The organism is Pararhodobacter sp. SW119 (assembly GCF_017811755.1).
Lineage (GTDB): Bacteria > Pseudomonadota > Alphaproteobacteria > Rhodobacterales > Rhodobacteraceae > Pararhodobacter.
The window spans coordinates 1-55851 of sequence record NZ_JADDJF010000008.1 but is presented as its reverse complement, the minus strand read 5'-3'; the positions used below and the strand labels follow the sequence as shown (position 1 = coordinate 55851).

Below are 55851 nucleotides of genomic sequence, written 5' to 3'. Positions count from 1 at the left end.
TCTTTCACGCCGCGATCTTCTCGGTCGGCATGTCCTTTGTCGTGCCGCAGCTGATCTCGATCGTGCTGATGTTCGCCACCGGCCACCGCCAGGGGTTGAACGACGTGATCCTGGGCACGACCATGGTCAACCGCTGGTTGGAAGCCTGAGCGCGTAAAGCACGCCCGCAAATTCCTGCTCCCCGGTGCTTCAAGCCCCTTGGCGCGGACGATTCGCCTTGTTACCTTCACGTTACCTTCGGTCGGGCCTTCGCGCCGGCGACACCGAAGACGCAAGGGGGTTAAGGGTCCGGCATGCGTCATACGCTTCCGATCGCGCCACAGTTCTATGTGACGGCGCCGCAGCCCTGCCCGTATCTGGCGGGCCAGCAGGAGCGGAAGCTGTTCACCGCGCTGACCGGCGACGGCGCGCGCGCGCTCAACGACACCTTGTCGAAACAGGGCTTCCGCCGTTCGCAGAACGTGCTCTATCGGCCGGCCTGTTCGGACTGCGCCGCGTGCCTGTCCGCGCGCATCCGCGTCGCCGACCACCAGCTCGGGCGCAGCCATCGGCGGGTTCTGCGGCGCAACGCCACCCTGCGCCGCGAAGCGACCAGCCCCTGGGCCACGGACGAGCAGTTCCAGCTCTTCCGCCGCTACCTGGACCATCGCCACGCCGATGGCGGCATGGCCGACATGGATATCTTCGAATTCGCCGCGATGATCGAGGAGACGCCGGTACGCTCGCGCGTGATCGAATACACCGAACCCGCGACGAACGGGCGCGGCGGCCGGCAACTGGTCGCCGTCTGCCTGACCGACGTGCTCGATGACGGGCTCAGCCTCGTCTATTCCTTCTACGACCCCACGCGCGCGGCCGACAGCCTCGGCACCCATGTCATCCTCGATCACGTCGCGTTGGCCCGCCAGGTCGGCCTGCCCTACGTCTACCTCGGCTACTGGGTGCCGGGCAGCACCAAGATGGCCTACAAGGCCCGCTTCGACGCGCTGGAGGTCTACCAGGACGGCGCCTGGCGCGAGCTGGGCGATCCGTCCGAACACGCCCGCGCCCCGCATCCGCTCTCGGTGCGGCCGATCACCGAACAGGTCGCCTCGATCACGCTGCCGCAGGCGGTTCCCGCCGGCCGCCCGGTGCGCTGACGCAACCTTCGGGATGCCGCAGGGGGTGCCTTTGAAACTTTCGCCACGAATCCCGGCATTTTCGCGCAGGGTTTTGGCGGTTTCTGCGTTGACGGCCGTTCGCACCCGGCATAGGGTCCCCGCGTCGGATGGAGGATGAGATGAGCGATGCGCTCGTAATCTTCGGGGTCGGGAACGGGATGCGGTAGGACGCAGAACCCGGACGACCCCCTGCACCCCCCTCGCGGGGGTTTTTTGTTGCCCGCCGCACCGCTTTGCGGCAAAGGCAGAGGCTGCTGGAAGGACTGGAGAAAAGCGATGTCAGAGCAGATGACTGGCGCAAGAATGGTTATCGAGGCGCTCAAGGATCAGGGGGTCGAGGTGGTCTTCGGCTATCCCGGCGGTGCCGTGCTGCCGATCTATGACGAGCTTTTCCAGCAGAATCACATCCGCCACATCCTGGTGCGCCACGAACAGGGCGCCACCCACGCGGCCGAGGGTTACGCCCGCGCCACCGGCAAGCCGGGCGTCGTGCTGGTCACCTCCGGCCCCGGGGCGACGAACGCGGTCACCGGCATCACCGATGCGCTGATGGATTCGATCCCGCTGGTCGTGATCTCGGGCCAGGTGCCCACCTTCATGGTCGGCACCGACGCGTTTCAGGAGGCCGACACCGTCGGCATCACCCGCCCCTGCACCAAGCACAACTGGCTGGTCAAGGACACCGAAAAGCTGGCCGAGACCCTGCACCAGGCGTTCCACGTCGCCACCTCGGGCCGTCCCGGCCCGGTCCTCGTCGACGTGCCGAAGGATGTGCAGTTCGCCACCGGCACCTACATGTCCCCGCAGAAGGCGAAGACCAGCCACTACGCCCCCCGCGTCAAGGGCGATATCGAGGCGATCACCGCGCTGGTGGAACTGATCGAACAGGCCGAACGCCCGGTCCTCTATACCGGCGGCGGGGTCATCAATTCCGGCCCCGGCGCCAGCCTCCTGCTGCGCGAACTCGCCGACGCCACGGGCTTTCCGGTCACCTCGACGCTGATGGGTCTCGGCGCCTACCCGGCCTCGGGCAAGAACTGGATCGGCATGCTGGGCATGCACGGCACCTATGAAGCCAACCTGACGATGCACGGCTGCGACCTGCTGATCAACATCGGCGCGCGCTTCGATGACCGGATCACCGGGCGCATCGCCGATTTCTCGCCCGGATCAAAGCGCGCGCATATCGACATCGACCCCTCCTCGATCAACAAGGTGATCCGCACCGACGTGCCGATCATCGGCGATGTCGGCCATGTGCTGGAGGATCTGCTGAAGATCTGGAAGGCGCGCGGGCGCAAGGTCAACCGCGCCGGCGTGGCGCAATGGTGGCAGCAGATCGACGAATGGCGCGCCGTCAAGTGCCTGACCTACAAGCCGTCGAAGGACACGATCAAGCCGCAATACGCGCTCGAACGGCTGGAGGCGCTGACCCGCGACCACCCCGACCGCTACATCACGACCGAGGTCGGCCAGCACCAGATGTGGGCGGCGCAGTTCCTCGGCTTCGACTCCCCCAACCGCTGGATGACCTCCGGTGGCCTGGGTACGATGGGCTACGGCCTGCCGGCCTCCATCGGCGTGCAGGTCGCCCACCCCGAGGCGCTGGTCATCAACGTCGCGGGCGAGGCTTCCTGGCTGATGAACATGCAGGAAATGGGCACGGCGGTGCAGTTCCGCCTGCCGGTCAAGCAGTTCATCCTCAACAACGAACGCCTCGGCATGGTGCGCCAGTGGCAGGAATTGCTGCACGGCGAGCGCTACTCGCAAAGCTGGTCCGAGGCGCTTCCCGATTTCGTCAAGCTGGCCGAGGCTTTTGGCTGCAAGGGCATCAAGTGCGACGATCCCGCCAACCTCGACGACGCGATCCGCGAGATGCTGGACTATCCCGGGCCGGTGATCTTCGACTGTCTGGTCGAGAAGCACGAAAACTGCTTCCCCATGATCCCCTCGGGCAACGCCCACAACCAGATGATCCTGGGCGAGGCCGAAACCCAGGGCGTCATCGGCGCCTCGGGCGCGGTGCTGGTGTGAGGCACGTGGGGGCTCTGCCCCCACACCCCCGGGATATTTTCAGACAGATGAAGAAGGCAGGACCATGTCGGCACTGAAGATTCAGCAAGGCTCGTCGAAACATTCCGCGTATGATCTGCGCGACCCCAATGCCGAGTTGATCGAAACCCACACGCTGGCGGTGATCGTGGACAACGAACCCGGCGTGCTGGCCCGCGTTATCGGGCTCTTTTCGGGGCGCGGCTACAATATCGAAAGTCTGACCGTGGCCGAAACCGACCACCAGGGGCACCGCAGCCGGATCACCGTGGTGACCACCGGCACGCCGCAGGTGATCGACCAGATCAAGGCGCAACTTGGCCGGATGGTCCCGGTGCACGAGGTTCATGACCTGACCATCGAGGGGCCGCATGTGGCGCGGGAACTGGCGCTTCTGAAGGTCGCGGGCAAGGGCGACGCGCGGATCGAGGCGCTGCGCCTGGCCGAGATCTTCCGCGCCAACGTCGTCGATTCGACGCTCGAAAGCTTCGTCTTCGAGATGACCGGCGGGCCCGAGAAGATCGACGCCTTCGCCGACCTGATGCGCCCGCTCGGCCTGCGCGAGATTGCCCGCACCGGGGTCGCGGCGCTGGCCCGCGGGGGCTGAGCCAGACGTTTCATTGCGGTTAATTTTATGGAATTCTGAAACCAGAACAATGCGTTGCCGAAGTGCACAAATTTGCGCACCCCGGCCGTGACGCCCGCTTTTCCGCCCGCCGGCCAAGCTCGCGGGCATCACGCCTCGCGCGCGGCCTCGATCGCGGCGCTGAACTCCTCCTTCAGCAGGCCGATCTCCTCGACCCCGACCGAGACGCGGAAGAACCCCTCGGAAATCCCCAGCGCCGCCCGCCCCTCGGCCGTCAGCCCGCGGTGCGAGCTTGACGCTGGATGCGACAGCGTCGTGCCGATATCGCCCAGCGTCGGGGCGAAGGCGATGTTCGGCGCGCCGCGCGTCAGCCGGTTCGCCGCCCCCCGCCCGCCCGCAATCTCGAAGCTGACCATGTGGCCGCCCCGCGCGCCCAGCAGCGCCGCGGCGCGGTTGTGGTCGGGATGGTCGCGCCGGGTCGGATAGAGGACGCGCTTGACCCCCGGCAGGCCGGACAGATGCTCGGCCAGCGCCGCCGCGTTTTCTTCGGCGCGGTCGTAGCGCAGCTCGAAGGAAAAGAGCCCGCGCTCGGCCAGCCAGCAATCGAAGGGGCTGGGCGTCAGGCCGGTGGTCACCGCGAAGTCGTAGATCGCGCGCCGGATCGTCGCGTCCTTCGCCGCGACATAGCCCAGCGTCGCGTCGGAATGACCGGCCAGGATCTTGGTCACCGAATGGATGACAATGTCGGCGCCATGCTCGAACGGTCGGATCGCCCGCGGCGTGGTAAAGGTGTTGTCCAACGCCAGCAGGATGCCGCGGTCGCGCGCCAGCCGCGCAATCGCCGGCAGATCGGCCACGCGCAAGGTCGGGTTCGACACGATCTCCAGCAGGATCATGCGGGTTTCGGGGCGCAACGCGGCCTCGACCGCGGCGATGTCGGTGAAATCGGCCAGCGTCGTCGCGATCCCGAAGCGCGGCAGGTCCTGCCCCAGCAGCCGCAGCGACCGCCCGTAAAGCTGATCGCCGCCCAGCACGTGATCGCCCGCCTTCAGCACCCCCATCATCGCCGCGGTCACCGCCGCCATGCCCGACCCCAGAACCAGCCCGCCCTCGGCGCGCTCCAGCCCGTCGATCTTGCGCGCCAGCACATCGGCGTTCGGATGTCCCTCGCGCGCATAGGTGTAGCCGGGCTGGTCGCCCGAATACTGCGCGTCCAGCGTGTCCGGATCGGGCGAGGCATAGACGACCGAGGGCTGGATCGGCGTGCCCAGCGGCCGCGAGGCGCTCTCCGGCCAAGGGGTGCGGCGAATGAGGGAATCCTGCGTCATGGCGTCCTCGCTGAAAGTGCAGAGCATCGAAAAGGGGGGCCGCTGCCCCCCTCGGTCGTTCCGGTCCTGCCCGAAGCGGTCAACGGGCAGACAAGGCTGAACGCGTTAGGGCGGGTTCAGCGCCGCGCCAACGCCGCCCAGCCGCCGCTGACGGCCAGCGCGGCGACGACCGCCTTGACGGTATCGCCGGCCAGAAAGGGCAGCATGCCCACCTGCGCAGCCCCGCTCACGGTCAGCGGCGTGACGGCCGTCAGCCACAGGACCCCGGGCACATAGAGCACGGCCGAGATCGCCACGGTCGCCGCCAGCGTGCGCCAGAAACCACGGGCGATGCCGCGCTCGACCAGCCAGCCCGCGGCAAAGGCCAGCGCGACGAAGCCCAGAAGAAAGCCCGCCGTCGGCCCGAAAAGCACCGCCAGCCCCGCCGTGCCGCCGGCAAAGACCGGCAGACCCGCCGCCCCCTGCGCCAGATAGGCCAGCACCGCCGCCGCGCCCAACCGCGACCCGGCGCTCAGCCCGACCAGAACGACCGCCAGCGTCTGCAGCGTCATCGGGACCGGCCACATCGGCACCGCGACCTGCGCCCCCAGCGTGATCAGCGCCGAGCCGCCCAGCACGACAAGTGCTTTCATGACGAGGCTTTGCGAGGGAAGTGTCGCCGCGACCAGCGTGCGGGGTTCGGGCATGGGGCTCTCCAACCGATGAAACCAGACGATGTCTTGTCGCGGCGAAGCCGGGGCAAGTCAAGCGCCGCGACGGCGCTCTTTGCGCGGTCCGCCGGGCGGCGCGCCGCTTGCGCCGGAAACGGCGCGATGGCATGAGCGGGCAATGAGTTCAGCCCCCGAATCAACCGCGCAGCCCCTTGCCTTGATCACCGGCGCCTCGCGCGGCCTGGGCGCCGCCCTGGCGGAAGAACTGGCCGCGCAGGGCTGGCACGTCGTCGCCGTCGCGCGCACCACCGGCGCGCTCGAGGAACTGGACGATCGCATCCAGGCGCGCGGCGGGTCGGCCACGCTCGCGCCGCTCGACATCACGCAGGACGATGCGCTGCGCCATCTCTGCCGGTCGATCCACGACCGTTGGGGGCGAGTCGACCTCTGGGCGCATACGGCGGTGAACGCGCCGCCGCTGTCGCCGGCGGGGCATGTGGCGATCAAGGACTGGGATCGGGCGCTGGCGGTGACGCTGCGCGCGACCGGCGTGCTGATCCCCATGGTCGAGCCGCTGCTGCGCGCCTCAGGCCGGGGAACGGCGCTGTTCTTCGACGATCCCGCGACGCGCGATGAAGGCGGCGCGACCCGCAAGTTCTGGGGGGCCTTCGGCGCGGCGAAGGCGGGTCAGATCGCGCTCGCGCGTGCCTGGGCCACGGAATGCACCGCGCTTGGCCCCGAACGGGCGCCCCGGATCGTGATCGAATCCCCGCTGCCGATGCCGACCGCAACACGGGCGCGCTTTTTCCCAGGCGAGCCGCGCGACACGCTGGCCCGGCCCCGGGACGAGGCCACGCGCATCCTACGCGCCGCCCTGGCGCAACAGACTATCGGCTGAACGCACCCATTTCGCTGACATGGATCGTGGCGTTTGTCACGCGCGACCGGTCATAGGTACCGACCCAGATGTCGTACTGCCCCGACATCGGCGCATCAAAGACCACGGCGGGATCCAGCCCCTGGAAGTCGTCGTTGCAGTACCAGTTGCCGGCGGGATCGTTGATCAGCAGGATCGTGTCACCCCGCGCCCGCACATAAAAGCTGAGCGAGAGGCTGCCCGACGCATAGTTCACCCGGTAATCGGGCGCGTTGGCGAACCATCCGCCCCCCGGACAATCCCCTCCGCCGGAATAATGCCGGTCGCCCCCGGCCTGCACCCCGTTGCGACGATGCGGATCGGGAAGGAAGCCGGCGCTCAGCGACGCCGAACCATAGGAAGGCGACAGCGCGAAGTTCTGCGCCATGGCCGGGGCGGACAACATCGCCGCGCAGAGACCCGCCAAGGCGATCCGTGAAAAATGACTTGCTTTCATGAGTAACCTCCGGGTTCCGGTGCCGCGGGGCACGACACGCTCTGGCGCAGACAGGCGCCCCCGAAAGTGATGCACGGAAATCCGCTAAGCAAGCGTGAAGATCGGTCTCAGTCCCCGGCCCGCTCGGCGAGCGACAACCACTCGTCCTCGGCGGTCTGCAGCGCCGTCTGGCGTTGGCCCAAGGCCTCGGTCGCCTTGGCAAACTTCACCGGCTCCCGGGCGTAGAGGTCAGGATCGGACAGCAGATCCGACAGCTTTCGGATCTCGGCCTCCAGCCGCGCAATCTCGGCCGGCAGCTTTTCCAGGCGGTGCCGCTCCGTGTAGCTCAGGTCCGAGGCTGTCGGCCGCGCCGGGGTTTGCGGCGCCTCCGTCCTGGCGGCGGCTGGCTTGGCCGTCGATCTGGCGCGGGGCTTCTCGGGCGGCGCGTCGGCGGGCGCGCGTTGCGCTTGCATGTCGCTCCACCCGCCCGCATAGACCGTGGCGCCCCCCTGCCCGTCCAGCGCGATCGTGGTGGTGGCGATGCGGTCGATGAAATCGCGGTCGTGGCTGACCAGCAGCACCGTCCCGGGATAGTCGCCCAGCAGGTCCTGCAGCAGGTCCAGCGTTTCGATGTCCAGATCGTTCGTCGGCTCGTCCAGGATCAGCAGGTTCGATTCGCGCGCCATGATCCTTGCCAGCAGCAGCCGGGCGCGTTCACCGCCGGAAAGCGCGCGGACCGGGGCGCGGGCCTGCGCCTCGTCGAACAGGAACTCCTTGAGGTAGCCGACGACGTGTTTGGGCCGCCCACGCACCATCACCTGATCCGACGCGCCCGAAACCCGCATCGATGGATCGCCGGTCAGGTTCTCCCACAGCGACGCCTGCGGATCGAGCCGCGCGCGCGCCTGATCGAAGACCGCCATGTCCAGGTTCGTGCCCAGCCGCACCCTGCCGGTATCGGGCGCTATCTCGCCGGTCAGCAGCTTCAGAAGCGTGGTCTTGCCCGCCCCGTTCGGGCCGACCAGCGCGATGCGGTCGCCCCGCAGGACCTTCAGCGTCAGATCCCGCACAATCACCCGGTCGTCAAAACGTTTCGAGATCCCTTCGGCCTCGATCACCAGCTTGCCCGAGCTTTGGCCCGCCTCCAGCGCCATAGCGGCGGTGCCCTGCCGCCGGATCTGCGCCGCGCGCTCTGCACGCAGCGCGGCCAGCGCCCGCACGCGGCCCTGGTTGCGCTTGCGCCGCGCGCTGATCCCTTCGACCGCCCATCGGGCCTCGGCCTTGATCTTGCGGTCCAGCTTGTGGCGCGCCGCGTCCTCCTCGGCCCAGGCCTTGTCGCGCCAGTCCTCGAAGGCGGCAAAGCCCTGCTCCAGGCGTCGGACCTGCCCGCGATCGACCCACAGAGTCGCCCGCGTCAGCGCGTTCAAAAAGGCGCGGTCGTGGCTGATCAGCACGAAGCCCGCGCGCGTTTCCTTCAGGCGCGCCTCCAGCCAGGTGATCGCCTGAATATCGAGGTGGTTGGTCGGCTCGTCCAGCAGCATCAGTTCGGGCGCTTCCGCCAGCAGCTTCGCCAGCGCCGCCCGCCGCCTTTCACCGCCCGAGGCCGTTTCAACCGGAAGCGCCGGATCGAATCCCAGCCCCTCCGCCACCATCTCGACCCGGTAGTGTTCGCCCGGGTCCAGTTCCTGCGCGGCAAAGTCGCCCAGCGTGGCGAAACCCGCGAAATCGGGATCCTGCTCCATGTAACCGACGCTGACACCGGGCGGCAGCGCGCGACCGCCCCGATCGGGCTCGATCAGCCCCGCCATCACCTTCATCAGGGTCGACTTGCCCGACCCGTTGCGTCCGACCAGCGCCAGCCTGTCGCCGGAATGGATGACCAGATCCAGACCATTGAAAAGCGGCGTGCCGCCAAAGGTGAGCGCGATGTCGGAAAGCTGCAAAAGGGGTGCTGGGGCCATGCGCGCGGGCTAGCCGGCGGCTGCGGCAAGGTCAAGCGCTGCGTCACGCGCGCGCGCTCTGGAATTGGGCGCCGCGATGCCTAGCTTGAAGGAAGATCAAGAAGGAAAGAATCGATGAGCGAGAAGATCACCAAATCGGAAACCGAATGGCGCGAACAATTGTCCGACTTGGCCTACAAGGTCACGCGCAAGCACGGCACCGAACGCGCCTTCACCCATGACGACTTTCCGAAGGCGCCGGGCGTCTTCCGCTGCACCTGCTGCGGGGCGGAACTGTTCGACCAGGCGCGCAAGTTCGAATCGGGGTCCGGCTGGCCCAGCTTCTGGGCGCCGATCGAGGACGCGCCGATCGCCACGACCGAGGATCGCAGCTTCTTCATGCGCCGGACCGAAGTGCATTGCGACCGGTGCGACGCCCATCTCGGGCATGTCTTTCCGGACGGGCCGCAACCGACCGGGCTGCGCTACTGCATCAACGGCGTCGCGCTGGATTTCGAGCCAAAATCCGAGGACTGATCCCGCGCGTAGCGCGAGGCGTCCCGATCGACCTGACCCTGCGTAGCCTCGCACAGGGCGCGTCGGTTCGGTTAACAAAAGGTTTCGATTTTTCACGTTTCCTCAGGATTACAACGGGTTGACAGGGGTGTGCAACTTGCACACCCCTCTGCCCGCCAATCCTCGAGGACTGCGTAGCACGGTCGCGGGCAGTTCCATCAGCGACTGAACTACCTCGACGATCCGGCGTCGATCAGTTGAAAGCGCCGGGCCCGATCCGCCCCAGTGCAGAGCCCAGCATGCGCAGGAAGCCGGGACCGCGCGGTCCGGTATCGGTCACGCGGCGCGACAACTCCACCACCTCGCCGTCCTGCAGCCCGAAGCGTTCGATATTGCTGACCGTCCCGCGGCCATCGAAGCTGATCGCGACCACCTCGCGGCGCACCTCCACCGGGGCGCGCCATTCGCGGTGTTCCCAGTCGGACTGAACGTAGAACCAGTCCGACCCTTCTAGCACGCCGCCGACCCCGGGGCGCCCCAGCTTTTCCTGCACCGTCTCGCGCGTGTCCCGCCCGACATCGATCTCCGCCAGCGCCGCGTCGTTGGGCACGTAGCCGTGGTAGCGCATCACCGGCGAACACGCCGCAACCCCCAGCAGGAGCAACGCCCCGACAAGTGCCAGGCGCCAGCGCCCCGTGCCAGCTTCGCGAGCGATCCGTTCCATGCGTGCCCCTGCCCCTTGTCTGTCTGCCCGCCGGATCGTTCGCCCGACAGGACGCGGCGGGTCCCGGACTGGCCCCCGCGCCCTGCATGGATTACAGAAAGGTGCGGCCCGGTTCAAGAATGGAACGCGGCCTCAGCAAGAGCCGAAAGATCAATGCGATGCACGACCCCTCCCAGGCCTCTCCCCTGCCCCGCGCCAGCCTGCCGCTGCGCGTGGCGGATCTGCCGCCGCGCCGGCCGACCCGTTTCCACCTGCGCCCCGATCCCGAAGCCCGCACGGCGATTGCCGCCGAACTGGGGCTGAGCGCCCTGCGCAAGCTCGATTTCGTTGGCGAGGTCTCGGCGGCGGGCCAGCAGGACTGGCACCTGAACGGACATCTCGGCGCGACAGTGGTGCAGCCCTGCGTGATCACCGCCGACCCCGTCGTCACCCGGATCGAGACCGAGGTGACGCGGCACTTCCTGCACGATCTGCCCGAGCCGACCGAGCACGAGGTCGAGATGCCCGAGGACGAAACGATCGAGAAGCTGGGCAACGTCATCGACCCCGGCGCCGTGATGATCGAGGCGCTGGCACTGGCGCTACCGGATTATCCGCGCAAGCCGGGCGCCGAACTGGGGACCGAGGAATTCGCCCCGCCGGGCGCCGCCCCCCTGGACGATTCGCGCCCGAATCCCTTTGCTGCACTGGCCGCACTGAAACGTCCGAAGCGCGACGAAGGCTGAACGCCCTCGGCCAGAGCCGCCGAAACCGCTTGCGCCGAGACAAAAAATCCCTATGTTCCGGCGCTCATGCACGACGGGGCTTGGATGCATCGCAGGAGCGGTGTAAAGGCGTCGCCGCAGCAACAGTATTCCAAATCTTTCGGGTCGCCCCGTCGCACCCGTTCGAACTTCTCAGAGGTTAAGCCATGGCCGTTCAACAGAACCGCGTCACCCGCTCCCGCCGGAACATGCGTCGTGCCCACGACGCCCTGGTGGCCGGCAATCCCAACGAATGTCCCAGCTGTGGCGAACTCAAGCGTCCGCACCACGTCTGTCCGTCCTGCGGCAGCTATTCCGGACGTGAAGTGGTCGCCCAGACCTCGGACATCGATCTGGAAGACGACGCGGCCTGATCGCGGAACCCGGCGCAGCCTAGATGACCTCCGCGCAGGACCATCCGCAAACCGGAGCCAGCGCGCCCGTTCCCGAAAAGGGACGTGTCACCATTTCGCTCGATGCGATGGGTGGTGACCTCGGTCCGGCGGCGGTGATGACCGGTGCCGCCCGCGCTCTGGATGCAGAGAGCGGACTTCATCTGCTGATCCACGGCGATTCGACCGTACTAGAGCCCATGGCGTCACGCTTTCCGGTTCTGTCCGACCGGGCGGTGATTTGCCATGCGGACCGGGCGGTCACGATGCAGGATAAACCCAGCCAGATCATGCGGCACGGCAAGGACACCTCGATGTGGTCCGCGATCGCCGCGCTGCGCGACGGTCAGGCGCAAGCGGCGGTGTCTTGCGGGAATACCGGCGCGCTGATGGCCGTCTCGATGCTGCAGCTGCGCCGGATGGAGGGCGTGAACCGCCCGGCTATCGCCTGCCTCTGGCCGGCGCGCGGCAAGCATGGCTTCAACATCATGCTCGATGTCGGCGCCGACGTGAAGGCCGACGCGCCGGACCTGCTGGCCTACGCGATCATGGGCGTGACCTATTTCCGAAACGGTTTCAACGAACCGCGCCCGCGCGTCGGCCTGCTGAACGTCGGGACCGAGGATCACAAGGGCCGCGCCGAGATCCGCGCCGCGCACGAGTTGATCGGCGGACACGAGGAAACCGGACGCTATGAATTCGTCGGCTTCGTCGAAGGCAGCGACATCCCCGCGGCGCATGTCGATGTCGTGGTCACCGACGGGTTCACCGGCAACATCGCCCTGAAAACCGGCGAGGGTACGGCACGCCTGATCGGCGATTTCCTGCGCGAGGCGTTGCGCTCGACCCTGGTCTCCTCGCTCGGCGCGCTTCTGGCCAAGGGTGCGATCGACCGCCTGCGCGACCGGATCGACCCGCGACGGGTCAATGGCGGCGTCTTCCTGGGACTGAACGGTACGGTGGTCAAGTCGCACGGGTCCGCGGATGCCACGGGCATTGCCGCCGCCATCGGCCTGGCGGCAAAACTCGCGCAGTCGGGCTACCAGGGGCGGATGGCCGAGCGGCTTGTGATTGCCGCACGCTCGGCGCAGGATACCGCTCAAGAAGGAGTCGCGGAATGACCGAAAGCGCCGTCACCCGCGCCGTGGTGATCGGCGTGGGCCACTATCTGCCCGCCCGCGTCGTGCCGAACGCCGAGTTCGAGGCAACGCTCGACACCAGTGACGAATGGATCGTCTCGCGCTCGGGGATCGAGCGGCGCCATTTCGCCGCCGAGGGAGAGGCGACCTCGGATCTGGCGACTCATGCTGCGCGCGCGGCCCTCTCGATGGCCGGTCTCGATGCCGATGCGCTCGACGCGATCATCGTCGCGACCTCGACCCCCGATCTGACCTTCCCCTCGGTCGCCACGATGGTCCAGGCAAAACTGGGAATGACCCGCGGTTTCGCCTTCGACATCCAGGCCGTTTGCGCCGGGTTCGTCTTCGCGATGGCAAACGCGCAGGCACTGATCGCGGCCGGATCCGCCCGTCGCGTGATGATCATCGGCGCCGAAACCTTCAGCCGGATCCTCGACTGGACCGACCGCGGCACCTGCGTGCTTTTCGGAGATGGCGCCGGCGCGGTGATCCTGGAAGCCCAGGAAGGAACCGGCAGCACCGCGGACCGCGGCATCCTGTCATCCGATCTGAATTCGGACGGCACGCAGAAGGGTATTCTTTATGTAGACGGCGGCGTGTCGACCTCGGGAACCGCCGGCTGCCTGCGCATGCAGGGCAAGGAGGTGTTCCGCCACGCGGTCGAGAAACTCGCCCGAACCGCCCGCACCGCCATCGACCGTGCCGGCGTTACCGTGGACGAGATCGACTGGATCGTCCCGCACCAGGCCAACCTGCGCATCATTCGGGGAACCGCTCAGAAGCTCGGCCTGCCGATGGACCGCGTCGTCGTCACCGTGGCCGATCACGGCAACACCTCGGCCGCCTCCATCCCGCTGGCGCTGTCGGTCGGGGTCGCCCGCGGTCAGATCAAACCCGGAAACCTGATCGTGATCGAGGCGATCGGCGGCGGCCTTGCCTGGGGCGCCGTGGTCCTGCGCTGGTAATTCCTGCTGGGCGAAGTTCCGCCCGCTATGGTTGTACCAACATTGCTCTGCAAGCCATTGATATTGACTTTGAATTGACCTTGCCGCATCGTTACGAAACAGCAATATAATGGAACAGGGGATGACAATGGGCGAGAATACATTGACTCGTATGGACTTGAGCGAGGCCGTGTTCCGTGAGGTCGGCCTTTCACGCAACGAGTCGGCGCAACTCGTCGAATCCCTGATCCAGCATATCTCGGACGCGCTGGTCGCGGGCGAACAGGTCAAGATTTCCTCTTTCGGCACCTTCAGCGTGCGCGACAAGTCCGCGCGAATCGGCCGCAACCCGAAAACCGGCGAAGAAGTGCCGATCAGCCCGCGCCGCGTCCTGTCCTTCCGGCCCTCGCACCTTCTCAAGGAACGCGTGGCGGAGGCCGCCCTGGCGGGGAGCGGAGACTGATCGATGAAGAAGGCGCCCGAGGCGTTCCGCACGATCTCCGAGGTATCCGAGATTCTTGACACCCCGGCGCATGTCCTGCGCTTCTGGGAAAGCAAGTTCTATCAGGTGCGCCCGGTCAAGCGGGCGGGCGGGCGTCGGTATTACCGCCCCGACGACCTGGCGCTCATCGCCGGGATCAAGCATCTGCTTCAGGACCGCGGCATCACCATCCGTGGCGTGCAGAAGATCATGCAGGAAGAAGGGGTGCGCCACGTCATCGGCCTGGGCCGCAGCACCCGCAAGCTCGGCGTCGAGGAGGAGGCGAACACCGGAGAAGTGGAAACGGCGGAGGCGACCGCAGCGCCGAAGCCGTCGCTGGTTCAGCGGCCCTCGACGTCCCCCGATCCGGCGCCGGCGACCGACGGTGCGGAGGCGCGCACGGAACCCCCACCGCAGCGCGGCGCGCGATCTCTGCCCGCCGCGAGTCAGGTTTCGCCCGCTGAAGCCGCCTCAGACGAGGCACCCGCCGAAGACACGTCGCCAACGAGCAGCCCGTCAACACCCGTCGCCGCCAGCGGGCCCAGCACAGCGCGCAGGCCGCTTCCGCCTCTGCCCGACCTGTCGCCAGATCCCGATCCGGAAGGACCGCGCCTCGCCGAGAGCTTGCGCAAGCTGCCCGAGGACTCCGCCGCAAGGGCCGCGATGGCACCGATCGCGCAACGCCTCGACCGCCTTCTCGATCGAATGGCCGAAGTCTCGGGCACCCGACGCTGGTGAAACGGCGGGTGTCTGTGGTGCCGCAGGGTACGGATTCTCCCTTGCTCCCGGCCGGAAAACCGGTAGAAAGCGCCTCGTCGGGCTGTGGCGCAGTCTGGTTAGCGCGTCCGTCTGGGGGACGGAAGGTCGTGAGTTCGAATCTCGCCAGCCCGACCATCATCCTCGGCCCGCGGTAGTGACCCTGCCGCGGGCCGTCGGCATTCGAGCCGGAGTCGACATGACCGAGACGCCAAGCAGAACCGGGGTGCTACCGGCGCAGATGATTCGCGACATGATCGCACGCGGGGAAATCGCCGCCGATCGCGGCATCGAGGACGCGCAGATCCAGCCCGCCAGCCTCGACCTGCGGTTGGGCACGCAGGCCTGGCGGATGCGCGCCTCGTTTCTGGCCGGGCGCGGACGGCGCGTCGCCGACCGTCTGTCGGAATTCGAGATGCACCGCATGGACATCGGCGCCGGCGCGGTGCTCGAGAAAGGCTGCGTCTATCTGGTTCCGTTGATGGAACGGCTGACATTGCCCGCCGATATCCAGGCCGTGGCCAACGCCAAAAGCTCGACCGGGCGGCTGGACGTGCTGACGCGCGTGGTCACCGACGAAGGCGTCGAATTCGACCGCGTGGCGGCGGGCTACGACGGCCCGCTTTATGCCGAGGTCTGCCCGCGATCCTTTTCCGTCCTGGTGCGACCGGGAATGCGGCTGAACCAGATCCGGTTCCGGCGTGGGCAGGCTGTCCTGACCGATGCCGAACTGGTGGCTCTGCATGAACGCGCGCGCCTCGTCTCGGGTGAGGCGGTGATCTCCGAGGGGTTGGCCTTTTCCGTCGATCTGCGCCCGCAGACCGGCGCGTTGCTGGGCTATCGCGCGAAGCCGCATTCGGGTGTCATCGATCTGGACCGGATCGGCCAGTACGACGCCGCGGATTTCTGGGAACCGCTGGGCGCGAGTGGCGGTCCGTTGATCCTCGACCCCGGCGCCTTCTACATCCTCGTCAGCCGTGAGGCGGTGCATATTCCGCCCGACTTCGCCGCCGAGATGGCCCCCTACCTCGCGATGGTCGGCGAATTCCGCGTCCATTACGCGGGCTTTTTCGACCCGGGCTTCGGTCACGCGGAGGCCGGTGGCGCCGGCGCGCGGGGAGTGCTGGAGGTGCGCTGCCACGAGGCGCCCTTTGCGCTGGAGCACGGGCAGATCGTCGGCAGACTGGTCTACGAGCGGATGATCGAGCCGCCGGCGACGCTTTACGGCGCGGGGATCGCGTCAAACTACCAGGGCCAGGGGTTGAAGCTGTCCAAGCATTTTCGCGCCAATTGACGGCGATGCAAGGCAGGGTCCACGCGTGGACGATCCATCAAGTCATTGATGTGAATACATAACCGAAATTTTCTTAACCATTTGGCAATCCACTCAGCGCCGCGCCTGGCGGCGCTGCGGCTGCAGAGCGGCGCAGGGCAAGCTGGCACCCCCGCAAAGCTTTCACTGCGGTTAACGCCACCAGAATCACACGCCGGATCAATGACTTGCGGAAGTGCGCACGCGTGCGCACCCCCGCTTTTCGACGTCATCTGTCGGCGTCGCCGAGAGCAGCCGCGCAGCTGCTCAAGCCGCCTTGCGCGGGATCGGCGGGTGCACGTCCTCGGGGATCGGGCAGACATAGGGTGTGCGTTCCAGATGCTTGCGATGCGCGGTCTGCGCGGCGGCCAGCGTCGCCGGCTCCTCGATCAGGATCCGGGCGGTCGCCGCCATCGTCTTGGCGGCATGGATCATCCCCTTGTGCGCCATCGGGGATTTGCCCTGCGCGGTCAGCTGCCAGGTATGAAAGGGTGTGCCCAGGGCGCAGGTCGTCACTCGCGCCTGCACCGTCGGCACCGCCCAGGAGACGTCGCCGACATCGGTCGACCCCTCGCCCCCGCCGCTGCGCCGGTCGAGGGGCGCCACGAAATCGCAGAGCGGCTTGTCGTAGTCCGGCTCCAACCCCAACCGGCGGAAGGTCGCGGTGATGTCGTCCTCGCCCAGCGTCTTGCGGATCTCGCGGGCGAAGGCGCGGTCGCCCTCGTCGAACGGCACGGGGCCGAGCGCATCGAGCGTGCGCTGCATCGCCTCTTCCAGCGGGCGATTGCCCAGCAGGTTCGACACGCCGGAAAAGACCTGCGTGCTGACCTGCGTCTCGGTCATCAGCGCCGCGCCATCCGCGACCTTGCGCACCCGCGCGACCAGCGCCCGCAGCCCCGACAGGTCACGCGCCCGGATCAGCTGCCGCACGGTCGCCCGCGCCTGCACGACGTTCGGCGCGGTGCCGCCGGCATCCATGTAGGCGTAATGGATGCGCGCATCGTCGGGCATGTGCTCGCGCAGGTAGTTGACGCCCACGTTCATCAGTTCCACCGCGTCCAGCGCGCTGCGCCCCAGTTCCGGCGCCCCGGCGGCATGGGCGGCGCGGCCGTGAAAGGTGAAGTCGATGCGCGTGTTCGCCAGCGAATTGGCGTGATCGATGCAGGTATAGCTGGCCGGGTGCCAGGTGATTGCGGCGGCGACATCGTCAAAAAGCCCCTCGCGCACCATGTAGGTCTTGGCCGCGCCCCCCTCCTCGGCCGGGCAGCCGTAGTAGCGCACGCGCGCCTTGATGCCGGTCGCGGCCAGCCAGTCCTTGATCGCCGTCGCCGCCAGCAGCGCCGCACTTCCCAGCAGGTTGTGCCCGCAGCCATGCCCGCTGCCGCCTTCGACCAGCGGGCGGTGTTCGGCCACGCCGGGTGCCTGGCTCAGGCCCGGCAGCGCGTCGTATTCGCCCAGGATGGCGATGACCGGCCCGCCCTCGCCGGCCTCGCCGATCACTGCGGTCGGGATACCGGCCGCGTCGCGCGTGACGCGGAAGCCCTGCGCCTCCAGCATCTCCAGATGCGCGGCGCACGAAGCCACCTCGGCGTAGAGCAACTCTGGCGTGTCGAAAACCCGGTCGGCGAGGGCGACGAAATCCTCGCGCTTGGCATCGACATGGTCCCAGACGGCATCGGCATTCTTCATGGCTTGGGTCTCCGGCAGGTCGTTAAGGGGCGCTGTCGCCACGCTGGTTCGCGGCGCCGGGGAAGTCAATGCGGGCCGCGATGGGAGTATTCGAGGACCAGAAGGTGCGGCGCGCGAATCGTTGAATCCGATATTTGCCAACGGATCGGCGGAACAGAAGCGCAAACCCATCGCGGGGTCAGACGCCGGATTTTCGTTTTGCCGTCGCATTTTTTTCTTGCGATCACGACGTGTGAAAAAATCGCGTCAACGCATAGCGATCCACTTTCGTTTTGGCATAAATCGAACATTCAGCGCACAAAACGCGTTTGTGTTTGCGCGAACTTTGTTCATGTGTTTTCTTATTTCGTAATGAGCAAGCAGGTCCGGGAGGGGATGTGCCGCATCAAGCCGACAGCCGCGCGCCGAAGCCGGACCCGTCCGATCTGCTGATCATCGGCGGCGGGATCAACGGCTGCGGGATCGCGCGCGACGCCGCCGGGCGCGGCCTTTCGGTGGTTTTGGCCGAGCGTGGCGATCTGGCCGGGGCGACCTCCTCGGCGTCGACCAAGCTGTTCCACGGCGGGCTGCGCTACCTGGAGTATTTCGAGATCCGACTTGTCCGCGAGGCGCTGATCGAGCGCGAGACGCTGCTGCGCGCCATGCCGCATATCAGTTGGCCGATGCGATTCGTGCTGCCCTACCATCGCGACATGCGATTCGAGAGCGACACGCCGACCTCGAAGCTGCTGGGCGTGGTGATGCCGTGGATGCGGGGGCGCAGGCCGGCCTGGCTGATCCGGCTCGGGCTGTTCCTCTACGATCATCTTGGCGGGCGGAAGATCCTGCCGGGAACGCGCGCGCTGTCGCTCAAGGACACGCCGGAGGGCGCGCCGCTGCAGCCGCGGTTCGAAACCGCCTACGAATACTCGGACTGCTGGGTCGAGGATTCGCGGCTGGTGGTACTGAACGCCCGCGACGCCGCCGCGCGCGGTGCCCGCATCCTGACCCATGCCGAGGTCGTCTCGGCCCAGGTCGAGGACGGGGTCTGGGCGGTGCGCGTGCGGTCCGGGGGCGAAACGCAGGTGCTGCGCGCCAGGATGCTGGTCAATGCCGCCGGGCCTTGGGTGGGCGACGTGATCCACGGCAAGTTGCGGCTCAACAGTCGCGAAAGCGTGCGCCTGGTGCGTGGCAGCCACATCGTCACGCGGCGGCTTTACGACCACGACAAGTGCTATTTCTTCCAGGGCACCGACGGGCGCATCATCTTCGCAATCCCGTATGAGCAGGACTTCACCCTGATCGGCACCACCGATGCCGAACACGCCGACCCGTCGCAGCCGCCCGTCTGCACCGAGGCCGAGCGCGACTACCTGTGCGATTTCGCCAGCCGCTATTTCGCGCGGCCGGTAACGCCCGAGGATGTGGTCTGGACCTATTCCGGCGTGCGCCCGCTTTACGACGAGGGGGCGAGTTCGGCGACGGCGGCGACGCGCGACTACACGCTGAAGATCGACCGGTCAGCCGGGGCGCCCGTGCTCAACGTCTTCGGCGGCAAGATCACGACATACCGCCGCCTGGCCGAAAGCGCGATGGCCAAGATCGGGAGCGTCCTGAGCGTGACCAAAGGCGACTGGACGGCGGGCGTGCCGCTGCCGGGGGGGGATTTTTCGGTCGACGGGGCGCCCGACATGGCCGCCGGGTTGCGGGCGGACTTTCCTTTCCTGACCGACTACTGGGCGCGGCGGCTGGTGCGGGCCTACGGGACCGAGGCGCGCGAGATTCTGGGTACGGCGCAAGAGGCAGCCGATCTGGGCCGGGACTTCGGCGAGACGCTCACCGAGGTCGAGGTGACCTGGCTGATGCGCCGGGAATACGCCCGCACCGCGGAAGATGTGCTATGGCGACGCAGCAAGCTGGGCCTGCGCATGACGGCGGCGCAGATCGACACACTTGAGGCGTGGATGCGCGAACACGCCCTGAGGCAGGGCCAGGCCGCCGAGTAGGGCCGGGACGACGAGAGGGGGGGAAATGTCACTTGTACTGGATGGCGTCTCGAAGCGGGTCGACGGGCTGGTTCATATCCACCGCACGGACCTGACGCTTGAACGCGGCACGATGAACGTGCTTCTGGGTCCGACGCTGTCGGGCAAGACCTCGCTCATGCGGCTGATGGCCGGGCTCGATGCGCCGGCGACCGGCCGAATCCTGTGGGAGGGACGCGATGTCACCGGCATGCGGGTGCAGGACCGCAAGGTGGCGATGGTCTACCAGCAGTTCATCAACTACCCGTCGATGAGCGTCTACGACAACATCGCCTCGCCCCTGCGGCTGATGCGCCTCGACCGGTCCGAGGTCGACCGGCGGGTGCGCGAAACCGCCGAGTTGATGAAGATGACCCCAATGCTGGAGCGCAAGCCGTTGGAACTGTCGGGCGGCCAGCAGCAGCGCTGCGCGCTGGCACGGGCGCTGGTCAAGGATGCGGGGCTGGTGCTGCTGGACGAGCCGCTGGCGAACCTCGACTACAAGCTGCGCGAGGAATTGCGTGCCGAGATCCCGCGCATCTTCGAGGAATCGGGTGCGATCTTCGTCTATGCGACGACCGAGCCCGAGGAGGCGCTGCTTCTGGGCGGCAACACCGCGACCCTGTGGGAGGGGCGGATCACCCAGCTGGGCCCGACGCCGCAGGTCTATCGCCAGCCCTGCGACACGATCACGGCGCGCGTCTTCTCGAACCCGCCGATGAACTTTACCCGCGTGGTAAAGGCCGGCGATCGGATCAACTTTGGCGAAGGACAGTCGGCACCGGCCGGCGGCGCACTCGCCGGGCTGGCCGATGGCGCCTATACCGCCGGGTTCCGCCCCGACCACCTGCATCTTCAGCCGACGGCGGAGGACCAACTGCAATTCGATTGCCGCCTGCGCGTCACCGAGATTACCGGCGCCGAGACCTTTCTGCACCTCGATCACGGGGCCGACCGATGGGTCGGGCTGGTGCACGGCGTGCAGGATCTGCGCTACGGCGCGCCAATCAAGGTCTGGCTGGATGCCGCGCATGTCTATGTCTTTGCCGAGAGCGGCGAACTCGTGGCGCCCGCGACCTTCGCGCGCGCCGCCTGAGAGGGAGGGGATATGGCCCGGATCACGCTTGAAAACCTCGCGCATTCCTACCTGCCCAGACCGCAGGGCGAAGAGGATTACGCGCTCAAGCAGCTTGACCATGTCTGGAACGATGGCGAGGCCTACGCGCTGCTCGGCGCCTCGGGTTGCGGAAAGACGACGCTGCTGAACATCATCTCGGGCCTGTTGAAGCCCTCGCGCGGGCGCATCCTCTTCGGCGACGAGGACGTGACCCAGAAGGACACGGTCGGCCGCAACATCGCGCAGGTGTTCCAGTTTCCGGTCGTCTACGACACGATGACCGTCCACGACAACCTGGCCTTCCCGCTGCGCAACCGCGGCATGGACGCGACCTACGTGGCGCAGCGCGTCCAGAAGATCGCCGAAATGATCGGCATGGAGGACGTGCTGCGGCGAAAGGCCAGCGGCCTGACGGCAGACGCCAAGCAGAAGATCAGCCTGGGCCGCGGCATGGTGCGCGAGGACGTGAACGCGATCCTGTTCGACGAACCCCTGACCGTCATCGACCCGCACATGAAGTGGGAGTTGCGCACCCAGCTCAAGGCGCTGCACAACGAATTCGGCCATACGATGATCTACGTCACCCACGACCAGACCGAGGCGCTGACCTTCGCCGACCGGGTGGTGGTGATGCACGACGGCCGCGTCGTGCAACTGGGCACGCCGACCGAACTGTTCGAGCGGCCGGAGCACACCTTCGTCGGCTATTTCATCGGCTCGCCCGGCATGAACCTGCTCGAGGCCGAGGTATCGGGCGACATGGCGACCTGCGCGGGTCACGCGGTCCCGCTTGGCGCCCGGTACGCGCCACTTTCCGGCCGCGTCCAGATCGGCGTGCGGCCAGAGTTCGTCTCGCTCGCCACCGGGGACGAAGGCCTGCCCGTCACCATCCGCCGGATCGAGGACGTGGGACGCCACCAGATCCTGCGCGCCGAATTCGCCGGCCAGCCGATCAACGCGATCCTGCCCGAGGAGACGCCCATTCCGGCCGATGCCCACCGGCTGAAGTTCGATCCCGCGCGGGTCGGCGTCTACGTGGACGACTGGCGCGTGACCCCGCAGCACAGCGTCGTAACCTCTCAGAAAGAGGCCGTCTGATGGACAAGGTTCAGAACAACAAGGCCTGGTTCCTGGTCCTGCCGGTGCTGGTTCTGGTCGCCTTCTCGGCGGTGATCCCGCTGATGACGGTGGTCAACTATTCGGTGCAGGACACGTTCGGCAACAACGTCTTCTTCTGGGAGGGGCTGGGCTGGTTCAAGGAGGTGCTGACCTCCAGCCGCATCCACGGCGCACTCGGGCGGCAGCTGGCCTTCTCGGGCCTCATCCTGGCGATCCAGATCCCGCTGGGCATCGCCATCGCGCTCTGCATGCCCAAGCGCGGTTTCTGGGCGTCGGTTTGTCTGGTGCTGATGGCGCTGCCGCTGCTGATCCCGTGGAACGTGGTCGGCACCATCTGGCAGATCCTGGGGCGCACCGACATCGGCCTTCTGGGCCACACGCTGGCCGGCCTTGGGGTCGATTGGAACTATTCGCGCAACCCGGTTCACGCCTGGATCATCGTGGTGACCATGGATGTCTGGCACTGGACGTCGCTGGTGGCGCTGCTGGCCTATGCCGGGCTGCAGTCGATCCCCCAGGCCTATTACCAGGCCGCCAAGATCGACCAGGCCAGCCGCTGGAAGGTCTTTCGCTACATCGAACTGCCGAAGATGCGCGGCGTGCTGCTGATCGCCATCCTACTGCGCTTCATGGACAGTTTCATGATCTACACCGAACCCTTCGTCGTCACCGGCGGCGGTCCGGGCAGCGCCACCAGCTTCCTGTCGATCGACTTGGTGAAGATGGCGCTGGGGCAGTTCGACCTCGGCCCCGCGGCGGCCTTCTCGATCATGTACTTCCTGGTGATCCTGCTGGTCAGCTGGGTGTTCTATACCGTGATGACCAACCTCGACCGGGTGGAGGTCAAGTGATGGCGACGACAAGCGAAACCCTCCGCCCCGCCGCCCGGACCTTCAGCCTGCCCAAGGTGCGCCTTGGTACGCTGGTGATGGTGCTCTACCTGATCTTCATGCTGGTGCCGATCTACTGGCTGGTGAAGATGAGCCTGCAGACCAACCGAGAGATCACCGGGGTCTTCACCCTCTGGCCGCAGAACCCGACGCTGGACAACTACCGCGTTATCCTCACCGACGCGTCCTGGTACATGGGTTACGTCAACTCGATCACCTATGTGGTGATCAACACGCTGCTGTCGCTCGCCGTCGCGCTGCCCGCGGCCTATGCCTTCAGCCGCTACCGGTTCCTGGGCGACAAGCACCTGTTCTTCTGGCTTCTGACCAACCGCATGGCGCCGCCCGCGGTCTTCGCCCTGCCCTTCTTCCAGCTCTATTCCTCGGTCGGGCTGTTCGACACGCATCTGGCGGTGGCGCTGGCGCATACGCTTTTCAACGTGCCGCTGGCGGTCTGGATCCTGGAGGGTTTCATGCGCGGCGTGCCGAAGGAAATCGACGAGACCGCCTATATCGACGGCTATTCCTTCCCGCATTTCTTCGTCAAGATCTTTATGCCGCTGATCGCCAGCGGGATCGGGGTCGCGGCCTTCTTCTGCTTCATGTTCTCCTGGGTCGAGCTTTTGCTGTCGCGCACGCTGACGGCGGTGAACGCGCAACCCATCGCCTCGATCATGACGCGCACGGTCTCGGCCTCGGGGCTGGACTGGGGGGTGCTGGCGGCGGCGGGGGTGCTGACCATCATCCCCGGCGCGCTGGTGATCTACTTCGTCCGCAACTACATCGCCAAGGGCTTCGCCCTGGGCCGCGTCTGAGATCGATCAGGGAGGGACGCAATGAACCTGGAATGGATGGCCTGGACCGTACCGACCGCGATCTTCTTCGCGGTGATCGCCAGCCTGCTGATCCTCTTCACCATCCTCGGCATCCGCTACCCGGAAACGCCCCGGCGCGGGGTGCTGATGATCGAGACGACGCGCGGCGATCGGCTCTTCATCACGCTGCTCGGCTCGGCCTTCGTCAACGCCGCCTGGCTGGGGCTGACGGACCTGCCGCAATGGTGGGCACTCGGAATTTGCGCGATCTACGCCGCAGCGGTCTTCCGCTGGGTCTGAAGGCGCAGATGCGCGGGTCCGGACGCCGGGAAAAACCCGACGCGCGGACACGCAGAACTGAAACGGTTCTATCCATGGGAGGAAATTACATGAACCGACTATTGAAAAGCTCAACCGCGCTGGCTCTGGCGCTGACGGTCACGGGGGTGCCGGCATTCGCCGACATGGACGCCGCGCGCGCGTTCCTCGATGAACATGTCAACGACATGTCGGCCCTGACCCGCGAGGAACAGGAATCCGAGATGCGGTGGTTCATCGACACGGCCGAACCCTACCGCGGCATGTCGATCAACGTGGTGTCGGAAACGATCACCACGCACGAGTGGGAATCGCGCGTCCTGGCGCCCGCCTTCACGGCGATCACCGGGATCAACGTCACCCACACGCTGATCAGCGAAGGCGACGTGGTCGAACGGCTGCAGACCCAGATGCAGACCGGCGAGAACGTCTTCGACATGTACATCAACGATGCCGACCTGATCGGCACGCACTGGCGCTACCAGCAGGTGCGCAACCTGACCGACTGGATGGAGGGCGATGGCGCCGAGGTCACCAACCCGAACCTCGATCTCGACGACTTCATCGGCCTCGACTCGGCCACCGGGCCGGACGGCAAGCTTTATCAGTTGCCCGTCCAGCAGTTCGCCAACCTCTATTGGTTCCGCGCCGACTGGTTCGACGACCCCGACCTGCAAGCCGAATTCGAATCCGAATACGGCTATCCGCTGGGCGTTCCGGTGAACTGGGCCGCCTACGAGGACATTGCCGCCTTCTTCACCGGGCGCGAGATCGACGGCCAGACCGTCTATGGCCACATGGACTACGGCCGCCGCGATCCCTCGCTCGGCTGGCGCTTCACCGATGCCTGGCTATCGATGGCCGGCGCCTCGGACCTCGGCCTGCCCAACGGCGTGCCGGTGGATGAATGGGGCATCCGCGTGGACGAGGACTTCCGTCCCGTGGGGTCGTGCATGGCGCGCGGCGGGGCCACCAACAGCCCCGCGGCGGTCTATTCGATCGAGAAATACGTCGACTGGCTCAACAACTACGCGCCGCCGGCCGCCGCCGGCATGAACTTCTCTGAATCCGGGCCGGTCCCGGCGCAGGGCAACATCGCGCAGCAGATCTTCTGGTACACGGCCTTCACCGCCGACATGGTCGCCGACGGCCTGCCCGTGGTGAACGAGGACGGCACGCCGAAGTGGCGCATGGCCCCCTCGCCCTCGGGTGTCTACTGGCAGGAGGGGATGAAAGTCGGCTACCAGGACGTGGGTTCGGCCACGTTGATGCAGTCGACGCCGGTGGATCGCGCCCAGGCCGCCTGGCTCTATGCGCAGTTCATCGCCTCGAAAACGGTCGATGTGGCGAAGTCCCACTACGGGCTGACCTTCATCCGTGAGTCGACGATCAACCACGACAGCTTCACCGAACGCGCGCCGCGCCTTGGCGGCCTGGTGGAGTTCTACCGCTCGCCCGAGCGTGAGAAGTGGACCGACACCGGCTTCAACGTGCCGGACTATCCGCGTCTGGCGCAGCTCTGGTGGCAGAACATCGGCGATGCCTCCTCGGGTGCGCGCACCGCGCAAGAGGCCCTTGACGCGCTCTGCGATCAGCAGGAAGCGGTCATGGCGCGGCTGGAGCGGTCGGGCGTTCAGGGCGATATCGGCCCCCGCCTGAACGAACCCCAGGACGCGCAATACTGGCTCGACCAGCCCGGCGCCCCCTGGCCGCAGCTGGAGGACGAACGCGGCGAGCCGCAGACCATCGCCTATGACGAGCTGATCCGCCGCTGGACGGATTGATACCCAACGCCGGGACCGATGGATCCATCGGTCCCGGCCCGAAACCGATGCGGGGCGGTGCTTGCGCCGCCCCGCATCCTGCGTTCAACTCGACTGAAGACAACTTCGGCAATGCAATCCGGACCGGACAGGGGGAACCGCGATGACACATGTGCTGGCACTCGATCAGGGCACCACCTCCAGCCGTGCCATCGTCTTCGATGCGCAAATGCGGATCGCCGCTGCCGCGCAGGAGGAATTCACCCAGCACTATCCCGACTCCGGCTGGGTCGAACACACGCCCGCCGACCTGTGGTCGACCACGGCCGCGACCGCCCGCGCCGCGATCGAGAAGGCCGCGCTGCGTACGACCGACATCGCCGCCATCGGCATCACCAACCAGCGCGAGACGACGCTGGTCTGGGATCGCAAGACCGGCAAGCCCCTGCACAACGCCATCGTCTGGCAGGACCGCCGCACCGCCGATTTCTGCGCAAGCCTGCGCGCCGAGGGGCACGAGAAGCTGATCACCGAACGCACCGGGCTGCTGGTCGATCCCTATTTTTCTGGCACGAAGCTGAAATGGATCCTCGACAAGATCGACGGCGCGCGCGACCGCGCCCGCAAAGGCGAGCTGGCTTTCGGCACCGTCGATACCTGGCTGATCTGGAACCTTACCGGCGGCGCGGTCCACGCGACCGACGCCACCAACGCCGCCCGCACGATGCTCTATGACATCCACAAGGGCCGCTGGAGCCGCACGATCTGCGACCTGCTCGACATCCCGATGGAACTGCTGCCCGAGGTGCGCGACTGCGCCGCCGATTTCGGCACGACGCGCGCCGACCTTTTCGGGCGGGAAATCCCGATCCTGGGCGTGGCGGGCGACCAGCAGGCGGCGACGCTGGGCCAAGCCTGCTTCACCCCCGGCATGGTGAAATCGACCTATGGCACCGGCTGCTTTGCCGTCCTCAACACCGGCGAGACGCCGGTCACCTCGACCAACAAGCTGCTCACCACCATCGCCTACCAACTGGACGGCCGGCCGACCTACGCGCTCGAAGGGTCGATCTTCATCGCCGGCGCGGTGGTCCAGTGGCTGCGCGACGGGCTGAAGGTGATCCGCGCCGCGCCCGAGACGCAGGCGCTGGCCGAATCCGCCGATCCGGCGCAGGACCTGGTGCTGGTGCCCGCCTTCGTCGGCCTCGGCGCGCCCTACTGGAACCCCACGGCGCGCGGCGCGGTCTTCGGGCTGACGCGCAATTCCGGCCCGGCCGAGTTTGCCCGCGCGGCGCTGGAAAGCGTCGGCTACCAGACCCGCGATCTGCTGGAGGCGATGCAGGCCGACTGGAAACGCGAAGGCGCGCAGCCCAGCCTGCGCGTCGATGGCGGCATGGCGGCCAGCGACTACGCCATGCAGTTCCTGTCGGACATCCTGGGTGCGCCGGTCGACCGGCCGCAGGTTCTGGAAACCACGGCGCTGGGGGCGGCGTGGCTGGCCGGCATGCGCGCGGGCCTCTACCCCGCGCAGGAGGAATTCGCCGCACAATGGTCGATCGAGCGTCAGTTCACCCCGGCAATGGACGACAAGGCCCGCAACACGCGCTACGCCCGCTGGCGCCGCGCCGTAGAGGCCGTGCTGACGATCTGACACCGGCGCAAAACCGGGCGTGTGCGCGCGCGACAGGCGCCACCCCCCTGCCCAGCGACTTCTGAACCTGCGGGACGACCCGAAGCGCAACCGAATATGCTTGCGCATAACGACGGTATAACGCGGCGCATCGTAGCAGTGAGCGTCCGGGCCGCGCGAAAGGCAGGGTCGATCCTGTATCGCACCCGCGCCAGGCGCACCCGGACCGGGCGGGGTGGGGTTCTTGGCGGTCCCCACCTCGCTCGACTCTCTCGCGTACGCGTACGCGGTGGGGATCGGGCGTTGCCTGCGCTCCGCGTCTCTTGATAGAGACGGGCGACTCTGGGCGGCTTGCGCGATGGAAAGATCAGTCGAACCGATCCTGCCGAACCCCGGCCAACGCCTGGCCCGGGGCGTCTGCCGGGCGCTGCGCGCCCTCGACTTCGCCGCGCTGGAGGAGGTGACACCCGAACCCGGCCTGCGCGTCGACGTCATGGCCCTGGGCCCAGGCGGAGAGATCTGGATCGTGGAGTGCAAATCCTGCCTGTCCGATTACCGCGCCGACCGGAAATGGCAGGGCTACCTGCCGTGGTGCGACCGCTTCTTCTGGGCGGTCGGCGCGGACTTTCCGACCCAGGTGCTGCCGGACGAAAGCGGCCTGATCCTGGCCGATGATTTCGACGCCGAGATCGTTCGCCCCTCGCCCCCCATGCGGCTCGCGCCCGCCCGCCGCCGCGCCCTGACGCTGAGATTCGCGCGCATGGCCGCCTATCGCCACCACTTCCTGCGCGATCCCCGCGCCTGAGGCCCGTGAAGCCGCAAGGCCGTTCCAGTGGATCTGAACCGTGCGCGAGACACCGGAAAGGTCCTTGGGCACCTTGGCCCAAGGTGCGTGAGGGCACGCGAGCAGGCAGCCTTTTCGCACCCTGGCTCAAAGGTTTCGCTGTGGTTAACGGCAGAGAAAAGTATCATTTATAACAGTAACTTGGCAAAGTGTCCAAATTTGGACACTTCACAAATTCCTGCCGATTCCACCCTTCGAAACGCCCAGCAGACGCCGCCCCGGATCAGTTCGAGAAGGTGGCGAGGTAGGCGTACATGTCCTCGGCGCCCGAGCGCATCTGGAAATTCATCGGCGACCGCGCGCGGTCGTTCCCGCTCTGCTGACGGATGAACCCGGTCGGATCCTCCACGTAGGCGACGAAGCTCGCCTCGTCCCAGACAAGCCCGCTGTTGCCCGCCGCGGCCAGTTCCTCGCTGTAGCGGAACCCATCGACGCTCCCCGCCCGCTGCCCGATCACCCCATGAAGGTTGGGGCCGACGCGGCCACCGCGCTGGATAACCTCGCCGTCGGGCGCGGTGATCATGTGGCACGACCGGCACTGCCGCCACTGCGCTTCACCTGCCGCAGGATCGCCCGCCTGCGCGGCCCAACCGGTGAAGGTCATCGCGGCAGCGGACGCGGCGAATAGGGCGGTTTTCCTGAACATGACGGTCCTCACTCTGTCTGGCGCATAGCCCGTTGAAAATGTGGTGACACAACCAGCGGTTCCATGCAAGCCACGCCCCAGCGTCACGCTGTCGCAAACGCAGGTATGAAGCGCGATTGTCCGCGGCTTTTTCAGGGTTTCAGTCGGTAGCCCGTGCGAAACCACCACCAGGACAGTAGCGCCAGCACCGCCGTCGTAAGGACGACGATGGTCAACCCCAGTACCGGGTCGCTGTCGGACCGTCCCAGATAGCCGTAGCGCGCGCCGTCGATCAGGTAGAAGACCGGATTGGCATGACTGACCGCCTGCATCCAACCCGGCAGCGCCTCCAGCGTATAGAAGGTGCCCGACAGAAACGCGAGCGGCGTGACGATGAAGTTGGTGATCGCCGCGATCTGGTCGAACTTGTTGGACAGGATCCCCGCGACGATCCCCATCGCCCCCAGCATGCAGGCGCCGACCAGCACGATCAGCAGCAACCACACCGGGTTCGCCGGCACCATGCCAAGCGCCGGCCAGAGTGCCACCACCAGCAACGTCGCCACGATCAGCCCCCGCGCCGCCGCCCCGGCCAGGAACCCCGCGACCAGTTCGCCGGCCGAGAGCGGCGGCATCAGCGTGTCGACGATGTTGCCCTGCACCTTCGCGATCACGATCGACGAGGAGGTATTGGCAAAGGCGTTCTGGATCACCGTCATCATCAGAATGCCGGGCGCCAGGAAGTGAGTGAACGCCACCCCCATCACCGGCCCGCGTGACGGGCCGATCGCCAGCGTGAAGATCGCCAGGAACAACCCCGCCGTCACCAGCGGCGCAGCCAGCGTCTGCGTCCAGACCGCAAGGAAGCGCCGCGTTTCGCGCAGGGCCAGCGTCTGCATGCCCAGCCAGTTGACGCGGCCGAAGCGCCGCTCGCCCATGCCCCGTTTGCCGCTTGCCGTCATTTCGCCTGCGCCCGATTGCATTTGCAAATCCTTCGTCCCGGGCGACTTGCGTGTATGCGTCGCACCATGTAAGACAGCCCGTCGCCGAAAGACTGGGTGAAAGTCAAGACCGCGGCGCGCGCCATCGGGCGTGGATGCCGCCTTCCGGAGCCGAAAGAATGTCCTGGACCGAAGAACGCGTCGAACTCCTCAAGAAGATGTGGACCGAGGGCAAGTCGGCCTCGCAGATCGCCAAGGAACTTGGATCGGTCACGCGCAACGCGGTGATCGGCAAGGTGCATCGCCTGGGCCTGTCCAGCCGCAACGGCGGCGAAAGCCCCACCGCCGCCACGCCGGAACCCGCCACCACCGCCGCGCCCGCCGAAGCCGCGCCCGAGCCGCGCAGCGAGGAGCCGGTTGTCCCGGCCGCGCCGACCTCCGCCGTCAAGGAGCCGGTCGAACCGGCGCCGATCGAGAATGTCGTGCAGATGCCGGGGCGCCGTCCCATCGTGCCCGCGGGCCAGCCCCTGCCCCCACAACCCTCGGCCAACGAGATCAGCCCGGAGGCGCTGGCCAATGTGCGCGAGGTCGAGAAGACCGCGCGCAAGCTGAAGTTGATGGAGCTGACCGAACGGACCTGCAAGTGGCCGATCGGCGATCCGGCAACCCCGGAGTTCTGGTTCTGCGGCCTTCCGGTGGTGGCCGGGAAGCCCTATTGCGAAGCGCATGTCGGCGTCGCCTTCCAACCCATGCAGAGCCGGCGGGATCGGCGCCGCTGATCGGAAAGGGGCGCTAGGACCCGCGATTGCCAGGCTACCGGACGCCAGACGTTCTGGCATGATCCCGCGCATCTGCGCGGCAAATCCGGCGGTTGACGTGGACGTGGTTTCGCCCAGCATTAATCTCGTGTTAACACAAATTCAGCTATGGATCCCGGGTGTGGGTTGGAGCGACAGAATGCAGTCAACGAATCGTCAGGCCGCGCTATCGCCGCGACGGCTTGATTGCCGGGAAGAGCTGGCCGAAGCGGGATCGGTCCTGCTAATCGAAGCGCAGGAAGCCATGTCGTTTCTGTTGCCGCGTCCCGGCGTGCAGACCGTGGTCATCACGCATCGTCGGTTGCTGTCGGCCGGCATGATACAGACCGTCCGCCCCGATGTCGTTGTCGCGCCGCTGATCGCTGCGAAGTGGGATCTTGTCGAACTCGCCGATACCCTCGTCGGCTACGGCTATCGAGGCTCGATCTTTGCTCTGACCAAGCCGCTGCCGCGTGGGGAATTGATCCTAAGCGAACTTTCGGGCCTTTACCCGCCGCTGGATTTTCGCCTGCTCGAAGTGGCCTGAGCACGCGCCGGTTTCCGCCACGCTGAAGCGCTCTCTCTGGAAAATGACCTCTATGTCGTGGCAGGATCCCCCTTGTCGCGCCGCTTGTTCCGTGTAGCGCTCAGAGAGGGAGAGCCCGCATGCCCGCAAAATCGAAAGCCCAGCAACGCGCCGCCGGCGCCGCCCTTTCCGCCAAGCGAGGCGAGACGCCGGTTTCGGAGCTGCAGGGGGCGTCGAAGGAAATGTACGAAACGATGAGCGAGGACGAACTCGAGGATTTCGCCAGCACCTCGCATGACGGACTGCCCGAGAAGGTCGAAGGCGATGACTGACCGACCGTAAGAGACCGGCGACGTCTAGTCCCAGCCCATGCGTTGCAGATAGGATTCGATCAGCGGCACGTCCGAAGGGTTGTTCAGTTCCCAGAAAACCGCGCCGGGGGCTTCGACCTGCACCATGCGGATCGGGTGGCCGTTCTCGAGAAAGCGCAACTGCTCCAGCCCTTCCAGTTCTTCCAGCGGGCCGGGTGTCCATCCGGCATAGGCGGCCAAGCTTTCGCGGCGGTAGGCATAGACCCCGACATGGTGAAAGACCGGCACGATCCCGTTGACGATGCCCTGCCCGTTGGTAAAGGGGATCACCTCCTTCGAGAAATAGAGCGCACGGCCCACTCGGTCGAAGACGACCGTTGTGGCGCCTACCCGTCCTGCCTGTCGGTCCGCCAGCAGGTTGCGCACGGTCTCGGCATCGCAACGCAGGCAGGGTGTCGCCATCCCGCAGCCCGGGTCGGCGCGCATCGCCTCGATCAGCGCAGCCACGAAATGTGGCGGGGTCAGCGGGGCGTCACCCTGCAGATTGATCACGATCTCGGCCTCGATGTCGGCGGTGTCGACGGCCTCGGCGACGCGTTCCGTGCCGTTGCGGCAGTCGGACGAGGTCATGATGACTTCGGCACCGATCCGGCGCGCCTCGGCCGCTATGCGATCGTCGTCGGTGGCCACGAAAACGGGTATCCTGCCGTCCGCCGCGGCCCGCGCCGCCGTGACACTGCGCTCCAGCAGCGTGCGGGCCTCACCGCCTGCGCCGCGCAGGGTGGCGAGCGGCTTGCCCGGATAGCGGGTACTGGTATAGCGCGCCGGAATGACGATGCAGGCTTCCATCAGAGGCCCTTCGCCAGCGCGTCGAACGCGCGCAGTTGCCCGATCAGTTCTGCCATCTGATCCAGCGGGATCATGTTCGGGCCGTCGCTGGGGGCATTGTCCGGATCCTGATGCGCCTCGATGAAAAGCGCCGCGACGCCGACCGCGCAGGCGGCGCGCGCAAGCACCGGGGCGAACTGCCGCTGCCCGCCCGAGCGGCCACCCAGCCCGCCCGGCTGCTGCACCGAATGCGTCGCATCGAAAACCACGGGCCAGCCGGTCTCTGCCATGATCGGCAGCCCGCGGAAATCCGTGACCAGCGCATTGTAGCCGAAGGAAGTGCCGCGTTCGCACAGCAGGATCCGGTCGTTGCCGGTCGAGGCGACCTTGTCGGCGACGTTCTTGATGTCCCAGGGGGCCAGAAACTGACCTTTCTTGATGTTCACCGCCCGGCCGGTTTCGCCGGCGGCCAGCAGCAGATCCGTCTGCCGACACAGGAACGCCGGGATCTGCAGCACGTCGACCGCACTTGCGACGATGGCGCAATGCCAGGGTTCGTGCACATCGGTCAGCACCGGCACCCCGTATTCGGCGCGGATGTCGGACAGGATCTGCAGCCCCTCCTCCATTCCTAAGCCACGCGTTGTCCCCAGGCTCGATCGGTTCGCCTTGTCGTAACTCGCCTTGAAGACGAGTTTCGTTCCGGTCGACGCGCAGGCTTCCAGCAGACCCTCGCAGATCATCCGCGCATGGGCGTGGCTTTCCAGCTGGCAGGGGCCGGAGATCAGCGCGATCGGGTTCGTCGCGCCAATATCGATCTCGCCGATGCGGACAATCTGGCCAGTCATGCGGTCCCTCATGCAACGCCGACGCGGAGAAGATCATGCAGATGCAGGATGCCCGCCGGCCGATCCCCACCAAGCACGATCAGCACGCCGATCTTTCGTTCGTTCATCATCGACAGCGCCTCGGCGGCCAGCGTGTCGGTTTCGATGGTCACCGGGTTGCGCGTACAGACTTCGCCCGTCCGCCGCTCCAAAAGGCCGGACATGTTGCGCCGCAGGTCGCCGTCGGTCACCACGCCGACCAGTGCGCCGCTCGAATCGGTCACCGCCGCAATGCCGAACCCGCCGGCGGTCATCGCCAGGATCGTCTCGTCCATCGGTGTCTCTTCGTTGACGGTCGGCACCTTTTCGGGCCCGTGCATCACCTGTCGCACCGTGGTCAGTTGCGCGCCCAGTTTGCCGCCGGGGTGAAAGGCGCGAAATTCGTCCAGCCGAAAGCGACGCGCCTCCATCAGTGCGATGGCCAGCGCGTCGCCCAGTCCCAGCATCAGCGTGGTCGAGGTCGTCGGCGCCATGCCGATCGAGCAGGCTTCGGGCAGGTCGGGGATCGTCAGTAGGTAGTCGGACGCCCGCATCAAGGCGCTGGCCGGCTCGCGCGACATGCCCACAAGCGGGATGGAAAAGCGCGCGCAATGGGCGATCATGTCGCGCAATTCGACCGTTTCGCCGCTGTTCGACAGAAGGATGCAGATATCGTCCGGCGTCACCATGCCCAGGTCGCCGTGGCTCGCCTCGGCCGGATGGACGAAGAACGCGGGGGTTCCGGTCGAGGCAAAGGTCGCCGCGATCTTGCGCGCCACATGGCCGGACTTGCCGATGCCGGAGAGGATCGCGCGCCCCCGGATGTTCAGGATGGCGTCGATCGTGCGTGCGAAATCCGCGGGCAGCGCATTGGCCAGCGTCAGCAGCGCCTGCCCCTCGATCCGCAGAACGCGCGCGGCAGCGGCGGCATGGGTCAGGCTGGTCGACCGATCCTCAGGCTGATGGGTTTTCTGCATGAGCCGCCCGCGCGATTAACCTGCGCCCCGAAACACCCCGGAGCGAGACCCTCATAGTGTCATTCCCCCCGCTTCGCCAGTCCCTGCCCCCTTGCAGGACGATGCTGCGGTCCGAGACTGGCGGGATCGGCCACAAGAAGGTATCACCGATGGGGAGCCTGTTCCGCGCTTGGCCAAGGGTCCGTGGCGTATCAATCGAGTTGCGGGCAGCGCTCTCACCAGTTTGCGCCCGGTATCATCGTGGAGGCCGAGGGTGGCGGCTGACAGCGCGTGGAGAATTCGATGGAGGCAAGCAGATGATCCTCGGACATATCGGTGCGCGAAAGGGATCAAAGGGCGTGCCCGGCAAGAACTTTCGACCAATCTGCGGCAAGCCGCTGATCGACTGGTCACTCGATCAGCTTTTCGCGAATCCGCGCGTGGACGCCGTGGTGGTGTCCACCGACGATCCGCAGATTCACGACCATGCCGTCGCGCGCGGTGCGCTGGACATCGGGCTGCGGCCCGCAGAGCTTGCCACCGACACGGCGCCGAAATGGGGGGTCTGGCAGCATGCCCTGGACGCGGCCGAGGCGCAGACAGGTCCCGTCTCGGCCTTTCTCGACCTTGACTGCACGTCGCCGCTTCGCCTTCCCGAAGACATCAATGCCGCGCTCGATCTTTTCGAGGGGGAGGCGCCGGACATGGTGATGAGCGTTTGCGAGGCGCGCAAGAACCCTTATTTCAACATGGTCGAGCCCGACGAAACCGGCGCCCTGCATGTCTCGAAGCCGCTGCCCGGGGGGGTCTGGGCGCGGCAGGACGCTCCGGTCGTCTACGAACATGTCGGGGTCGTCTATGTCGTCGCACCAAGCTACCTGCGGCAGGCAAGGACGATCTACGAAGGCCGGGTGATCCCGCTGGTCCTGCCAGCGGACCGCTGCCACGACATCGATTCGCCCCACGATCTGCGGCTGGTCGAGTTTCTGCTGAAGGAACAGCTTGCCGCGGGCCTCAGGAAGGCCTGATCCGCGCCAGAAGCCGGGGGATCGCCGCCAGGGTCTTTTGCGTCGCATCCGAATGGGCCGCGACGAAGGCGGCGATGGCGGCGGGTTCCGCCCGTGGGGCCGCGATAAGGTGTCGGGCAAGCGACGCCGCGTCGGGGACGGAATGCGCGACGTCCGCCGCCTCGGCCTCGACGAACGGATATTCGATCGTGTGGACATGCGGCCCGGTCACGACCGGTCGGCCCAGCAGAAGCGCCTCGGAAATGTTATGCGCGCCCTTGGGGTCGAACCCGCCACCCACCACCACTTCGTCCGACATGGACAGGTAGAAGAACATCTCGCCCAAGCTGTCCCCGAGTAAAATGTCCGGCGTTTTCGGCGCGCGGTCCCAGGCCTCGGGTGAAAGCGCGGGACCAAGCGACGAGCGACGCAAGATCGTCAGCCCGGCGGCATGCAGGAAGTCATGTACCTCGTCGAACCTCTCGGGACGGCGCGGGACATAGACGAAGAGCGGGGGTTCGGCACTGGACGCCGCATGGTGCCGGCGCAGGGCCTCGATCGCATGCAGATAGGTCGAATCCTCGCCCTCGATGGCGCTGGCGATGCAGATCACGCGCCGGTCGGAGGCCCCGATCCATTCGCGCGCCGCCAGACCTGCGGCAACCTGCGCCCGCGGCACGGGCTGATCGAAGCGCAACTCGCCCGTCACCGCGATGTTGCGCACGCCGACGCTGGCGAAGCGGCTGGCCTGCAACTCGGACTTGACCAGCGCGCCGGCAAAGCCGGCCATCACCTTCTGGCGCAGGCGCAGCCCTCGCGAGTCCCGTTCGAGCGAGTCGTGGGGATACTGCGCGTTGCACATGAACAACGGCACATCGGCGGCGCGGGCGGCGAACACCATGCGCGGCCAGATCTCGATCTCCATCACCAGGCCATAGACCGGGCGAAAGGCGCGGAGAAAGCCGGCATAGGCCCAGGCCGTTTCCAGCGGCACCCAGACGGACTGCAACCGCCCCGCGGCGATGTCGTCCGCGAAGCTGCGCTCGGCCTCCGCCCGACCGGCGGGGGTGAAATGGGTCGTTACGACGCGTTCACCCTGTGCTAGAAGCGCCCGCACCAGCGGCACCGCCGAGCGCATCTCGCCCAGGCTGACCGCATGCACCCAGACCGCATCGGGCATGGCGCGCGGATAGCGGCCGAAGCGTTCGCGCAGTCGCGCGGTGTAGGCGGCGTCCCTTCGCCCCCGCCGCCACAGGTAGAGCAGGATCAGCGGCAAGCCGACGGTCCAGAGCATGGACCAGAACCCAAGGAACAGGCGCAGGGACCAGCTCATTCCCGCCCGCTTGCCAAGGTTAGCAACGCCTCGGCCAGCGGTGCCAGTGACCCCTGCGCGCGCTTGACGATCGCCTCGCCGCGCGCGGCGCGCTGGCGCAGGTCGGGACGCGACAGCGCCGCGGCCAGATCGCCGGGCGCCAGACGAATTGCCGCGCCCTCTGCTGCAAGCTGTGCGTAATCGACGACAAAGTTCGACACATCGGGACCGTGCAGAACCGCGCAACCGAGCGCTGCGGCCTCCCAGGGGTTATGTCCGCCGATCCGATCGAAGCACCCGCCGATCAACGCCGTATCCGCCAACCTGTACCAGAGCCCGAGTTCCCCATAGCTGTCCGCCAGAAACACCGACACGCCCTCGCCCGGCGCCTCGCCCGCGCTGCGCCTCGCATACGTCAGGTTTCTTTCCGCCAGCCCCCGCGCGATGCCGTCGGCCCGCCCGACATCGCGCGGCACCAGGATCAACAGCGCCGCGCGCAGGCGCGCCTGCGCCGACAGCGCCTCGGCCTCGTCCCCCGGGTGTGTCGAGGCCGCCACCCAGACCCGCCGGCCGGCAACCGCCTCGCGCAGGCGCGCCAGGTCCGCGGCATCGGCCGCGAGGGGCGGCGAAGACAGCTTCAGCGACCCGGTGACCTGCACGCCGCGCGCGCCCAGATCGACCAGCCGCGCCGCGCTCCCCTCATCCTGCGCGGTGACCATAACGAAACGTGACAGGACATCGGCATACAGCCCGCGCAGTCGGGTCCGCTTCGCATGACTTTCCGCGGTGATCCGGGCGTTGACCATCGCCAGCGGTATCCCCCGCGCGGCCGTCGCCGCGACCGCGCCGGGCCAGACCTCCTGCTCGGCCCAGACCGAAAGATCGGGGCGCCAGTGGTCAAGGAACCTCTGCAGATACCGCGGCGCGTCCAGCGGCAGGAACTGGTGACAGGTTCGCGGCGGCAGGTTGGCCGCGATCACCTTGGCCGAGGATCGCGCGGTCGACGTGACCAGAAACGAGGTGGCGGTCGATCGCTCTGCCATCTCCAGGATCAGCCCGCGAAGCGCCAGAACCTCGCCCAGCCCGACGGCGTGCAGCCAGACCAGTTGCCCGGACGGGCGCGGCAAAGCGGCCTCGCCCAGCTTTTCGCGCCAGCGCGCGGGGTCCTCGCGCCCGCGCGACAACCGCCGCCGCAGCATCGGCGCGGCCAGCAGCGGGATGGCGCGGCTGGCCAGAAGATAGGCGCGCAGCATCGCACCGCGGCGCGCGTCGGTCGGGGGCTCAGCCAATGTCGTGAAACACCTTTTGCAGCCCGCGGGACCAGAAACCGGGATCGGCCAGCACCTGCACGAAACGATCCGCCGCGCGCCCTTCACCGAATCCCTTGTCGCCGGCGTGGCGCCGGCCCCATTCGCGCTCCAGGAAATCCGCGATCGCCGCGGTGTCGGCGGCCGCGCAGGCGGTGACCGACCCCGCCTGCGACCGGTTCGTCTGCCGCGTGCCGACATCGAGCGAGGGGATGCCCAGAAACGGCGCCTCGCGCACGCCGGCGCTGGAATTGCCGACCATGCAGGCCGCGTTCTTCATCAGTTCCGAGAAATGCGCGAACCGCATCGACGGGATTGCGCGGAACCGCGCTTTCGGCAACCCGTCGAGGACGGCGAAGATCTGCTCCGATCCCGGGTCGTTGTTCGGCGCAATGATTACGAAGGCCCGCCCGGAAGCGTCGAGCGCGCCGAAGAGCGCGCGCGCCTGCGCTCCGATCGTCGCCTGCTCGCTGGTCACCGGGTGAAAGACCGCGATCCCGTAGTCCTGAAAACCGATATCGTAGCGCGCGCGGACCTGATCCAGCGTCACACCCGACGACCCGGCGTGGAAATCCAGCTCCGGGCTGCCGATCGCGTGGATCGAGGCGCGCGGTTCTCCCATCGCCATGACCCGCCGCGCTGCCGCTTCGGAGGAAACGAAGTGATGCGTCGCAAGCTTGGTGTTGCAGTGCCGGAACATCTCGTCGATCGTGCCCGAGACCTCGCCCCCCTCGACATGCGCCGAAGGGATGCCGTTCGTCGCGGCCACCAGCGCCGCGGCCAGCGCCTCGATCCGGTCGCCGTGCAGCACGATCAGGTCGGGCCGGTCCTCGGTCACGAAATCCGACAGCCCGACGACGGTCTTCGCCAGCACCAGGTCCTGCCCATCGCCCGGCCGCTGGTTGAGAAACTCGTGCACCCGCACGCCGGCCATCCGCTGCACCTCGAGCTTGGTCAGCCCGTAGCGTTCCATCATGTGCATCCCGGTGACGAAGAACGTCACCGAATGCCCCGCATCCCGCGCCGCCGCGGCAAGCGGTTCAAGCTTGCCGAAATCGGCGCGTGTGCCGGTCAGGAAAAGGAGATGGCGTCCCATGCGTCGGTCATCCACGATTTCCGAAGGATGGGCAACACTCGACGCCATGCGCCACGGAGCACACTCGAGGCTTTTCGTCTGGAACCGTATCGAATAAGCCGCAGGTCGAGCAGGCGATCGGAAGGGATCGGAGCATGGCCGGTAAGCATTTCGTGCTGATGAACCACACCAACTTGCAAGGTTATCACTTCGGCTGTGCGCGGGTCATGCGGATCATCGAAGAAGGGCTGCTCAGCCGCGGTGGCGTCATCGCAGGCCGGATCGACGGACGGCTGGACTGGCGCAACGACAGCGCCGCGCTGCGTCTGCTCGCAGACTGCGACGCCATCGTCATCAATGGCGAAGGCACGCTGCACCACGGGCGCAAGCGGGCGCGCTGGTTGATGGAAGTGGCGACCCATGAAGTGACGCGTGACAAGGAACTGAGCCTGATCAACGCACTATACCAGGAGAACCCGGACAGCTGGGCGCCTATGCTGGCACGCTTCCGACATCTCTACGCGCGCGACAAGCGCAGCGCGACGGAGATGTCTCGGCAAGCCGAACGCGATGTGGAACACTTAGGCGACCTCTCGACCAGCGCCGGCGCCATTGAACCAGCCGGACTGCGACGGGGGATTATGATCGGCGATTCCGTACGGAGTTCGGCGAGCATGCGCCTGGCCAAGCTGGCTCAGACCCTGGCGCGATCCGAAACGGTGGAACTGATCCCGCTTACGACCGCCTTGCACGAGCATAACCCCTACAGGAACATTCTATCGCGGACCCTACGTCGGCATGTCGCCTTATTGCGTCACGCGGTCCTCCAGCGCGGTCTCCCGCGTCCACGCCACCTGAACTCCGAAGCGGAGTATCTGGAACGGTTGCGCCACGCCCGCCTCTCGATCACCGGGCGGTTTCACGGCATCTGCTTCAATCTGGTCACCGCCACCCCTTTCGTTGCGGTGAGTTCCAACTCATGGAAGATCGAAGCCCTCTTCGAAGACGCGCGGCTCGATCCGCGTCGGCTCATCGCACAGGAGTCGCTCACCCCCGAGCGTATCCTGAACGAAGACTGGTCCTTTTCGGACACCGAGCGCGCGAACATCTCGGCATTTATCGAACGCACCGGGAAGGGCGCGGCGCGGATGTTCGATGCCTTGACGTCCTGACGCCACCCAAAACGCAATGAACCACCCAAATCGACGCGAGCCGACGTTGCGGTCAACCGTGGCCGCGCTCATTGTTTCTCATTGACGAGGAGGGCAGGCCTCGTCGACACGATCCGCTAGCTGTAAATGACCGGATCGCTTCAAAGCCTACTATAGACCTCTTAAAGGGGTTGGATCAAAGGTTTCACTGTGGTTAAAATTCGAAAATTTCGTCAGAATAACAGCGCGTTGCGAAGGCGTGCAAATTTGCACGCCTCGGGGCGGAACTTGCTCGCGCCAGGCTTTGCCTCCACGCTTCCCGCCACCGGCAATCACGCCAGATCACTCCACTTCAACTGCGTGTTGCGTGTCACCGCGCGGGTGAGGCGGCGGCCGAGGACCTTATCGAACTCGCGCGCGGCGATCTCGCCCGAACCGGGGCGGCGGGTCCAGATGTCCGCCTCGGTGATGACATGTCCTGCGGGCAGGTCGGCGTCGGCCACCACCGATCCGCGTGCGAAGCGGTAGACGTCTTCCTCGGGCGCTGAACGGGCCTTGGGGTTGTTCGCGGCGATCCAGATCTCGCGCGACCGGTCAATCAGGAAGCGCAACTCTGCCGGGTCCATCGAGTTGATGATGTCCGGCCCCGCCCGGTAGCGCGTGTCGGTATAGTGCCGCTCCAGGATCGCGGCCCCCAGCGCGACCGAGGCCAGCGCCATCTCGGGCCCTATGGAGTGGTCCGAGAACCCCACCACGGCCCGGGGAAACGCCGCGCGCAACTCGCTCACCCCCCGCAGCGACACGATCTCGGGCGGCGAGGGATAGAGGTTCGTGCATTCCAGCAGCGCGTAATCCACCCCCGCCGCATCCAGGATCGCGACACTTTCGCCCAGCGTCTCGATGCTCTGCATGCCGGTCGACATGATCACCGGCTTGCCCTTGCGCGCGATGTGGCGGATCAGCGGCAGGTTGTCGGCCTCGCCCGATCCGATCTTGTAGGCCGGCACGTCAAGCTCTTCCAGGAAATCCGCCGCCGCCCGGCTGAACGGCGTGGAGATCCAGATCATCCCCAGTTCTTCGGTGTAGCGCTTCAGTTCTGCCTCGTCCTCGCGCGAGAGCGCGCAGCGTTCCATCACCTCCCAGATCGAGACATCGGCATTGGGCGGAAAGATCGCCTTCCCCTCTTCCGTCATCTCGTCTTCGATAATGTGGGTCTGGTGCTTGATCATCTCGCACCCGGCCAGCGCCGCCATGCGCACCATCTCCTTGGCGACCTGCAGGCTGCCGCCGTGGTTTATCCCGATCTCGGCGATCACCAGGGGTGGATGCGCGCGGCCGATCCGGCGGCCGGCTATCGAAAGGGAAGGTTCCACGCGGTCCTCGCACAGGTCGTTGGCAGGCATCGGTCGCGGTGCCGGATGAGCTGCGGCGGCCATCGGCCCCCTGCCTGATCTCACTTGCCACCGCATAGGTCAAGCGCAAGCTGGCCGGGACTCAGCGCGTCTTTGAAAGCGCGCGCCTCCGTTCTAACCTCTACGCCAGCCGCGTTGCAGGAGGACCCCGGATGCCAGACACCCCGCCCAAGGAGGCGATCTTCACCCGGCTGACCGGCGCGGAACCCGACAGCCGGGCGGAGCCGCCGAACTTCCTGCGTCACGTCGCGGCGCTGGGGCTGACCAAGACGGCGGACGGGCTGGCCGACGTGAAGCTGGTGCTCAGCTGGTTGATGACCGCGCTGGGGGCGCCGTCGGCGCTGGTCGGCCTGCTGGTGCCGGTGCGCGAAGCGGGCTCGCTCTTGCCGCAGATGCTGGTCGCGCCCCATGTCCGGCGGCTGGCCCGGCGCAAGTGGGTCTGGGCCGGGGCGGCGGCGGTGCAGGGCGTGGCGCTGCTGGCGATGGCAGCGGCGGGTGTCACGCTGTCGGGGACGCTGGCCGGGATCGCGGTGTTGCTGGCGCTGCTGATGCTGGCACTTGCGCGCGCGTTCGCCTCTGTCAGCTACAAGGACATCCTCGGCCGCACCCTCGGCAAGGGCCGGCGGGGAACGGCGACGGGGCTTGCCGGGTCGATTTCGGCGGCCGCGGTGCTGGTCTTCGCGCTCCTGCTGATGACGGGCTGGGTCGACCGCTTCGCGCTGGTCATCGGTGCGCTGGTCGTGGCGGGCGCAGCCTTTCTGGCCGCCGCCGTCGTCTTTGCCCGTTTGGAGGAGGACCGCACCGAACCCGAGGACGCCGAGTTCAGCCTGCGCGCGATGCTGGACCTCTTTGGGTACCTGCGCGAAGATCCGCAACTGTCGCGCCTGATCCTGGCACGTGGCCTTCTGACCGCCACGGCGCTGGCACCCCCCTACCTGGTGCTGCTCGCTTCGGGCGCGACGCAAGGGACCCTCGATAGCCTTGGCGCGATGCTGCTGGCTTCGGCCCTGGCGGCGCTGGTCTCGGGTTATGTCTGGGGGCGGATGTCGGATCGTTCCTCACGCCTCGTTCTGGTTTTTACCGGGATCGCCGGGGCGCTCGGCATGGTGCTGGCGGTGGGGCTGGCGACGCTCGGCCTGGAAGGGGCGCTGCCGGTCGCGCTCTTTGCCCTGATGGTCGCGCATCAGGGGGTACGGGTCGGCCGCAAGACGCATCTGGTCGACATGGCAGCGGAGGACAAGCGCGCCGCCTACACGGCGCTGTCGAACACGATCATCGGGGTGGCGTTGATGGGGGCGGGCGTCTTTGGCGCGCTCGCCTCTCTTGCCGGCGCCGGGGTGACGTTGACGGTCTTCGCTGGTATGGCCATCGCTGGGTCCTGGGTGGCCTGGGGCCTGGACGAGACCGGAGGAAAGACATGAGCGCGCCGCAGTTTCTGGACACGCCGCAGGGCCGGCGCATCGCCCATCACCGCACCGAGGGGGCGCAACCGGGCGTGGTCTTCCTGGGCGGGTTCCGGTCGGACATGACCGGAACCAAGGCGGTCTTTCTGGAAGACTGGGCGCGGGCGCGGGGGCGGGCGTTCCTGCGGCTCGACTATTCCGGGCACGGGGCCAGTTCCGGCGACTTCCTGGACGGCTGCATCGGCGACTGGGTCGAGGATGCGATCGCCGCGATCGACGCGCTGACCGAGGGGCCGCAGGTGCTGGTCGGATCTTCGATGGGCGGATGGATCGCGCTTCGGGTGGCGACCGCCCTGCCCGGCCGCGTCGCCGGACTGGTCGGGATCGCCGCCGCCCCCGATTTCACCGAAGACGGCATGTGGGCCGAATTCAGCGCGGCGCAGCGCGACGAAATCCTGAAGTCCGGTCGGATCGCGATGCCCTCGGACTACTCGGAGGAGCCCTATGTCATCACCCGCCGCCTGATCGAGGATGGACGCGACCACTTGGTGCTGCGCGCCTCGCCGTCGCTGCCCTTCCCGGTGCGGCTGTTGCAGGGCTCGGCCGATACCGATGTGCCGGTCGCGGTCGCGCTGCGGCTGTTCGAGCACGCCGAAAGCCCCGACCTGCGGCTGACCCTGGTCAAGGGCGCCGATCACCGTTTCTCGGACGAGGCCTGCCTAACACTCCTCGCCAGGACGCTCGAGGAGCTTGGCCTCTGACGTTCCCGGAAGCCAGGGTGTGCACGCGTGCACACTCTTTCAAGTAGTTGAAAACGTAGCTGAAAGAACTCGCGTTAACCGCAATGAAACTTTCGCCCGCAACCCGGTTCCGAAAGTTTCATTGCGGTTAACGAGGCCGTTTAGATTAACGAAATCAATGACTTGCGGAAGCGTCCGCGCGCGGACGCCTTGCCGCGGTCAGCCCGCGTGCAGGCTCGGCATCTCCAGCGCCGAGAACCCGTAGTTGCGCAGCCAGCGCAGGTCGGATTCGAAGAAGGCGCGCAGGTCGGGGATGCCGTATTTCAGCATCGCCATCCGGTCGATCCCCATGCCGAAGGCAAAGCCCTGCCACTGGTCGGGGTCCACGCCCGCCGAGCGCAAAACATGCGGGTGCACCATGCCCGAGCCCAGCACCTCCATCCAGCCGTCGCCCTCGCCGACCTTCAGCTGCCCGCCGATCCAGGAGCACTGGATGTCGACCTCGGCCGAGGGTTCGGTGAAGGGGAAATGCGAGGCGCGGAAGCGGGTGCGGACCTTGGTGCCGAAATAGGCCGAGAAGAACTCCTCCAGGCACCATTTCAGGTTTGCCATCGTGATGTCGCGGTCGATCGCCAACCCCTCGATCTGGTGGAACATCGGGGTGTGGGTCTGGTCCATGTCCATCCGGTAGACGCGACCCGGCGCGATCACCCGGATCGGCGCGCCCTGCGTCTGCATCGCGCGGATCTGGACCGGCGAGGTATGCGTGCGCAGCACATGCGGCGGGCGGTCGTCGCCCGGATCGCGGTGCATGAAGAAGGTGTCGTGTTCCTGCCGCGCGGGATGCTCGGGCGCGATGTTGAGCGCATCGAAGTTCATCCAGTCGGTCTCGACCTGCGGCCCCTCGGCGACGCGGAAACCCATGTCGGCGAAGATCGCGGCGCATTCCTCGGTCACCTGGCTGACCGGATGGATCGTGCCACGCGGGCGCGGGCGCGGCGGCAGCGTCACGTCGAGCCATTCGCCCTTGAGCCGTTCATCCAGAGCGGCGTCCTCCAGCGCGGCCTTCCGGGCGCGCAACGCGGCGTCGATCTCGTCCTTCAGGCGGTTCAGCGCGGGGCCCGCGGTCTTCCGTTCCTCGGGGTCCATGCGGCCGAGTTCGCGCAGCTTGAGCGCGATCTCGCCTTTCTTGCCGAGGGCGGTCAGTCGCACGGCCTCCAGCGCGTCGGGGTCGGCGGCGGCGCCCACCTCGGCCAGATACTTCGCTCTCAGTTCCGCGATACCGTCCATCGAACCACTCCCGCCTGCGCGGTGTGGCCTAGCCAGAAAGCCGCGGCATTGCAAGCCGGGCCGGTCAGTCCGCTGTGCGCAGCGTCGCGGACTGGGGAACCAGATCGCCGGCACCCCCCGCCCCCAGACCTGCGGCATTGGCTTCGTCGGTGTCGATGTGCATCTCGGTGAAGGCGCCGGGCTGGACGCGGATCAGCGTGCGGTCGAAGACCAGATCGCGCACGCCGTTCGAGATGCGAACATCGACCAGTTCCCCGTCCTCGACCCCCAGCGCCGCGGCGTCCTCGGGGTTGGCGTGGATGTGACGCGCCGCGACGATCAGCCCATCGGTGTCCAGATGCCCCGCCGGTCCGATCAGCCGCACCGTCGGTGTGCCGTCAAGCGAGCCCGAGTCGCGCACCGGCGCGTCGATCCCCAGCGCGAAACTGTCGGTGCGCGACACCTCGATCTGCGTGCGTTTGCGCAGGGGCCCCAGGATCGCGACGCGTTCCAGCCGGCCCTTTGGCCCCTCGAGCGTGACGCGTTCTTCGGCGGCCCAGTTGCCCGGCTGGCGCAGGGGCTTGCCTTCGGTCAGCCGGTAACCCTTGCCGAACAGCGCCTCCACCGCCTTGGCTGACAGATGGACGTGGCGGCCGGAAACGGCGACGGGGATCGGGCGGGCCTCGGGCTTGGGCCGGGCGAGATGCGCCGCGACCTCGCGCGCGATCTGCAACTGCTCGGCGGTTTCGGTGACGATGACGGCAACCCGCGCGCCGTAGGACTGGATCTGCGGTGCTGCGCGGTCAGACAGGTCCGGTGCGGCGTTTCGGTCGTGGTCCAGGCGCAGGCCCATGAATTCCAACCCATCGCAGATGCGCCGGCGCATGGAGGGCGAGTTCTCTCCGATACCGCCGGTAAAGACGACGGCATCCACCCCGCCCATCGCCGCCGCGTAGGCGCCGATATACTTGCGCGCGCGGTAGGCATAGAGGTTGATGGCTTGTTGCGCGGCCGCATCGCCCGCCGCGGCGCGATCCTCGACATCGCGCATGTCGGAAGATCCGGTCAGGCCCTTCAAGCCGCTGTCGCTGTAAAGCGCGGCCTCGATATCCGCCATGCTCAGCCCCAGCTGGCGCGACAGGAATCCGTAGGCCCCCGGATCCAGATCGCCCGACCGCGTGCCCATGACCAGCCCTTCCAGCGGCGTGAGGCCCATCGAACTGTCCAGGCTGCGGCCCAGGTTCACCGCGCAGACACTGGCGCCGTTGCCCAGGTGAACAGAGATGATGCGCAACGCGGTGATGGGCTGACCCAGTTCCTCGGCCGCGCGATGGGCGACGTACTTGTGCGAGGTACCGTGAAAGCCGTAGCGGCGCAGCCCGGCCTGCCGCCAGACCTCGGGCACCGCATAGGTCGTGGCGCGGGCGGGGTTGGTCAGATGAAAGGACGTGTCGAAAACCCCGACCTGCGGCAGGTCGGGCCAGGTTTCGATGGCAACCCGCACCGCTTCGAGGTTGGCCGGGTTGTGCAGCGGCGCAAGCGGGGTCAGCGCCTCGATCCGGGGCAGGCTGTCGCCGTCAAGGCGCGTCGGCGCGGCGAAATCGGGGCCGCCATGCGCGATCCGGTGGCCCACGGCGGCGATGTCGTTCAGCCCGTGCGCGGTCAGGACACCGGGCACCGCCGCGATCGCGGCGGTCAGATCGCCGTGGGGCGCCGTGCCCTCCTCGGTATCCGTGCCCTGGGTAAAACGAAAGGCGCAACCGCCATCGCGGAACCGCTCGAAGCTGCCCTTGAACAGGTGCTGAGTGTCCGCGCCGGTCTCGAAAACACCAAACTTCAGGCTCGAGCTGCCGGCGTTGAAGACGAGAATGCGCATCCGGTGGACCCCTTGCTGTGCCTGTGTCACGGCGCGCAGGATAAGCCTGTGCGCCTGGCAGCGAAACCCCGTTCGCCGCAGTGCGGCGTAGCGTCAGAGATGCTACACGCGCGCGGGCTCCAGCGGCCAGGGAACCGCCAGCGCGGTGCGGCCCGTGAGCACGGCCAGGCCCCGGCCGATCAACGACGCCAGCGCCGGATCGGTCGCATCAAGGCCGCCGGTGAAGCAGCCGAAGGCCGGCAGGATCAGGTGTTCGGCCCCGATGAGAAAGGCCGGTCGCCGGTTGCCGACGAAACGGACCGCCGGGTGAAAATGCGCAGAGATGTCCGGACCACGCCCCGCGACATGGCGCAGGGCAAGGCCCTGAACCTCGGTCTCGTTGACCGCGCGGCCGGGCAGCCCCGATCCGACCCAATCGGCGGCGAAATCATGGTTCCCCGCAACCCAGAGCCAGTCGCGGGTATCGGCCAGGCGGGTCAGGGTGTCGCGCGTGCGGGCGGGCAACTCGCTGAGCGACTGACCGTCATCGAAGGCATCGCCCAGCACGATGACCCGGCGCGCCTGGGTCGCCGTCAGCACCGCGGCGAGCCGGTCCAGCGTTTCCTCCTCGGCATAGGGGGGCAGAAGCGCGCCGCCGCGTCGCGCCTGGCGCGTGCCCTTGCCAAGGTGCAGATCGGCCACGACCAGCGTGGCCTGAGACGGCCAGAAGAGCGCCCGGTCCGCCCGTGCGACCAGATCCGCGCCATGAAACTGAAAGGCATGATGCTTCATGGCCGCGTGCATATCGATCCGCACGCCCGACGCAAGGGTCCCGACGCAACCGCGGGCGGGAAGAAGCCGGTCCGGCATCCGGCCTCGATGCGAGACGTCATGAATCCAAAGGCCCCGCCACGACTTGCGGCGGGGCCCATGCGGAAAGTCGCGCGCCGTTCAGAGAAGTACCAGCAACGCGCTGATGATCGCGCCGGTAATGACCAGATGGATCAGGCAGAAACCCATGATGTCCTTGGCTTTCAACCCGGCGATCCCCAGCATCGGCAAGGCCCAGAAGGGTTGCAGCAGGTTCGTCCAGGCATCCCCCCAGGCGACCGCCATCGCGACGCGCGCGACATCCGCTCCCAGCGCCTCGGCCGCGGGCAGCATCACCGGCGCCTGCACCGCCCACTGGCCACCGCCCGAGGGAACGAACAGGTTCACGATGCCGGCACTGATGAAGGTCCAGAACGGCAAGGTGGCTGCAGTCGAGATTGAAACGAACCATTCCGACATGCTTTGAGCGAGGCCGGACTGGGTCATGATCGCCATGATGCCGGCGTAAAACGGAAACTGGATGACGATACCGGCGCCGCCCTTCACCGCCTCCTGCAAGGCGTTCAGCAGGTTGCGCGCCGTGCCGTGCAGGACGATCCCCAGCATCAGGAACAGGAAATTGACGACATTCAGGTTCAGCCCGCTGCCGCGGACGAAGAAGTAGTGCACCAAAAAAATCAGTCCCGGAATGCCGACCAGCCACATCAGGATGCGGCTGTTTTCCAGATGCTCGGCCGGGCGCGAGGGCACGAACCGGGCGGGTGCGTCATCGCCCAGGTGTTCCTTGGTGACATAGACGCTTTCGTCGTCGCGCGGGATCATCATCCAGTTCACGGCCGGGATGACGACGAACAGGATCGCCAGGATGATCAGGTTGAAGCTGGAAAAGATGGTCTGTCCGGTGCCGATCACGCCGATCTGGGCTTCGGTGAAATGGCCCGGCGTGGCGATGGTCAGCGGGATCGATCCGGCCAGCCCGCCGTGCCAGACGACAAAGCCCGAATAAGCGGCCGCGATGAGCAGCCGGTAGTCGACGCGAACCACGCGCGCCAGTTCCTTGGCGAACAGCGCGCCGACGACAAGGCCGAACCCCCAGTTGACCCAGGATGCTACCAGAGAGACCATCGTCACCATGACGATCGCCGCGCCCGGCGAGCTGGCGAGCCCGGCCAGATAGGCGAGGAACTTCTTCACCGGTGGCGACGAGGCCAGGATGTAGCCGGTCACCAGGATCAGCAGCATCTGCATCGAGAAGGTCAGAAGCCCCCAGAAGCCATCGCCCCACATCTGGACAACGGCAACCGGGCCGGCGCCTTCGAAAAGCATGGCGGCGGCGGCGGCGACGATCGTCAGGATCAGCACGAAGATGAACGGATCGGGCAGATAGCGATCCATCACCACCACTGCCGGACGGGAAAGTGCGCGTAACATCGGGTCCCTCATTTTGTTATGGCTTGGCGTTGGTCCACCATATGGGCGTCGTCCTGCCGGCATTTGTCAAGTCCTGCGCCGGAAGGCGCGTTCATCAGGCTTCTGCGCAGCGCCCTGGACCTTGCGATGTGCCCCTTCCGGGCGCGGGTGCCGGGGCATGGCTTGATCGCCGACGGAGCCGGTTTTCGACGCGCATCCATCGCCGCAGGCGGGGCGGCGGAGAGGGGTGAACGAAAACTTAACCCGTCGTTCGCCGGGGTGTCGCTGAAACCTGAGAAACGGGGTCTATACGACTGATTTCACGTCAAAATCGGCTGCCAGAATCTGTATGGCAAGCGTATGGCAAGTGTATGGCAAGCGTATGGCAGTTTGCCACCAAAACGCCCGTTCAGGGCCCCTGGGGCGGCTCCGCGCGCGATGCGGCAGGCGGGGCGCGAGGCGGAGGTCACAACCGCGCGCCCCTCAGCCCGGGGTGTCGAGCCCGGCTTCGGCCAGAAGGCGCGTGGCCTCTTCCGCCATCAGCCGGTCCCGCCCGGCGCCGGCGATGGGGATGCGGCCGACCTCCAGCATCAGGGGGGCGGCCAGCGGCGTGACATGCGGGGCGCGGACATGGCGGATGCGGCGGGCATCTTGCAGCATCGCCTCGATACGACCGAAGTCGACAAGGCCGCGCGCGGCCTCGGACCGGGTGATGCGCAGGAGCAGGTGATCGGGGTCGAAGCGGCGCAACGTGTCGTAGAGGATGTCGGAGGAGAAGGTCGCCTGCTTGCCGGACCGGCGCGCCCCCGGCAGGTTGGGGCGGATCAACCCGGCGATCGTCGCCACCCCGCGGAAGCTGCGCTTCATCACGGCGTTGTCGGCCAGCCAGTCGTCCAGCCCTTCGCGCAGTTCGGCCGGCTCCAACAGGGCAGCGGGGTCCCGTACTTCCTCCAGCGACCAGATCAGAAGCGCGTAGTCGGTCGCGACGAAGCCGAGCGGCCCCAGATCGGCGCTTTCCATCCGCCGTGTGAGCAGCAGGCCCAGGGTCTGCAGCGCGTTGCGCCCGGCAAATCCATAGAGCACCAGATGGGCGCGGCCGGCGCGCCAGAAGGTCTCGACCAGCAGTTCACCGAGGCGGGGGAGCGCCGAGATCCCGGCCTGCAGATCGAGCCAGTCGCGGATGTGGGCGGGCAGCGCGTCCCATCGGGCCGGATCACCCAGGATCGCGAGGACGCGTTCGGCGAGTTGCGTGCTCATCGCCAGCTTCAACCCCGAGAAGACCGCGATCTTCGGCTCGCGCGCCGGCTGCGGGGTCACCTGGATGATGGTCTCGCGCAGGCGGTCGTAGCGGACGGTCTGCCCGCCGATCAGGAAGGTATCGCCCGGCGAAAGCTGGGTGGCGAAGGATTCCTCGATCTCGCCCAGATGGCGGGAATGGGCGCGCACCTTCAGCATGGCGGGTTCGACGATGGTGCCAACATTCAGCCGCAGGTCGCGCGCCCGCCGAGGGTCGCGCAGATGCCAGAGCCCGTCGCGAAGGATCAGTTGCTGCCAGCGGTCGTAGGCCCTGAGCGCATAGCCGCCGGTCGCGCAGAAATCGAGGCAGGCGTCGAAATCGGCGCGTGCGAGATCGGCGTAGGGGCCGGCCTGGCGCACCTCGGCATAGAGCGCATCGGCATCGACGGGGCCGGCGCAGGCCATGAGCAGGATATGCTGGCAGAGCACGTCGAGGGGCGCGTCGGGGCGGCGTTCACCGTCCAGATCGCGGGCCGCAACGGCCTCGAGCGCGGCGGCGCATTCGATCACCTCGAACCGGTTGGCGGGCACGATGCGCGCGCGCGACGGCGCGTTGTAGCGGTGGTTCGCCCGCCCGATCCGCTGGACCAGGCGCTTTACGTTCTTCGGCGCGCCGACCTGGATCACCAGGTCCACGGCGCCCCAATCGATGCCCAGATCGAGGCTGCCGGTCGCCACGACCGCGCGCAACTCGCCCGCCGCCATCGCCGCCTCGACCCGCGCGCGCGCCTCGCGCGAGAGCGATCCGTGGTGCAGCCCGATCGGCAGGTTCGCGTCGTTCTCGGCCCAGAGCGCCTGAAAGAACAGCTCGGCCTGGGCGCGCGTGTTGATGAAGATCAGCGTCGTGGTGGCTTGTGCCACCGCGGCCAACACGTCGCGCACGGCGAACCGGCCGCCAGCGCCCGCCCAGGGCGGCGGCGCGGCGGTTGGCAGCATGGCGATGTCGGGGTCGGGGCCGGGATCGGCCATCAGGACCGGGACAGGCGCGCCCCCCACCCCCATGAAGCGCGCGAGCGCCGCCGCGTTATCGACTGTTGCCGACAGGCCGGTGGTGACCACGCCCGGCGCGAGCGCGCGCAGCCGCGCAAGGCACAGCATCAGCTGGTCGCCGCGTTTCGATTCCGCCAGCGCGTGGATTTCATCGAGGACCACGCGCCTGAGGCCGGAAAACATCTTCGGGGCTTCGGGATAGCTGAGCATCAGCGCCAGCGACTCGGGCGTGGTCAGAAGGATATGCGGCGGGTCGACGCGTTGCCTCGCCTTGCGCGCGCTGGACGTATCGCCCGTTCGATCCTCGACGCGGATGGGCAGGCCAAGCTCGGCGACCGGCGTGGCCAGGTTGCGCCCGATGTCGGCGGCCAGCGCCTTGAGCGGCGAGACATAAAGCGTATGCAGCCCAACCGGCCCGTCCCTGAGGGCGATCAGCGAAGGCAGGAACCCCGCCAGGGTCTTGCCGCCGCCGGTCGGCGCGATCAGAAGCCGGTCGCCATCGGACTTCAGCAACTCAAGCTGGTGGTGATGCGGCGTCCAGCCGCGTCGGGCAAACCAGGCGGCGATATCGGGCGGCAGGGGATCGGTCGGAGCGTCGCGCATCAAGTGCGAAACATAGCGCGAGGTGCTACGCCGGCCAGAGGACTGGGCGCGTCAGCGGTCGCTGTCACGCGAGCGCAGACGCGGCTCCGCCCGGCGGGCCGCGGCGGCGCGCGACAGGACATCGGGTCGGAAAAGCGGCTCCCGCCGATTGCCGGCGGCGGGTTGCGCGGCCTCGACATCCGACTCGGCGTCCTCTTCCTCGGTCCAGTCGATCGCACGGCGGAAGATCAGCACGGTCTCGGTCGTGCGACGGGTGCCGCCCATGATGCCCTTGCGTTCCTCGCATGGCAGCGACTCAGCGCGCACGTATTCCCAGCCGTCCTCGGCCTCGGCGTTGATCGCCTGGGTGAGGCTGTGCGCGAAGCGTTCGGTCACGGACTTCAGGCCACGCACCTTCTCGGCGCGCGCGGGGGCGGGAATGACCTTGTATTCGAACATGGCTCGGGTACCTCTCACAGGGCTGAGGTCTATTGCGTCAAAGCGGCGCGGGATGCAAGCCGCCCGGCCGCGGCGATCAGCCCTGGCAGACCGGCAGCGCGCGCGTGTAGGCCGCGATTTCGGCCCGTTTCGCAGGATCGCGCAGCGGCGGCCAGTCCTGGGCGACACCGCGGGCGCCCGTGGCGATCACGCCGGCGCGCGACACCGCCGGCGCGGCGATGCGGGTGGCACAGGTCAGGTTGTTGACGCCGTTGTAAAGCCCGCCGGGCTCGGCCATGTCGCAGCGATGATGGCGCGCCGTCGCAGGAGCGATCTGCAGCAAGCCCTGGTAGCGGCCGCCAGCCCCGGCAGCCTCGGGGCGCCAGCCGGATTCGTAGCGCGCAAGCCCGGAAAAGAACGCAACCCAGAAGGCGGCGCGCCCTTCCTCGTCGGCTTCCGCGAAGGCGGGGCAGAACTCCGCCGCATCGCGCGGCTCGACCTCGATCAACGCGCGCGCCTGGGTCTGCAGGGCCTGCATCATCGCGGCGTTCCACGTCTCCGACTCGGCGCGGTGGTCCCAGCGGGCGACGACCTCGGCGGATTGGGACTTCATCGCCGGCTGGCAGGCGGCAAGGGCGAAGGCGGCGAGGATCAGCAGGCGACGCATGAGTGATTCCGATGTTGTTTCGCGTTGCCACCACTTGCGCTCTGGCCGGGCTGTGGACAAGATGCTGCGGTGCGGCATCAGCGGCCGCACGCGGAAACCCGCCGAAACCCGCTTCACATGACCCGGTCACCGCCTTAGAAGCAGGCGCGAACACAAGGAGCCCTGCCCATGCTCGATCTTGCGCATCACGCCCCGAAACCGAAGGTGATCTCCGGCGCGACCGGCGACTGGGAACTGGTCATCGGGATGGAGATCCACGCCCAGGTCGCCTCGAAGGCCAAGCTCTTTTCCGGCGCCTCGACAGAATTCGGGGCCGAACCCAATTCGAACGTCAGCTTCGTGGACGCGGCGATGCCGGGGATGCTGCCCGTGGTCAACGAATTCTGCATCGAGCAGGCGGTGCGCACCGGGCTGGGGCTGAAGGCGGCGATCAACCTGCGGTCGGCCTTCGACCGCAAGAACTATTTCTATCCCGACCTGCCACAGGGCTACCAGATCAGCCAGCTTTACCACCCGCTGGTGGGCGAGGGCGAGGTGCTGGTCGAAATGGGGCCGGGGATCGGCCGCCGCGTGCGGATCGAGCGTATCCATGTCGAGCAGGACGCGGGGAAAAGCATCCACGACATGGACCCCAACATGTCGTTCGTGGACCTCAACCGGACCGGCGTCGCGCTGATGGAGATCGTCAGTCGGCCCGACATTCGCGGCCCTGAGGAAGCCGCCGCCTATGTGCTGAAGTTGCGCCAGATCCTGCGCTATCTGGGCACCTGCGACGGGAACATGCAGAACGGCAACCTGCGCGCGGACGTGAACGTGAGTGTCTGCCGCCCCGGACAATACGAGAAGTACGAGGAAACGCAGGACTTCAGCCATCTGGGCACCCGCTGCGAGATCAAGAACATGAACTCGATGCGGTTCATCCAGCAGGCCATCGAATTCGAGGCCCGGCGCCAGATCGCGATCCTGGAGGATGGCGGCAAGGTCGATCAGGAAACCCGCCTCTACGACCCCGACCGCGGCGAGACGCGCTCGATGCGGTCGAAGGAGGAAGCGCACGACTACCGCTACTTCCCCTGCCCCGACCTGCTGCCGCTGGAGATCGAGCAGGCCTGGGTCGACGGGATCGCCGCCGCGATGCCGGAGCTGCCGGACGCGAAGAAGGCGCGGTTCATGGCGGACTACGGGCTGACCGACTACGACGCGAGCGTGCTGACGGCCGAGCTGGAACACGCCCGTTTCTTCGAGGCAGTGGCGCAGGGACGCGACGGCAAGGCGGCGGCGAACTGGGTGATCAACGAGCTTTTTGGGCGGCTGAACAAGCAGGGGCTGGCTATTGCGGACAGCCCCGTCTCGGCCACGCAGCTTGGCGGCCTGCTGGACCTGATCGCGGCGGGCACGATTTCGGGCAAGATCGGCAAGGACCTGTTCGAGATCTTGTGGACCGAGGGCGGCGATCCCGCGCAGATCGTCGAGGCGCGCGGGATGAAGCAGGTCACCGACACCGGCGCGATCGAGAAGGCGGTGGACGAGATCATCGCCGCCAACCCGGCGCAGGTCGAGAAAGCCAAGGCCAACCCCAAGCTTGCCGGCTGGTTCGTCGGTCAGGTGATGAAGGCGACCGGCGGCAAGGCGAACCCCAAGGCCGTCAACGACCTCGTCACGGCACGCCTCGGCCTTTGATACCGGCAGCGGTGGCCGCTGACCTGTTCCAGGACCCGCGAGGGGATGGGGAGGTCAGGGGTGCACAAATTTGTGCGCTTCACCAAGACATTGACCTAAAACGTAAATTCGCGCGCGTTAACCGCAACGAAACTTCTGGCGACGGTCGGATTCGCGCCGATACCGTGTGCTGCCGGTTTCCGCTGATAAGCAGGTTTCTTGGCGATTCCGCGATGGCGTGAACACGACGCGGATCGCGAACCTCGGGCAATAAACGGCGCGTGACCCCACCGGCGTCAGCCCAGCCAATACGAAAACGGCGACCCGAGGGCCGCCGTTTCAACTGGTGCAGTAGTGTAAGGTGATTAGGCCGCCGCTTTCTGCTTGCGACGCCGCAGCGCGGCCATGCCGCCGAACACACCCATGCCGCCAAGCAGCAGGAACGCCGGTGCCGGAAGCGGAATTATTGACACGCGGATAAGCATGTCATCATGATTGTCGTCGTCTCGTTCTCCTGAGGGACGGGTTCCGCCGCTGTCATCAAACCAGAGATAGGCGGTGCGCAGACCGTCAAGAGTGATGGCGAAGTTAGTTATATTTGCAGCGCTGTTGTTGGAAGGAGCGTTGTTGACTTGCGCAGGCGAAGCGCCTGCCAAATCTGTCTTGAAATAGAAGTCCAAAGGCCCACCGGCTACCGAGATCCACGGAGTCGCCAGAACCGGATCGCAAAGGACGCCAGGAGAGGGCGTGACCGCAGTGCCGCTACAGGGCGTGCTCCACAAGTCAGCGCCACCAAAGCCGAAAACGTTCTCGGCGCCAGCTTCGAACCCGAGGAACTCGAACCGAACGCGTGTGTTCGCAGAGACCCCGAGTTGGCCAATTACACCGTTAAGCACAGTATTCTCACCGAAAACCGGTTCGACCAGATTGTTCCCGACCGCGGCGCTTATCACGGTTGTATCGGTACCAACCACCGTGAAAGTTGCCGCCGAGGCAATCCCCGCGCCGAGCGCCAGCGCGGCGGCGCTGGTTGCCAGTGTTCTAAGCATACTCATCTCAATTCCTCCATCGATATGAACCGAGGGGCACCGCACAGTGGTCACCCGTCTGATTGAGAAGTTAACACGAGCTTAACCGACCCGCCAAACGATTTCGGCCCAAGACCCGTCTGGAAGCCCGTTTTTCATGCATGGGTTGTGGGGCCGGGCGCGGTGTTCTGCCTCAGGCGGTAGTATGCCCACGAAACCGGCAGGACCCGATCTAGAGCCAGGCCGCCAGTACGGCCCGACGATTCGTCGGCATGTGACTTCAGGGCGATCATGCCGCTGATTTCA

At 67.0% G+C, this 55851-nt stretch carries 53 protein-coding genes and 1 tRNA gene (1 of these 54 only partly in view); 31 read left to right on the top strand and 23 right to left on the bottom strand.

Annotation, left to right across the window (positions count from 1 at the left end):
• The 4 genes from IM708_RS07240 to ilvN form a co-directional block, all read left to right on the top strand.
• A protein-coding gene (locus tag IM708_RS07240) for an RDD family protein (protein ID WP_209425673.1) crosses the window boundary here: on the top strand, window positions 1–149 show its end. The gene continues 286 nt to the left of window position 1, outside the view; the window shows 149 of its 435 coding nt (coding positions 287–435); its start codon lies beyond the left edge, outside the window; the stop codon is at window positions 147–149.
• A 144-nt stretch (window positions 150–293) separates the two neighbouring features.
• Window positions 294–1139 carry an arginyltransferase gene (locus IM708_RS07235; protein ID WP_209425672.1) on the top strand — a complete coding sequence of 282 codons (846 nt, stop codon included), beginning with the start codon at window positions 294–296 and terminating at the stop codon, window positions 1137–1139.
• A 297-nt stretch (window positions 1140–1436) separates the two neighbouring features.
• Window positions 1437–3194: an acetolactate synthase 3 large subunit gene (locus IM708_RS07230; protein WP_209425671.1), complete on the top strand. Its 1758-nt coding sequence runs from the start codon at window positions 1437–1439 to the stop codon at window positions 3192–3194.
• 64 nt (window positions 3195–3258) lie between these two features.
• Window positions 3259–3819 carry an acetolactate synthase small subunit gene (gene ilvN, locus IM708_RS07225; protein WP_209425670.1) on the top strand — a complete coding sequence of 187 codons (561 nt, stop codon included), beginning with the start codon at window positions 3259–3261 and terminating at the stop codon, window positions 3817–3819.
• Window positions 3820–3947: 128 nt separating this feature from the next.
• Here ilvN and IM708_RS07220 read toward each other — a convergent pair whose 3' ends face one another.
• Both IM708_RS07220 and IM708_RS07215 read right to left on the bottom strand, forming a co-directional pair.
• Window positions 3948–5126 carry an aminotransferase class I/II-fold pyridoxal phosphate-dependent enzyme gene (locus IM708_RS07220; protein ID WP_209425669.1) on the bottom strand — a complete coding sequence of 393 codons (1179 nt, stop codon included), beginning with the start codon at window positions 5124–5126 and terminating at the stop codon, window positions 3948–3950.
• Between the two features lie 116 nt (window positions 5127–5242).
• A complete protein-coding gene (locus IM708_RS07215; RefSeq protein ID WP_209425668.1) occupies window positions 5243–5812 on the bottom strand; it encodes a biotin transporter BioY in 570 nt (189 codons plus the stop codon).
• Between the two features lie 142 nt (window positions 5813–5954).
• Between IM708_RS07215 and IM708_RS07210 the strand changes: the two genes are divergently transcribed.
• Window positions 5955–6674, top strand: coding sequence for an SDR family oxidoreductase (locus tag IM708_RS07210; RefSeq protein ID WP_209425667.1), 720 nt, complete (start codon window positions 5955–5957; stop codon window positions 6672–6674).
• Here the strand turns inward: IM708_RS07210 and IM708_RS07205 are convergent.
• Together IM708_RS07205 and IM708_RS07200 are read right to left on the bottom strand one after the other, a co-directional pair.
• A complete protein-coding gene (locus IM708_RS07205; protein ID WP_209425666.1) occupies window positions 6664–7149 on the bottom strand; it encodes a peptidase S1 in 486 nt (161 codons plus the stop codon). The genes IM708_RS07210 and IM708_RS07205 overlap by 11 nt on opposite strands.
• Window positions 7150–7256: 107 nt before the next feature.
• Window positions 7257–9089, bottom strand: coding sequence for an ATP-binding cassette domain-containing protein (locus IM708_RS07200; protein ID WP_209425665.1), 1833 nt, complete (start codon window positions 9087–9089; stop codon window positions 7257–7259).
• Between the two features lie 114 nt (window positions 9090–9203).
• Between IM708_RS07200 and msrB the strand changes: the two genes are divergently transcribed.
• Window positions 9204–9605, top strand: a complete 402-nt coding sequence (gene msrB, locus IM708_RS07195; RefSeq protein WP_209425664.1) for a peptide-methionine (R)-S-oxide reductase MsrB — start codon at window positions 9204–9206, stop codon at window positions 9603–9605.
• A 232-nt stretch (window positions 9606–9837) separates the two neighbouring features.
• Here the strand turns inward: msrB and bamE are convergent, their stop codons facing one another.
• The gene (bamE, locus tag IM708_RS07190; RefSeq protein ID WP_209425663.1) at window positions 9838–10308 is read right to left on the bottom strand and encodes an outer membrane protein assembly factor BamE; all 471 of its coding nucleotides are present in this window, start codon (window positions 10306–10308) and stop codon (window positions 9838–9840) included.
• A gap of 158 nt (window positions 10309–10466) precedes the next feature.
• Between bamE and IM708_RS07185 the strand changes: the two genes are divergently transcribed.
• The 8 genes from IM708_RS07185 (at window position 10467) to IM708_RS07150 (ending at window position 16057) form a co-directional block, all read left to right on the top strand.
• The gene (locus tag IM708_RS07185; protein ID WP_209425662.1) at window positions 10467–11033 is read left to right on the top strand and encodes a DUF177 domain-containing protein; all 567 of its coding nucleotides are present in this window, start codon (window positions 10467–10469) and stop codon (window positions 11031–11033) included.
• A 185-nt stretch (window positions 11034–11218) separates the two neighbouring features.
• On the top strand, window positions 11219–11425 hold the full coding sequence (rpmF, locus tag IM708_RS07180; protein WP_209425661.1) for a 50S ribosomal protein L32: 207 nt from the start codon (window positions 11219–11221) through the stop codon (window positions 11423–11425).
• Window positions 11426–11448: 23 nt separating this feature from the next.
• The gene (plsX, locus tag IM708_RS07175; protein ID WP_209425660.1) at window positions 11449–12564 is read left to right on the top strand and encodes a phosphate acyltransferase PlsX; all 1116 of its coding nucleotides are present in this window, start codon (window positions 11449–11451) and stop codon (window positions 12562–12564) included.
• The gene (locus IM708_RS07170) at window positions 12561–13547 is read left to right on the top strand and encodes a beta-ketoacyl-ACP synthase III (RefSeq protein WP_209425659.1); all 987 of its coding nucleotides are present in this window, start codon (window positions 12561–12563) and stop codon (window positions 13545–13547) included. Before plsX ends, IM708_RS07170 begins: the two co-directional genes overlap by 4 nt.
• A gap of 127 nt (window positions 13548–13674) precedes the next feature.
• Window positions 13675–13989 carry an integration host factor subunit alpha gene (gene ihfA / locus IM708_RS07165; protein WP_209425658.1) on the top strand — a complete coding sequence of 105 codons (315 nt, stop codon included), beginning with the start codon at window positions 13675–13677 and terminating at the stop codon, window positions 13987–13989.
• Window positions 13990–13992: 3 nt separating this feature from the next.
• Window positions 13993–14745: a MerR family transcriptional regulator gene (locus IM708_RS07160; protein WP_209425657.1), complete on the top strand. Its 753-nt coding sequence runs from the start codon at window positions 13993–13995 to the stop codon at window positions 14743–14745.
• Window positions 14746–14823: 78 nt separating this feature from the next.
• Window positions 14824–14901, top strand: a tRNA-Pro gene (locus IM708_RS07155).
• Window positions 14902–14962: 61 nt separating this feature from the next.
• Window positions 14963–16057 carry a 2'-deoxycytidine 5'-triphosphate deaminase gene (locus tag IM708_RS07150; RefSeq protein ID WP_209425656.1) on the top strand — a complete coding sequence of 365 codons (1095 nt, stop codon included), beginning with the start codon at window positions 14963–14965 and terminating at the stop codon, window positions 16055–16057.
• Window positions 16058–16342: 285 nt separating this feature from the next.
• On the opposite strand, the gene IM708_RS07145 is transcribed toward IM708_RS07150, so the two are convergent.
• Entirely contained in the window at window positions 16343–17764 is a 1422-nt protein-coding gene (locus tag IM708_RS07145) for an amidohydrolase (protein WP_209425655.1), read from the bottom strand.
• 377 nt (window positions 17765–18141) lie between these two features.
• On the opposite strand from IM708_RS07145, the gene glpD reads away from it, so the two are divergent.
• From glpD to IM708_RS07100, 9 genes are all read left to right on the top strand, one after another.
• On the top strand, window positions 18142–19749 hold the full coding sequence (glpD, locus tag IM708_RS07140; protein ID WP_209425654.1) for a glycerol-3-phosphate dehydrogenase: 1608 nt from the start codon (window positions 18142–18144) through the stop codon (window positions 19747–19749).
• A gap of 25 nt (window positions 19750–19774) precedes the next feature.
• Window positions 19775–20863, top strand: a complete 1089-nt coding sequence (locus IM708_RS07135) for an ABC transporter ATP-binding protein (RefSeq protein ID WP_209425653.1) — start codon at window positions 19775–19777, stop codon at window positions 20861–20863.
• A gap of 12 nt (window positions 20864–20875) precedes the next feature.
• On the top strand, window positions 20876–21982 hold the full coding sequence (locus IM708_RS07130) for an ABC transporter ATP-binding protein (RefSeq protein ID WP_209425652.1): 1107 nt from the start codon (window positions 20876–20878) through the stop codon (window positions 21980–21982).
• On the top strand, window positions 21982–22854 hold the full coding sequence (locus tag IM708_RS07125; RefSeq protein WP_209425651.1) for a sugar ABC transporter permease: 873 nt from the start codon (window positions 21982–21984) through the stop codon (window positions 22852–22854). Before IM708_RS07130 ends, IM708_RS07125 begins: the two co-directional genes overlap by 1 nt.
• On the top strand, window positions 22854–23708 hold the full coding sequence (locus IM708_RS07120; RefSeq protein WP_209425650.1) for a carbohydrate ABC transporter permease: 855 nt from the start codon (window positions 22854–22856) through the stop codon (window positions 23706–23708). Before IM708_RS07125 ends, IM708_RS07120 begins: the two co-directional genes overlap by 1 nt.
• A 27-nt stretch (window positions 23709–23735) precedes the next feature.
• Window positions 23736–24008, top strand: a complete 273-nt coding sequence (locus IM708_RS07115; protein WP_209425760.1) for a DUF2160 domain-containing protein — start codon at window positions 23736–23738, stop codon at window positions 24006–24008.
• Window positions 24009–24097: 89 nt separating this feature from the next.
• Complete coding sequence (locus IM708_RS07110) at window positions 24098–25810, top strand: ABC transporter substrate-binding protein (RefSeq protein ID WP_209425649.1); 1713 nt, start codon at window positions 24098–24100, stop codon at window positions 25808–25810.
• A 142-nt stretch (window positions 25811–25952) separates the two neighbouring features.
• Window positions 25953–27440, top strand: coding sequence for a glycerol kinase GlpK (glpK, locus tag IM708_RS07105; RefSeq protein ID WP_209425648.1), 1488 nt, complete (start codon window positions 25953–25955; stop codon window positions 27438–27440).
• A 337-nt stretch (window positions 27441–27777) separates the two neighbouring features.
• Window positions 27778–28224: an MmcB family DNA repair protein gene (locus IM708_RS07100; protein ID WP_209425647.1), complete on the top strand. Its 447-nt coding sequence runs from the start codon at window positions 27778–27780 to the stop codon at window positions 28222–28224.
• Between the two features lie 262 nt (window positions 28225–28486).
• Here IM708_RS07100 and IM708_RS07095 read toward each other — a convergent pair whose 3' ends face one another.
• On the bottom strand, window positions 28487–28909 hold the full coding sequence (locus IM708_RS07095) for a cytochrome C (protein WP_209425646.1): 423 nt from the start codon (window positions 28907–28909) through the stop codon (window positions 28487–28489).
• Window positions 28910–29040: 131 nt separating this feature from the next.
• Window positions 29041–29871 carry an ABC transporter permease gene (locus IM708_RS07090; RefSeq protein ID WP_245243055.1) on the bottom strand — a complete coding sequence of 277 codons (831 nt, stop codon included), beginning with the start codon at window positions 29869–29871 and terminating at the stop codon, window positions 29041–29043.
• Window positions 29872–30008: 137 nt separating this feature from the next.
• Here IM708_RS07090 and IM708_RS07085 point away from each other — a divergent pair, with 137 nt between their 5' ends.
• From IM708_RS07085 to IM708_RS07075, 3 genes are all read left to right on the top strand, one after another.
• Window positions 30009–30608, top strand: a complete 600-nt coding sequence (locus IM708_RS07085; RefSeq protein ID WP_209425645.1) for a GcrA family cell cycle regulator — start codon at window positions 30009–30011, stop codon at window positions 30606–30608.
• Window positions 30609–30666: 58 nt separating this feature from the next.
• Complete coding sequence (locus IM708_RS07080; protein ID WP_209425644.1) at window positions 30667–31173, top strand: hypothetical protein; 507 nt, start codon at window positions 30667–30669, stop codon at window positions 31171–31173.
• A 119-nt stretch (window positions 31174–31292) separates the two neighbouring features.
• A complete protein-coding gene (locus IM708_RS07075) occupies window positions 31293–31484 on the top strand; it encodes a DUF3008 family protein (protein ID WP_209425643.1) in 192 nt (63 codons plus the stop codon).
• A gap of 24 nt (window positions 31485–31508) precedes the next feature.
• On the opposite strand, the gene IM708_RS07070 is transcribed toward IM708_RS07075, so the two are convergent.
• From IM708_RS07070 to IM708_RS07060, 3 genes are read right to left on the bottom strand one after another with little or no spacing between them, the layout of a single operon-like run.
• Entirely contained in the window at window positions 31509–32312 is an 804-nt protein-coding gene (locus tag IM708_RS07070; RefSeq protein WP_209425642.1) for a manno-octulosonate cytidylyltransferase, read from the bottom strand.
• Window positions 32312–33139 (bottom strand): 3-deoxy-8-phosphooctulonate synthase, encoded by an 828-nt coding sequence (gene kdsA, locus IM708_RS07065; protein ID WP_209425641.1) that lies wholly within the window; start codon window positions 33137–33139, stop codon window positions 32312–32314. Before kdsA ends, IM708_RS07070 begins: the two co-directional genes overlap by 1 nt.
• An 8-nt stretch (window positions 33140–33147) precedes the next feature.
• Window positions 33148–34134 carry a KpsF/GutQ family sugar-phosphate isomerase gene (locus tag IM708_RS07060; protein ID WP_209425640.1) on the bottom strand — a complete coding sequence of 329 codons (987 nt, stop codon included), beginning with the start codon at window positions 34132–34134 and terminating at the stop codon, window positions 33148–33150.
• Window positions 34135–34430: 296 nt separating this feature from the next.
• On the opposite strand from IM708_RS07060, the gene IM708_RS07055 reads away from it, so the two are divergent.
• Entirely contained in the window at window positions 34431–35141 is a 711-nt protein-coding gene (locus IM708_RS07055) for an acylneuraminate cytidylyltransferase family protein (RefSeq protein ID WP_209425639.1), read from the top strand.
• On the opposite strand, the gene IM708_RS07050 is transcribed toward IM708_RS07055, so the two are convergent.
• Genes IM708_RS07050 through neuC form a run of 3 tightly spaced genes read right to left on the bottom strand, consistent with a single transcriptional unit; the run spans window position 35128 to window position 38835 of the window.
• Window positions 35128–36453 carry a glycosyltransferase N-terminal domain-containing protein gene (locus tag IM708_RS07050; RefSeq protein ID WP_245243054.1) on the bottom strand — a complete coding sequence of 442 codons (1326 nt, stop codon included), beginning with the start codon at window positions 36451–36453 and terminating at the stop codon, window positions 35128–35130. The two genes, IM708_RS07055 and IM708_RS07050, sit on opposite strands and share 14 nt — an antisense overlap.
• A complete protein-coding gene (locus IM708_RS07045) occupies window positions 36450–37721 on the bottom strand; it encodes a glycosyltransferase N-terminal domain-containing protein (protein ID WP_209425638.1) in 1272 nt (423 codons plus the stop codon). Before IM708_RS07045 ends, IM708_RS07050 begins: the two co-directional genes overlap by 4 nt.
• The gene (gene neuC, locus IM708_RS07040) at window positions 37714–38835 is read right to left on the bottom strand and encodes a UDP-N-acetylglucosamine 2-epimerase (protein WP_209425637.1); all 1122 of its coding nucleotides are present in this window, start codon (window positions 38833–38835) and stop codon (window positions 37714–37716) included. Before neuC ends, IM708_RS07045 begins: the two co-directional genes overlap by 8 nt.
• 134 nt (window positions 38836–38969) lie before the next feature.
• Here neuC and IM708_RS07035 point away from each other — a divergent pair, with 134 nt between their 5' ends.
• A complete protein-coding gene (locus tag IM708_RS07035) occupies window positions 38970–39986 on the top strand; it encodes a polysaccharide pyruvyl transferase family protein (RefSeq protein ID WP_209425636.1) in 1017 nt (338 codons plus the stop codon).
• Between the two features lie 311 nt (window positions 39987–40297).
• On the opposite strand, the gene IM708_RS07030 is transcribed toward IM708_RS07035, so the two are convergent.
• The gene (locus IM708_RS07030) at window positions 40298–41338 is read right to left on the bottom strand and encodes an N-acetylneuraminate synthase family protein (RefSeq protein ID WP_348524950.1); all 1041 of its coding nucleotides are present in this window, start codon (window positions 41336–41338) and stop codon (window positions 40298–40300) included.
• Between the two features lie 191 nt (window positions 41339–41529).
• Between IM708_RS07030 and IM708_RS07025 the strand changes: the two genes are divergently transcribed.
• Both IM708_RS07025 and IM708_RS07020 read left to right on the top strand, forming a co-directional pair.
• On the top strand, window positions 41530–42798 hold the full coding sequence (locus IM708_RS07025) for an MFS transporter (RefSeq protein ID WP_209425634.1): 1269 nt from the start codon (window positions 41530–41532) through the stop codon (window positions 42796–42798).
• Window positions 42795–43541, top strand: coding sequence for an alpha/beta hydrolase (locus IM708_RS07020; RefSeq protein WP_209425633.1), 747 nt, complete (start codon window positions 42795–42797; stop codon window positions 43539–43541). The genes IM708_RS07025 and IM708_RS07020 overlap by 4 nt, the downstream gene beginning before the upstream one ends.
• Window positions 43542–43739: 198 nt before the next feature.
• Here the strand turns inward: IM708_RS07020 and pheS are convergent, their stop codons facing one another.
• From pheS to IM708_RS06985, 7 genes are all read right to left on the bottom strand, one after another.
• Window positions 43740–44810, bottom strand: a complete 1071-nt coding sequence (gene pheS / locus IM708_RS07015; protein ID WP_209425632.1) for a phenylalanine--tRNA ligase subunit alpha — start codon at window positions 44808–44810, stop codon at window positions 43740–43742.
• 64 nt (window positions 44811–44874) lie between these two features.
• Window positions 44875–46665 (bottom strand): acetate/propionate family kinase, encoded by a 1791-nt coding sequence (locus IM708_RS07010; RefSeq protein ID WP_209425631.1) that lies wholly within the window; start codon window positions 46663–46665, stop codon window positions 44875–44877.
• A 102-nt stretch (window positions 46666–46767) separates the two neighbouring features.
• A complete protein-coding gene (gene pdeM / locus IM708_RS07005) occupies window positions 46768–47436 on the bottom strand; it encodes a ligase-associated DNA damage response endonuclease PdeM (RefSeq protein WP_209425630.1) in 669 nt (222 codons plus the stop codon).
• A gap of 159 nt (window positions 47437–47595) precedes the next feature.
• Window positions 47596–48906, bottom strand: a complete 1311-nt coding sequence (locus tag IM708_RS07000) for a short-chain fatty acid transporter (RefSeq protein WP_209425629.1) — start codon at window positions 48904–48906, stop codon at window positions 47596–47598.
• A gap of 462 nt (window positions 48907–49368) precedes the next feature.
• On the bottom strand, window positions 49369–51774 hold the full coding sequence (locus IM708_RS06995; RefSeq protein ID WP_209425628.1) for a ligase-associated DNA damage response DEXH box helicase: 2406 nt from the start codon (window positions 51772–51774) through the stop codon (window positions 49369–49371).
• Between the two features lie 51 nt (window positions 51775–51825).
• A complete protein-coding gene (locus IM708_RS06990; protein WP_209425627.1) occupies window positions 51826–52212 on the bottom strand; it encodes a DUF4177 domain-containing protein in 387 nt (128 codons plus the stop codon).
• A gap of 76 nt (window positions 52213–52288) precedes the next feature.
• A complete protein-coding gene (locus tag IM708_RS06985) occupies window positions 52289–52858 on the bottom strand; it encodes a transglycosylase SLT domain-containing protein (RefSeq protein WP_209425626.1) in 570 nt (189 codons plus the stop codon).
• 168 nt (window positions 52859–53026) lie between these two features.
• On the opposite strand from IM708_RS06985, the gene gatB reads away from it, so the two are divergent.
• Window positions 53027–54538 carry an Asp-tRNA(Asn)/Glu-tRNA(Gln) amidotransferase subunit GatB gene (gene gatB / locus IM708_RS06980; RefSeq protein WP_209425625.1) on the top strand — a complete coding sequence of 504 codons (1512 nt, stop codon included), beginning with the start codon at window positions 53027–53029 and terminating at the stop codon, window positions 54536–54538.
• A 344-nt stretch (window positions 54539–54882) separates the two neighbouring features.
• Here the strand turns inward: gatB and IM708_RS06975 are convergent, their stop codons facing one another.
• Window positions 54883–55572, bottom strand: a complete 690-nt coding sequence (locus IM708_RS06975) for a VPLPA-CTERM sorting domain-containing protein (protein WP_209425624.1) — start codon at window positions 55570–55572, stop codon at window positions 54883–54885.
• Window positions 55573–55851: the final 279 nt, after the last annotated feature.

Excerpts from the sequence above, each read along its gene's own strand:
- IM708_RS07235 (WP_209425672.1), top strand. The coding sequence starts at position 294 with ATGCGTCATACGCTTCCGATCGCGCCACAGTTCTATGTGACGGCGCCG.
- IM708_RS07230 (WP_209425671.1), top strand. The coding sequence starts at position 1,437 with ATGTCAGAGCAGATGACTGGCGCAAGAATGGTTATCGAGGCGCTCAAG.
- ilvN (WP_209425670.1), top strand. The coding sequence starts at position 3,259 with ATGTCGGCACTGAAGATTCAGCAAGGCTCGTCGAAACATTCCGCGTAT.
- IM708_RS07220 (WP_209425669.1), bottom strand. The coding sequence starts at position 5,126 with ATGACGCAGGATTCCCTCATTCGCCGCACCCCTTGGCCGGAGAGCGCC.
- IM708_RS07215 (WP_209425668.1), bottom strand. The coding sequence starts at position 5,812 with ATGCCCGAACCCCGCACGCTGGTCGCGGCGACACTTCCCTCGCAAAGC.
- IM708_RS07210 (WP_209425667.1), top strand. The coding sequence starts at position 5,955 with ATGAGTTCAGCCCCCGAATCAACCGCGCAGCCCCTTGCCTTGATCACC.
- IM708_RS07205 (WP_209425666.1), bottom strand. The coding sequence starts at position 7,149 with ATGAAAGCAAGTCATTTTTCACGGATCGCCTTGGCGGGTCTCTGCGCG.
- IM708_RS07200 (WP_209425665.1), bottom strand. The coding sequence starts at position 9,089 with ATGGCCCCAGCACCCCTTTTGCAGCTTTCCGACATCGCGCTCACCTTT.
- msrB (WP_209425664.1), top strand. The coding sequence starts at position 9,204 with ATGAGCGAGAAGATCACCAAATCGGAAACCGAATGGCGCGAACAATTG.
- bamE (WP_209425663.1), bottom strand. The coding sequence starts at position 10,308 with ATGGAACGGATCGCTCGCGAAGCTGGCACGGGGCGCTGGCGCCTGGCA.
- IM708_RS07185 (WP_209425662.1), top strand. The coding sequence starts at position 10,467 with ATGCACGACCCCTCCCAGGCCTCTCCCCTGCCCCGCGCCAGCCTGCCG.
- rpmF (WP_209425661.1), top strand. The coding sequence starts at position 11,219 with ATGGCCGTTCAACAGAACCGCGTCACCCGCTCCCGCCGGAACATGCGT.
- plsX (WP_209425660.1), top strand. The coding sequence starts at position 11,449 with ATGACCTCCGCGCAGGACCATCCGCAAACCGGAGCCAGCGCGCCCGTT.
- IM708_RS07170 (WP_209425659.1), top strand. The coding sequence starts at position 12,561 with ATGACCGAAAGCGCCGTCACCCGCGCCGTGGTGATCGGCGTGGGCCAC.
- ihfA (WP_209425658.1), top strand. The coding sequence starts at position 13,675 with ATGGGCGAGAATACATTGACTCGTATGGACTTGAGCGAGGCCGTGTTC.
- IM708_RS07160 (WP_209425657.1), top strand. The coding sequence starts at position 13,993 with ATGAAGAAGGCGCCCGAGGCGTTCCGCACGATCTCCGAGGTATCCGAG.
- IM708_RS07150 (WP_209425656.1), top strand. The coding sequence starts at position 14,963 with ATGACCGAGACGCCAAGCAGAACCGGGGTGCTACCGGCGCAGATGATT.
- IM708_RS07145 (WP_209425655.1), bottom strand. The coding sequence starts at position 17,764 with ATGAAGAATGCCGATGCCGTCTGGGACCATGTCGATGCCAAGCGCGAG.
- IM708_RS07135 (WP_209425653.1), top strand. The coding sequence starts at position 19,775 with ATGTCACTTGTACTGGATGGCGTCTCGAAGCGGGTCGACGGGCTGGTT.
- IM708_RS07130 (WP_209425652.1), top strand. The coding sequence starts at position 20,876 with ATGGCCCGGATCACGCTTGAAAACCTCGCGCATTCCTACCTGCCCAGA.
- IM708_RS07125 (WP_209425651.1), top strand. The coding sequence starts at position 21,982 with ATGGACAAGGTTCAGAACAACAAGGCCTGGTTCCTGGTCCTGCCGGTG.
- IM708_RS07120 (WP_209425650.1), top strand. The coding sequence starts at position 22,854 with ATGGCGACGACAAGCGAAACCCTCCGCCCCGCCGCCCGGACCTTCAGC.
- IM708_RS07110 (WP_209425649.1), top strand. The coding sequence starts at position 24,098 with ATGAACCGACTATTGAAAAGCTCAACCGCGCTGGCTCTGGCGCTGACG.
- glpK (WP_209425648.1), top strand. The coding sequence starts at position 25,953 with ATGACACATGTGCTGGCACTCGATCAGGGCACCACCTCCAGCCGTGCC.
- IM708_RS07100 (WP_209425647.1), top strand. The coding sequence starts at position 27,778 with ATGGAAAGATCAGTCGAACCGATCCTGCCGAACCCCGGCCAACGCCTG.
- IM708_RS07095 (WP_209425646.1), bottom strand. The coding sequence starts at position 28,909 with ATGTTCAGGAAAACCGCCCTATTCGCCGCGTCCGCTGCCGCGATGACC.
- IM708_RS07090 (WP_245243055.1), bottom strand. The coding sequence starts at position 29,871 with ATGCAATCGGGCGCAGGCGAAATGACGGCAAGCGGCAAACGGGGCATG.
- IM708_RS07085 (WP_209425645.1), top strand. The coding sequence starts at position 30,009 with ATGTCCTGGACCGAAGAACGCGTCGAACTCCTCAAGAAGATGTGGACC.
- IM708_RS07080 (WP_209425644.1), top strand. The coding sequence starts at position 30,667 with ATGATCCCGCGCATCTGCGCGGCAAATCCGGCGGTTGACGTGGACGTG.
- IM708_RS07075 (WP_209425643.1), top strand. The coding sequence starts at position 31,293 with ATGCCCGCAAAATCGAAAGCCCAGCAACGCGCCGCCGGCGCCGCCCTT.
- IM708_RS07070 (WP_209425642.1), bottom strand. The coding sequence starts at position 32,312 with ATGGAAGCCTGCATCGTCATTCCGGCGCGCTATACCAGTACCCGCTAT.
- kdsA (WP_209425641.1), bottom strand. The coding sequence starts at position 33,139 with ATGACTGGCCAGATTGTCCGCATCGGCGAGATCGATATTGGCGCGACG.
- IM708_RS07060 (WP_209425640.1), bottom strand. The coding sequence starts at position 34,134 with ATGCAGAAAACCCATCAGCCTGAGGATCGGTCGACCAGCCTGACCCAT.
- IM708_RS07055 (WP_209425639.1), top strand. The coding sequence starts at position 34,431 with ATGATCCTCGGACATATCGGTGCGCGAAAGGGATCAAAGGGCGTGCCC.
- IM708_RS07050 (WP_245243054.1), bottom strand. The coding sequence starts at position 36,453 with ATGAGCTGGTCCCTGCGCCTGTTCCTTGGGTTCTGGTCCATGCTCTGG.
- neuC (WP_209425637.1), bottom strand. The coding sequence starts at position 38,835 with ATGGGACGCCATCTCCTTTTCCTGACCGGCACACGCGCCGATTTCGGC.
- IM708_RS07035 (WP_209425636.1), top strand. The coding sequence starts at position 38,970 with ATGGCCGGTAAGCATTTCGTGCTGATGAACCACACCAACTTGCAAGGT.
- IM708_RS07025 (WP_209425634.1), top strand. The coding sequence starts at position 41,530 with ATGCCAGACACCCCGCCCAAGGAGGCGATCTTCACCCGGCTGACCGGC.
- IM708_RS07020 (WP_209425633.1), top strand. The coding sequence starts at position 42,795 with ATGAGCGCGCCGCAGTTTCTGGACACGCCGCAGGGCCGGCGCATCGCC.
- pheS (WP_209425632.1), bottom strand. The coding sequence starts at position 44,810 with ATGGACGGTATCGCGGAACTGAGAGCGAAGTATCTGGCCGAGGTGGGC.
- IM708_RS07010 (WP_209425631.1), bottom strand. The coding sequence starts at position 46,665 with ATGCGCATTCTCGTCTTCAACGCCGGCAGCTCGAGCCTGAAGTTTGGT.
- pdeM (WP_209425630.1), bottom strand. The coding sequence starts at position 47,436 with ATGAAGCATCATGCCTTTCAGTTTCATGGCGCGGATCTGGTCGCACGG.
- IM708_RS07000 (WP_209425629.1), bottom strand. The coding sequence starts at position 48,906 with ATGTTACGCGCACTTTCCCGTCCGGCAGTGGTGGTGATGGATCGCTAT.
- IM708_RS06995 (WP_209425628.1), bottom strand. The coding sequence starts at position 51,774 with ATGCGCGACGCTCCGACCGATCCCCTGCCGCCCGATATCGCCGCCTGG.
- IM708_RS06990 (WP_209425627.1), bottom strand. The coding sequence starts at position 52,212 with ATGTTCGAATACAAGGTCATTCCCGCCCCCGCGCGCGCCGAGAAGGTG.
- IM708_RS06985 (WP_209425626.1), bottom strand. The coding sequence starts at position 52,858 with ATGCGTCGCCTGCTGATCCTCGCCGCCTTCGCCCTTGCCGCCTGCCAG.
- gatB (WP_209425625.1), top strand. The coding sequence starts at position 53,027 with ATGCTCGATCTTGCGCATCACGCCCCGAAACCGAAGGTGATCTCCGGC.
- IM708_RS06975 (WP_209425624.1), bottom strand. The coding sequence starts at position 55,572 with ATGAGTATGCTTAGAACACTGGCAACCAGCGCCGCCGCGCTGGCGCTC.